Annotated in this window: 52 protein-coding genes, 2 pseudogenes and 2 riboswitches (1 of these 56 only partly in view); of the genes and pseudogenes, 38 read left to right on the top strand and 16 right to left on the bottom strand. The window is 71.9% G+C overall.

The features are described 5' to 3' along the window. The 5 genes from qcrC to ACWCPF_RS16815 all read left to right on the top strand — a co-directional run. Window positions 1–745: the 3' portion of a cytochrome bc1 complex diheme cytochrome c subunit gene (gene qcrC / locus ACWCPF_RS16835; protein ID WP_451045775.1), read on the top strand. 68 nt of this gene lie to the left of the window's left edge; the window shows 745 of its 813 coding nt (coding positions 69–813); its start codon lies off the left edge, out of view; the stop codon is at window positions 743–745. Then, window positions 742–1,800: a cytochrome bc1 complex Rieske iron-sulfur subunit gene (gene qcrA, locus ACWCPF_RS16830; protein ID WP_451045774.1), complete on the top strand. Its 1,059-nt coding sequence runs from the start codon at window positions 742–744 to the stop codon at window positions 1,798–1,800. Before qcrC ends, qcrA begins: the two co-directional genes overlap by 4 nt. Next, window positions 1,797–3,434, top strand: coding sequence for a cytochrome bc1 complex cytochrome b subunit (gene qcrB / locus ACWCPF_RS16825; RefSeq protein ID WP_451045773.1), 1,638 nt, complete (start codon window positions 1,797–1,799; stop codon window positions 3,432–3,434). Before qcrA ends, qcrB begins: the two co-directional genes overlap by 4 nt. 118 nt (window positions 3,435–3,552) lie before the next feature. Beyond that, entirely contained in the window at window positions 3,553–4,617 is a 1,065-nt protein-coding gene (trpD, locus tag ACWCPF_RS16820) for an anthranilate phosphoribosyltransferase (protein ID WP_451045772.1), read from the top strand. An 87-nt stretch (window positions 4,618–4,704) separates the two neighbouring features. Further along, a riboswitch (SAM riboswitch) is annotated at window positions 4,705–4,821 on the top strand. Window positions 4,822–4,964: 143 nt separating this feature from the next. Then, window positions 4,965–6,332, top strand: a complete 1,368-nt coding sequence (locus ACWCPF_RS16815) for an aminotransferase class V-fold PLP-dependent enzyme (RefSeq protein WP_451045771.1) — start codon at window positions 4,965–4,967, stop codon at window positions 6,330–6,332. 131 nt (window positions 6,333–6,463) lie between these two features. Here ACWCPF_RS16815 and ACWCPF_RS16810 read toward each other — a convergent pair whose 3' ends face one another. Next, window positions 6,464–6,742: an Lrp/AsnC family transcriptional regulator gene (locus ACWCPF_RS16810; protein ID WP_351912423.1), complete on the bottom strand. Its 279-nt coding sequence runs from the start codon at window positions 6,740–6,742 to the stop codon at window positions 6,464–6,466. 168 nt (window positions 6,743–6,910) lie between these two features. After that, window positions 6,911–7,639 (bottom strand): annotated as a pseudogene (locus ACWCPF_RS16805) (rhomboid family intramembrane serine protease); the annotation flags it as partial. Window positions 7,640–7,822: 183 nt separating this feature from the next. On the opposite strand from ACWCPF_RS16805, the gene ACWCPF_RS16800 reads away from it, so the two are divergent. The 5 genes from ACWCPF_RS16800 to ACWCPF_RS16780 all read left to right on the top strand — a co-directional run bounded on the left by ACWCPF_RS16800 (window position 7,823) and on the right by ACWCPF_RS16780 (window position 13,252). Further along, window positions 7,823–8,062, top strand: coding sequence for a hypothetical protein (locus ACWCPF_RS16800; protein WP_451045770.1), 240 nt, complete (start codon window positions 7,823–7,825; stop codon window positions 8,060–8,062). A gap of 36 nt (window positions 8,063–8,098) precedes the next feature. Then, a complete protein-coding gene (locus ACWCPF_RS16795) occupies window positions 8,099–9,442 on the top strand; it encodes an NYN domain-containing protein (protein ID WP_451045769.1) in 1,344 nt (447 codons plus the stop codon). Between the two features lie 212 nt (window positions 9,443–9,654). Next, window positions 9,655–10,689, top strand: coding sequence for an NlpC/P60 family protein (locus tag ACWCPF_RS16790; RefSeq protein WP_451045768.1), 1,035 nt, complete (start codon window positions 9,655–9,657; stop codon window positions 10,687–10,689). A 267-nt stretch (window positions 10,690–10,956) separates the two neighbouring features. Further along, window positions 10,957–11,979 carry an NlpC/P60 family protein gene (locus tag ACWCPF_RS16785; protein ID WP_451045767.1) on the top strand — a complete coding sequence of 341 codons (1,023 nt, stop codon included), beginning with the start codon at window positions 10,957–10,959 and terminating at the stop codon, window positions 11,977–11,979. Between the two features lie 94 nt (window positions 11,980–12,073). Then, the gene (locus ACWCPF_RS16780) at window positions 12,074–13,252 is read left to right on the top strand and encodes a hypothetical protein (RefSeq protein ID WP_451045976.1); all 1,179 of its coding nucleotides are present in this window, start codon (window positions 12,074–12,076) and stop codon (window positions 13,250–13,252) included. Between the two features lie 127 nt (window positions 13,253–13,379). Here ACWCPF_RS16780 and ACWCPF_RS16775 read toward each other — a convergent pair whose 3' ends face one another. Then, a complete protein-coding gene (locus ACWCPF_RS16775) occupies window positions 13,380–14,612 on the bottom strand; it encodes a glycosyltransferase 87 family protein (protein WP_451045766.1) in 1,233 nt (410 codons plus the stop codon). A 111-nt stretch (window positions 14,613–14,723) separates the two neighbouring features. On the opposite strand from ACWCPF_RS16775, the gene ACWCPF_RS16770 reads away from it, so the two are divergent. Together ACWCPF_RS16770 and ACWCPF_RS16765 are read left to right on the top strand one after the other, a co-directional pair. Beyond that, a complete protein-coding gene (locus tag ACWCPF_RS16770) occupies window positions 14,724–15,866 on the top strand; it encodes a glycosyltransferase family 4 protein (RefSeq protein ID WP_451045765.1) in 1,143 nt (380 codons plus the stop codon). 68 nt (window positions 15,867–15,934) lie between these two features. Then, window positions 15,935–17,557 carry a GMC oxidoreductase gene (locus tag ACWCPF_RS16765; RefSeq protein ID WP_451045975.1) on the top strand — a complete coding sequence of 541 codons (1,623 nt, stop codon included), beginning with the start codon at window positions 15,935–15,937 and terminating at the stop codon, window positions 17,555–17,557. A gap of 47 nt (window positions 17,558–17,604) precedes the next feature. Here the strand turns inward: ACWCPF_RS16765 and ACWCPF_RS16760 are convergent, their stop codons facing one another. Continuing rightward, window positions 17,605–19,401 (bottom strand): AMP-dependent synthetase/ligase, encoded by a 1,797-nt coding sequence (locus tag ACWCPF_RS16760; RefSeq protein WP_451045764.1) that lies wholly within the window; start codon window positions 19,399–19,401, stop codon window positions 17,605–17,607. Between the two features lie 278 nt (window positions 19,402–19,679). Here ACWCPF_RS16760 and ACWCPF_RS16755 point away from each other — a divergent pair, with 278 nt between their 5' ends. From ACWCPF_RS16755 to ACWCPF_RS16730, 6 genes are all read left to right on the top strand, one after another. Beyond that, window positions 19,680–20,435 carry a metallophosphoesterase family protein gene (locus tag ACWCPF_RS16755; protein ID WP_451045974.1) on the top strand — a complete coding sequence of 252 codons (756 nt, stop codon included), beginning with the start codon at window positions 19,680–19,682 and terminating at the stop codon, window positions 20,433–20,435. Window positions 20,436–20,597: 162 nt separating this feature from the next. Further along, window positions 20,598–21,071, top strand: a complete 474-nt coding sequence (locus ACWCPF_RS16750; RefSeq protein WP_451045763.1) for an SRPBCC family protein — start codon at window positions 20,598–20,600, stop codon at window positions 21,069–21,071. Between the two features lie 641 nt (window positions 21,072–21,712). Next, window positions 21,713–22,876: an ArsA family ATPase gene (locus ACWCPF_RS16745; RefSeq protein WP_451045762.1), complete on the top strand. Its 1,164-nt coding sequence runs from the start codon at window positions 21,713–21,715 to the stop codon at window positions 22,874–22,876. Between the two features lie 121 nt (window positions 22,877–22,997). Then, window positions 22,998–23,528 (top strand): DUF5304 domain-containing protein, encoded by a 531-nt coding sequence (locus tag ACWCPF_RS16740; protein WP_451045761.1) that lies wholly within the window; start codon window positions 22,998–23,000, stop codon window positions 23,526–23,528. A 67-nt stretch (window positions 23,529–23,595) separates the two neighbouring features. Further along, complete coding sequence (locus ACWCPF_RS16735; RefSeq protein WP_451045760.1) at window positions 23,596–24,549, top strand: ROK family glucokinase; 954 nt, start codon at window positions 23,596–23,598, stop codon at window positions 24,547–24,549. Window positions 24,550–24,617: 68 nt separating this feature from the next. Then, window positions 24,618–25,373, top strand: a complete 756-nt coding sequence (locus ACWCPF_RS16730) for an endonuclease/exonuclease/phosphatase family protein (RefSeq protein WP_451045759.1) — start codon at window positions 24,618–24,620, stop codon at window positions 25,371–25,373. Between the two features lie 313 nt (window positions 25,374–25,686). On the opposite strand, the gene ACWCPF_RS16725 is transcribed toward ACWCPF_RS16730, so the two are convergent. Together ACWCPF_RS16725 and ACWCPF_RS16720 are read right to left on the bottom strand one after the other, a co-directional pair. Further along, window positions 25,687–26,433, bottom strand: a complete 747-nt coding sequence (locus ACWCPF_RS16725; RefSeq protein WP_451045758.1) for a hypothetical protein — start codon at window positions 26,431–26,433, stop codon at window positions 25,687–25,689. Next, window positions 26,426–27,205, bottom strand: a complete 780-nt coding sequence (locus ACWCPF_RS16720) for an alpha/beta hydrolase (RefSeq protein ID WP_451045757.1) — start codon at window positions 27,203–27,205, stop codon at window positions 26,426–26,428. The genes ACWCPF_RS16725 and ACWCPF_RS16720 overlap by 8 nt, the downstream gene beginning before the upstream one ends. Window positions 27,206–27,365: 160 nt before the next feature. Between ACWCPF_RS16720 and ACWCPF_RS16715 the strand changes: the two genes are divergently transcribed. The 7 genes and pseudogenes from ACWCPF_RS16715 to ACWCPF_RS16685 all read left to right on the top strand — a co-directional run bounded on the left by ACWCPF_RS16715 (window position 27,366) and on the right by ACWCPF_RS16685 (window position 35,334). Next, on the top strand, window positions 27,366–28,157 hold the full coding sequence (locus ACWCPF_RS16715; RefSeq protein ID WP_451045756.1) for a lysophospholipid acyltransferase family protein: 792 nt from the start codon (window positions 27,366–27,368) through the stop codon (window positions 28,155–28,157). Between the two features lie 45 nt (window positions 28,158–28,202). Continuing rightward, on the top strand, window positions 28,203–29,450 hold the full coding sequence (macS, locus tag ACWCPF_RS16710) for a MacS family sensor histidine kinase (RefSeq protein WP_451045755.1): 1,248 nt from the start codon (window positions 28,203–28,205) through the stop codon (window positions 29,448–29,450). A 113-nt stretch (window positions 29,451–29,563) separates the two neighbouring features. Next, on the top strand, window positions 29,564–30,214 hold the full coding sequence (locus ACWCPF_RS16705) for a response regulator (protein ID WP_451045973.1): 651 nt from the start codon (window positions 29,564–29,566) through the stop codon (window positions 30,212–30,214). A gap of 45 nt (window positions 30,215–30,259) precedes the next feature. Then, window positions 30,260–30,373, top strand: a pseudogene (locus tag ACWCPF_RS16700) (6-phosphofructokinase); the annotation flags it as partial. 35 nt (window positions 30,374–30,408) lie between these two features. Next, window positions 30,409–34,098, top strand: a complete 3,690-nt coding sequence (locus tag ACWCPF_RS16695) for a CHAT domain-containing protein (protein ID WP_451045754.1) — start codon at window positions 30,409–30,411, stop codon at window positions 34,096–34,098. Between the two features lie 29 nt (window positions 34,099–34,127). Beyond that, window positions 34,128–34,466 (top strand): hypothetical protein, encoded by a 339-nt coding sequence (locus ACWCPF_RS16690; protein WP_451045753.1) that lies wholly within the window; start codon window positions 34,128–34,130, stop codon window positions 34,464–34,466. A 10-nt stretch (window positions 34,467–34,476) separates the two neighbouring features. Continuing rightward, the gene (locus ACWCPF_RS16685; RefSeq protein WP_451045752.1) at window positions 34,477–35,334 is read left to right on the top strand and encodes a hypothetical protein; all 858 of its coding nucleotides are present in this window, start codon (window positions 34,477–34,479) and stop codon (window positions 35,332–35,334) included. A gap of 30 nt (window positions 35,335–35,364) precedes the next feature. On the opposite strand, the gene ACWCPF_RS16680 is transcribed toward ACWCPF_RS16685, so the two are convergent. Both ACWCPF_RS16680 and ACWCPF_RS16675 read right to left on the bottom strand, forming a co-directional pair. After that, a complete protein-coding gene (locus ACWCPF_RS16680) occupies window positions 35,365–37,224 on the bottom strand; it encodes an anthranilate synthase family protein (protein WP_451045751.1) in 1,860 nt (619 codons plus the stop codon). A gap of 105 nt (window positions 37,225–37,329) precedes the next feature. Next, window positions 37,330–37,386, bottom strand: a complete 57-nt coding sequence (locus ACWCPF_RS16675) for a trp operon leader peptide (protein WP_078912442.1) — start codon at window positions 37,384–37,386, stop codon at window positions 37,330–37,332. Window positions 37,387–37,523: 137 nt separating this feature from the next. On the opposite strand from ACWCPF_RS16675, the gene ACWCPF_RS16670 reads away from it, so the two are divergent. Beyond that, window positions 37,524–38,876 (top strand): class II 3-deoxy-7-phosphoheptulonate synthase, encoded by a 1,353-nt coding sequence (locus tag ACWCPF_RS16670; protein ID WP_451045750.1) that lies wholly within the window; start codon window positions 37,524–37,526, stop codon window positions 38,874–38,876. Between the two features lie 133 nt (window positions 38,877–39,009). Further along, window positions 39,010–39,252, top strand: coding sequence for a (2Fe-2S)-binding protein (locus ACWCPF_RS16665; RefSeq protein ID WP_451045749.1), 243 nt, complete (start codon window positions 39,010–39,012; stop codon window positions 39,250–39,252). A 19-nt stretch (window positions 39,253–39,271) separates the two neighbouring features. Here the strand turns inward: ACWCPF_RS16665 and bfr are convergent, their stop codons facing one another. Then, on the bottom strand, window positions 39,272–39,751 hold the full coding sequence (bfr, locus tag ACWCPF_RS16660; protein WP_351912475.1) for a bacterioferritin: 480 nt from the start codon (window positions 39,749–39,751) through the stop codon (window positions 39,272–39,274). 198 nt (window positions 39,752–39,949) lie between these two features. Here bfr and ACWCPF_RS16655 point away from each other — a divergent pair, with 198 nt between their 5' ends. Both ACWCPF_RS16655 and ACWCPF_RS16650 read left to right on the top strand, forming a co-directional pair. Continuing rightward, window positions 39,950–40,582: a sulfite oxidase-like oxidoreductase gene (locus ACWCPF_RS16655; protein ID WP_451045748.1), complete on the top strand. Its 633-nt coding sequence runs from the start codon at window positions 39,950–39,952 to the stop codon at window positions 40,580–40,582. A 71-nt stretch (window positions 40,583–40,653) separates the two neighbouring features. After that, window positions 40,654–40,929, top strand: a complete 276-nt coding sequence (locus ACWCPF_RS16650; protein ID WP_451045747.1) for a hypothetical protein — start codon at window positions 40,654–40,656, stop codon at window positions 40,927–40,929. A gap of 5 nt (window positions 40,930–40,934) precedes the next feature. On the opposite strand, the gene ACWCPF_RS16645 is transcribed toward ACWCPF_RS16650, so the two are convergent. From ACWCPF_RS16645 to thiO, 5 genes are all read right to left on the bottom strand, one after another. After that, complete coding sequence (locus tag ACWCPF_RS16645) at window positions 40,935–41,813, bottom strand: deoxyribonuclease IV (RefSeq protein ID WP_451045746.1); 879 nt, start codon at window positions 41,811–41,813, stop codon at window positions 40,935–40,937. 34 nt (window positions 41,814–41,847) lie between these two features. Beyond that, complete coding sequence (pknB, locus tag ACWCPF_RS16640; protein ID WP_451045745.1) at window positions 41,848–43,800, bottom strand: Stk1 family PASTA domain-containing Ser/Thr kinase; 1,953 nt, start codon at window positions 43,798–43,800, stop codon at window positions 41,848–41,850. 215 nt (window positions 43,801–44,015) lie between these two features. Continuing rightward, the gene (locus ACWCPF_RS16635; RefSeq protein ID WP_451045744.1) at window positions 44,016–44,810 is read right to left on the bottom strand and encodes a thiazole synthase; all 795 of its coding nucleotides are present in this window, start codon (window positions 44,808–44,810) and stop codon (window positions 44,016–44,018) included. A 3-nt stretch (window positions 44,811–44,813) separates the two neighbouring features. Next, window positions 44,814–45,014: a sulfur carrier protein ThiS gene (gene thiS / locus ACWCPF_RS16630; RefSeq protein ID WP_451045743.1), complete on the bottom strand. Its 201-nt coding sequence runs from the start codon at window positions 45,012–45,014 to the stop codon at window positions 44,814–44,816. Continuing rightward, window positions 45,011–46,189 carry a glycine oxidase ThiO gene (thiO, locus tag ACWCPF_RS16625; protein ID WP_451045742.1) on the bottom strand — a complete coding sequence of 393 codons (1,179 nt, stop codon included), beginning with the start codon at window positions 46,187–46,189 and terminating at the stop codon, window positions 45,011–45,013. The genes thiS and thiO overlap by 4 nt, the downstream gene beginning before the upstream one ends. Next, a riboswitch (TPP riboswitch) is annotated at window positions 46,187–46,298 on the bottom strand. (Overlaps the previous gene by 3 nt.) Before the next feature lie 52 nt (window positions 46,299–46,350). Between thiO and ACWCPF_RS16620 the strand changes: the two genes are divergently transcribed. The 6 genes from ACWCPF_RS16620 (at window position 46,351) to ACWCPF_RS16595 (ending at window position 51,454) form a co-directional block, all read left to right on the top strand. Further along, complete coding sequence (locus ACWCPF_RS16620) at window positions 46,351–46,701, top strand: hypothetical protein (RefSeq protein WP_451045741.1); 351 nt, start codon at window positions 46,351–46,353, stop codon at window positions 46,699–46,701. 46 nt (window positions 46,702–46,747) lie between these two features. Further along, complete coding sequence (locus ACWCPF_RS16615) at window positions 46,748–47,992, top strand: NAD(P)/FAD-dependent oxidoreductase (RefSeq protein ID WP_451045740.1); 1,245 nt, start codon at window positions 46,748–46,750, stop codon at window positions 47,990–47,992. An 84-nt stretch (window positions 47,993–48,076) separates the two neighbouring features. Continuing rightward, on the top strand, window positions 48,077–48,442 hold the full coding sequence (locus tag ACWCPF_RS16610; protein WP_451045739.1) for an Rv2175c family DNA-binding protein: 366 nt from the start codon (window positions 48,077–48,079) through the stop codon (window positions 48,440–48,442). Window positions 48,443–48,658: 216 nt separating this feature from the next. Next, window positions 48,659–49,306, top strand: a complete 648-nt coding sequence (thiE, locus tag ACWCPF_RS16605) for a thiamine phosphate synthase (protein ID WP_451045738.1) — start codon at window positions 48,659–48,661, stop codon at window positions 49,304–49,306. 118 nt (window positions 49,307–49,424) lie between these two features. After that, the gene (gene metF, locus ACWCPF_RS16600) at window positions 49,425–50,348 is read left to right on the top strand and encodes a methylenetetrahydrofolate reductase [NAD(P)H] (protein WP_451045737.1); all 924 of its coding nucleotides are present in this window, start codon (window positions 49,425–49,427) and stop codon (window positions 50,346–50,348) included. A 56-nt stretch (window positions 50,349–50,404) separates the two neighbouring features. Then, entirely contained in the window at window positions 50,405–51,454 is a 1,050-nt protein-coding gene (locus tag ACWCPF_RS16595) for an SCO2102 family sporulation regulator (protein ID WP_451045736.1), read from the top strand. A 123-nt stretch (window positions 51,455–51,577) separates the two neighbouring features. Here the strand turns inward: ACWCPF_RS16595 and ACWCPF_RS16590 are convergent, their stop codons facing one another. Together ACWCPF_RS16590 and ACWCPF_RS16585 are read right to left on the bottom strand one after the other, a co-directional pair. Continuing rightward, on the bottom strand, window positions 51,578–53,095 hold the full coding sequence (locus ACWCPF_RS16590) for a phytoene desaturase family protein (RefSeq protein WP_451045735.1): 1,518 nt from the start codon (window positions 53,093–53,095) through the stop codon (window positions 51,578–51,580). A gap of 474 nt (window positions 53,096–53,569) precedes the next feature. After that, a complete protein-coding gene (locus ACWCPF_RS16585; RefSeq protein WP_451045734.1) occupies window positions 53,570–54,196 on the bottom strand; it encodes a TetR/AcrR family transcriptional regulator in 627 nt (208 codons plus the stop codon). 217 nt (window positions 54,197–54,413) lie between these two features. On the opposite strand from ACWCPF_RS16585, the gene ACWCPF_RS16580 reads away from it, so the two are divergent. The 3 genes from ACWCPF_RS16580 to ACWCPF_RS16570 all read left to right on the top strand — a co-directional run bounded on the left by ACWCPF_RS16580 (window position 54,414) and on the right by ACWCPF_RS16570 (window position 56,678). Further along, window positions 54,414–55,007 carry an SAV_6107 family HEPN domain-containing protein gene (locus ACWCPF_RS16580; RefSeq protein WP_451045733.1) on the top strand — a complete coding sequence of 198 codons (594 nt, stop codon included), beginning with the start codon at window positions 54,414–54,416 and terminating at the stop codon, window positions 55,005–55,007. Between the two features lie 214 nt (window positions 55,008–55,221). Then, on the top strand, window positions 55,222–55,992 hold the full coding sequence (locus ACWCPF_RS16575) for a methyltransferase (protein WP_451045732.1): 771 nt from the start codon (window positions 55,222–55,224) through the stop codon (window positions 55,990–55,992). Between the two features lie 275 nt (window positions 55,993–56,267). After that, a complete protein-coding gene (locus tag ACWCPF_RS16570; protein WP_451045731.1) occupies window positions 56,268–56,678 on the top strand; it encodes a DUF3040 domain-containing protein in 411 nt (136 codons plus the stop codon). The last annotated feature ends 112 nt before the right edge of the window (window positions 56,679–56,790 follow it).

The raw sequence follows: 56,790 nt of genomic DNA, 5'->3' as shown, positions 1-56,790 counted from the left end.
ATGCACAGGGGGGCTGTACGCCGTGTTCGCGCCCGCGAGCAAGGCGCAGGCAGACGACACCGCCCAGTCCCTCGCCATCGAAGAGGGCAAGAAGCTCTACGCCGTCGGCTGCGCCAGCTGCCACGGCACCGGAGGTCAGGGCAGCTCCGACGGTCCCAGCCTGGTCGGCGTGGGCGCCGCGGCCGTGGACTTCCAGGTCGGCACCGGCCGTATGCCGGCGGCGACCTCCGAGGGCCCGCAGGTGGTGAAGAAGAAGAACATCTACACGCAGGCCCAGATCGACCAGCTGGCCGCGTACATCTCCTCCCTCGGCGCCGGCCCGGCCGTCCCGACCGAGTCCGAGTACAGCCCGGAAGGCGCGGACATCGCCAAGGGTGGCGACCTGTTCCGCACCAACTGCGCGCAGTGCCACAACTTCACCGGCAAGGGCGGCGCCCTCACCAAGGGCAAGTTCGCTCCGACCCTGGAGGGCGTGGACCCGAAGCACCTCTACGAGGCCATGCAGACCGGCCCGCAGAACATGCCCTCCTTCCCCGACACCACGCTGTCGGAGCAGAACAAGAAGGACATCATCGCGTACCTGCACGCGGTCAACAGCGACGATACGAACAACCCCGGTGGTCTCGAGCTGGGCGGCCTCGGGCCGGTCACCGAGGGCCTCTTCGCCTGGATCTTCGGACTCGGCGCCCTGATCGCGGTCGCCGTCTGGGTCGCCGCTCGGACCGCAAAGGCCAAGAAGTCATGAGCAACCAAGACACTCCAGAAGAGAACCTGCCTGCTGAGCAGGACCACACCCATGGCGCGGTATCCGTCGCGGACGAGAAGAACCCGTTCGCGGACCCCGGTCTGCCGCCCCACGAGCATCGCATCCAGGACATCGACGAGCGGGCCGCCCAGCGGTCCGAGCGTGCGGTCGCCTTCCTGTTCACGCTGTCGATGCTCGCCACGGTCGGCTTCATCGCCGCGTACGTGGCGATCCCCGCCGACAAGTCGATCTTCGTGTTCCCGATCGGCCACCTCAGCGCGCTGAACTTCGCGCTGGGTCTGACGCTGGGCACGGCGCTGTTCACCATCGGCGCCGGCGCGGTCCACTGGTCCCGCACCCTGATGACGGACGTGGAGGTCGCCGGCGAACGGCACCCGATCGCGGCCGAGCCCGAGCTTCGGGCCAAGGTCCACGCGGACTTCAAGCAGGGCGCCAAGGAATCGGCGATGGGTCGGCGCAAGCTGATCCGCAACACGATGTTCGGCGCGCTCACCCTGGTGCCGCTCTCCGGCGTCGTGCTGCTGCGCGACCTCGGTCCGCTGCCCGAGGACAAGCTGCGGCACACGCTGTGGGCCAAGGGCAAGCTGCTCGTCAACATGAACACCAACGAGCCGCTGCGTCCCGCGGACGTCGTCGTCGGTTCGCTCACCTTCGTCAAGCCCGAGGGCTTGGAGGAGCACGACGAGGACTTCCAGAACGAGATCGCCAAGGCGGCCGTGATGATCGTCCGGCTGCAGCCGGACAACATCAAGGACAAGCAGGAACTCGACTGGTCCTACCAGGGCATCGTGGCGTACTCGAAGATCTGCACCCACGTCGGTTGCCCGATCTCGCTGTACGAGCAGCAGACGCACCACGTGCTGTGCCCCTGCCACCAGTCCACCTTCGACCTCTCCGACGGTGCCCGAGTGATCTTCGGTCCCGCCGGTCACGCCCTGCCGCAGCTGCGGATCGGCGTGAACGACGAGGGCTACCTCGAGGCGCTCGGCGACTTCGATGAGCCCGTCGGTCCTGCATTTTGGGAGCGCGGATGAGCACCACTGAGCAGACAGAGTCCCGCGAACGCGGGAAGGCACCGGCCGGCGAGCGCATGGCCGACTGGGCCGACGGCCGCCTGGGGGTCTACTCCCTGGCCAAGAAGAACATGCGCAAGATCTTCCCCGACCACTGGTCGTTCATGTTGGGCGAGGTCTGCCTCTACAGCTTCATCGTCATCATCCTGACGGGTGTCTATCTGACGCTGTTCTTCCACCCGTCGATGACCGAGGTGGAGTACCACGGCAGCTACGTCCCGCTGCAGGGACAGCTGATGTCCGAGGCGTTCAACTCGACCATGCACATCTCCTTCGATGTGCGCGGTGGTCTGCTGATCCGGCAGATCCACCACTGGGCGGCGCTGATCTTCCTCGCCGGCATGTTCGTGCACATGATGCGCGTGTTCTTCACGGGCGCGTTCCGCAAGCCGCGTGAGATCAGCTGGCTGTTCGGCTTCCTGCTGTTCGTCCTGGGCATGTTCACCGGTTTCACCGGTTACTCGCTCCCGGACGACCTGCTCTCCGGCACCGGTGTCCGCTTCACCCAGGGCGCGATCCTGTCCATGCCGATCGTCGGCACGTACATCTCGTTCTTCCTGTTCGGCGGCGAGTTCCCGGGCCACGACATCGTGCCGCGGTTCTACTCGATCCACATCCTGCTGCTGCCGGGCATCATGCTCGGCCTCCTGGTGGGCCACCTGATCCTGGTCTGGGTCCAGAAGCACACGCAGTTCGCGGGCGCCGGAAAGAACAACAAGAACGTCGTCGGAATGCCGTTCCTGCCGGTGTACATCGCCAAGGCCGGAGGCTTCTTCTTCCTGGTCTTCGGTGTGATCGCGCTCCTGGCGGCGGTCGCGCAGATCAACCCGATCTGGGCCATGGGCCCCTACCGTCCGGACCAGGTGTCGACCGGCGCCCAGCCCGACTGGTACATGGGCTTCGCCGAGGGTCTGATCCGCTTCATGCCGGGCTGGGAGGTCAACTTCTGGGGTCACACGCTCGTCCTGGGCGTGTTCATCCCGCTGGTGCTCTTCGGCGTGGTCCTCGCGGCACTCGCGCTCTACCCGTTCATCGAGTCCTGGGTCACCGGCGACAAGCGCGAGCACCACATCCTGGACCGCCCGCGCAACGCGCCGACCCGCACCGCGCTGGGCGTCGCCTGGGTCACGATGTACATGATCACGCTGGTCGGCGGTGGCAACGACCTGTGGGCCACCCACTTCCACCTGTCGATCAACGCGATCACCTGGTTCGTCCGGATCTTCTTCTTCGTCGGACCGGTCATCGCGTACATCGCCACCAAGCGGATCTGCCTCGGCCTGCAGCGCCGGGACCGCGAGAAGGTGCTGCACGGTCGCGAGACCGGCACCATCAAGCGCCTGCCGCACGGTGAGTTCGTCGAGATCCACGAGCCGCTCAGCCAGGAGCAGCTGCACACCCTCACCGCGCACGAGCAGTACGAGCCCGCCGCGATCGGCCCCGCGGTCGACGAGAACGGCGTCGAGCGCAAGGTGTCGGGCGCCGAGAAGCTGCGCGCCAAGATCAGCGGCGCGTACTTCGGCGAGGACCAGCAGATCCCGAAGCCCACCGTCGAGGAGTACAAGGAGATCACGAGCGGCCACGGCCACCACTGATCGCTGCGCTCGCCACGCGCGCTGGAAGGGCCCCGTCCGAAGACCGGACGGGGCCCTTTCCCGTGCCCTGAGCTGGATAGGGTGGGGGCACACTTTCTACGACATCTGGAGCGGCCCCATGAGCGCTGTGACCCCCGCTGGAGGCGACACCGCGGCGGGCCGTTCCTGGCCCGAGGTGCTGAACGCCCTGCTGTACGGCCACGACCAGAGCTCCGACGCGACGGCCTGGGCGATGGACCAGATCATGCGCGGCGAGGCGACGGACGCCCAGATCGCCGGGTTCGTGGTCGCGCTGCGGGCCAAGGGCGAGACGGTCGAGGAGATCACCGGCGTGGTGCGGGCGATGTACGAGCACGCCAACACCATCGAGGTGTCCGGCCGCACCGTCGACATCGTCGGCACGGGCGGCGACGGCGCCAAGACGGTCAACATCTCCACGATGTCGGCGCTGGTCGTGGCGGGCACGGGCGCGAAGGTCGTCAAGCACGGCAACCGGGCCGCCTCCTCGGCGTCCGGCTCCTCGGACGTGCTGGGCCAGCTGGGCGTCAACCTCGACCTGACCCCGCAGCGGGTGGCCGAGGTCGCGGAGGAGGCGGGGATCACCTTCTGCTTCGCGGTGAAGTTCCATCCGGCGCTGCGCCATGTGGCCGCCGCGCGCGGTCAGTTGGGCATTCGGACGGTCTTCAACGCCCTCGGCCCGCTGACCAACCCGGCCCGGGTGAAGGCACAGGCGGTCGGTGTCGCGGACCCGCGCATCGCACCGATGATCGCCGGAGTCCTCGCCGAGCGCGGCAACTCCTCCCTGGTCTTCCGGGGCGACGACGGCCTCGACGAGCTGACGACGACGTCCACCTCGCATGTGTGGGTCGTGCGCGACGGCAAGGTCGCCGAGGAGAGCTTCGACCCGCGTGACGTCGGCATCGAGCTGGTGCCGGTGGAGGCGCTGCGGGGCGGTGACCCGGCGTTCAACGCGGAGGTCGCGCGCCGGCTCCTGGACGGGGAGACGGGCCCGGTGCGGGACGCCGTGCTGCTGAACTCGGCGGCGGCCCTCGTGGCGCTGGACCCCGGGTCCGGGACGCTGGCGGAGCAGCTGCGGGCCGGGATGGCGAAGGCGGCGGAGTCGATCGACTCCGGGGCGGCCAAGCGCTCGCTGGAGCGCTGGGTGGCGGCCAGCAACGTGTAGCGCGGTCATCGGGCGTCACCGAGCGTCGTCCCGCGATCCGGACATGGGTTGCGGGGCGACGATCACCTCACGTACGTTCTTGTGTCAGGTCATGAGTGACAGTCATGAGGCCCCGGCCGACTGTCCGGCAACCCTCCGTCCGTGGCGGGGTGCCCCGGGTGAAGACCAGGTCGCGCACAACAAGGTGCACGGCAAGCGCGGATCCCTCACACGCTTCTGAGAGCGTGCGGCCAGGGATCCTGGTCATCGAGGGAGCCTTCTGTGAGCAAGCGAATGCGATAGGGCGCAGAGCCCCGCTTCCGCGTACCCCTTTTCACTTTTCCCTTGCCTCACACGGGAGTTCCGTCATGTCCGTTTCCGTCTCCACCGCTGCCTCCGCCCGGACCGTTTGTGCGCCTCTGCCCGTTCTGGGCCGGGATGTCACCGTCCCGCTCGTCACGGGCGGCGAGGTCGCCTACGCGGCGCTCGACTACGCGGCCAGCGCCCCCGCCCTCCAGCGCGTCTGGGACGACGTGGCGGCCTACGCCCCCTACTACGGCAGCGTCCACCGCGGGGCCGGCTACCTCTCCCAGCTCTCCACCGACCTGTTCGAGAACGCCCGCCGGACCGTCACCGAGTTCCTGGACTGCCGCCCCGACGACCAGCTGATCTTCACCCGCTCCACCACGGACTCCCTCAACCTGCTCGCCGCGGCCCTCCCCGCCGACTGTCAGGTCTTCGTCTTCGAGACCGAGCACCACGCCTCGCTGCTGCCCTGGAAGGACGCCGAGGTCACCTACCTGGATGCCCCGCGCACCCCGCGCCAGGCCGTCGAGACCCTGGAGCGCGCCCTCGCCGGCCGTGACCCCTACGGGCCGGCCCTGGTCTGCGTGACCGGCGCCTCGAACGTCACCGGCGAGCTGTGGCCGGTGCGCGAGCTGGCGGCCGCCGCCCACGCCCACGGCGCCCGCATCGTCCTGGACGCCGCCCAGCTCGCCCCCCACCACCCGGTGTCGGTGCGGGACCTCGACGTCGACTGGGTCGCCTTCTCCGGCCACAAGCTGTACGCGCCCTTCGGCTCCGGCGTCCTGGCCGGCCGCGCCGACTGGCTGGTCGCGGCCGACCCGTACCTCGCGGGCGGCGGCGCCAGCCGCAAGGTCACCCGGCGCGAGGACGGGGGAGTGGACGTGGAGTGGCACGAGAGCGCCGCCCGCCACGAGGCCGGCTCCCCGAACGTGATCGGCGCCTACTCCATCGCGGCGGCCTGCAAGGCGCTGACCGAGGCCGGCTTCGAGACGCTGGTGGCCCGCGAGCAGGCCCTGATCGAGCGGGTGCGGGCCGGCCTGGCCGAGGTGCCGCAGGTCAAGGTGCTGTCCCTGTTCGGCGACGACGCCCCGCGGGTCGGCGTGATCTCCTTCGTCGTCGAGGGCTGGAACAGCTCCCACTTCGCCGCCGCCCTCTCGGCCGAGTACGGCATCGGCGTCCGGGACGGCCTGTTCTGCGCCCACCCGCTGGTCCGCACCCTCCTGGGCGGCGACCTGCACAGCCAGGGCGAGTGCGGCGCCCCCGAGGCGGCCCCCGGCGAGAAGTCCCTCAACGCCATCCGGGTGAGCTTCGGCGCGGGCACCCCCGACGAGCACGTGGAGCGCTTCGTGACCGCCGTACGGGAACTGGTGACCGACGGCGCGCGCTGGCAGTACCGGACCCAGGACGGCCGCTGCGTTCCCGCGGTCTGAGCGCGCCGGGCGAAGTCGGCGGCGCCCTGAAGGGGCGCGGGGAACTGCGCGACCGGCCACGACGGCGCCGCGGCGGAACGACGGCACGACGCGACACTGCCGGCGGGAGCGCTCAGCCCGGTGCCGGGGGCCTACTCCAGGCCGATGGCGAACGCCGCTTCGAGGTCGTGCTGGGAGTAGGTGCGGAACGCGACGTGCGTGTCGGTGCCCTCGACCCCCGGGATCTTGCTGATGCTCCCGGGGATGACCTCCGCCAGGTCCTCGTGCTGCTTCACCCGGACCATGGCGATCAGGTCGTAGGTCCCGGTGACGGAGAAGACCTCGCTCACGGAGTCCAGCGAGGCGATCCGCTCGGCGATCTCGGGGATCCGGTCCACGCTGGTCTTGATGAGGACGATCGCGGTGATCACGGCTGGTTCTCTCCCTCGGGGGCCGTTGCTGGGGCGGGCCTCACTCTAAGCGCTCCGCTGGACGTGCCGCGATCCGCTGCGGCGCCATCGTGGCCGGTCGCGCAGTTCCCCGCGCCCCTTCAGTGCGCTGCCGATCCGCGGGCGACTGCGCCCGACCTGCTCGGTCGCCCGCCCGTCCCCCGCCGCCGCCTTGCCCGGGCCGTCCTTCGGGCCCTCGCGGTGCCTGAAACGGGCCCACGCGTAGACGAGGCCCAGGCCGAAGCCCACCACATGGGCCAGGTAGGCCACCCCGGGCCCCTGGGCGGCCCGGCCCGCCGCCACCCACTGCAGGGCGGCCCAGAAGGGCAGCACGACCCAGGCGGGGAAGCGCAGCGGCAGGAAGAACAGGAACGGCAGGAGGCTGGTCACCCGTGCTCGGGGGAACAGGTACAGAAACGCGCCGAGGATCGCCGAGATCGCCCCGGAGGCGCCGACCAGGGACTGCGGCGACCCGGCGTTGGCGGCGGCGTAGCCCAGCAGGGCCAGGTAGCCGCAGCCCAGGTAGAAGAGCGTGAACTCGACGCGGCCCATCCGCTCCTCGGCCATCGCCCCGAAGACGTAGAGGAAGAGCATGTTGCCCAGCAGGTGCACCCAGCTGCCGTGCACGAAGAGCGCCGTGGCCGGGGTCAGGACGGCCCGTGGAGAGCCCGCGAAGAACTCGGCGGGCACCACGCCCCACCGTCGGAAGTACGCCCGCTGCGCGGCCAGCAGCTCGTCGCCGACGCCGTAGCCCGGATTGAAGCCCGAGGCCGGGCCGATGACGAAGATCAGGCAGCACACGGCGATGAGTGCGTAGGTCACCGGCGCCGAGGGGGTGCGGACCGCCCTGCCGGCCGTCCCGCTCCAGTTGCTGATCATGAATACAGAGCATGACGGAACAGGACGCACCATCCCAGACCGCCTCGCCGCCGGGTGGGCGCGGTGATCGGATGGGCGGCGAGTACGCGCCAGGCCGTAGGGTTACGAGCCATACACGCGGGGGAGCCTCCGGCCCGACCCCGACACGGGAAGTACGAGACCAGAAGGAAGCGGAAAGCCACGATGACGGTTCCCCTGCCGACCGCCACGACGCGGTGGCGCTGCACGCTCTGCGGCAACCTCACGCGGTTCGACGTGACGCGCTCGTCGAAGGTCGTCGAGTACGTGCACCTCGACCTCGCCGGTGAGCCGAACGTCGAGGAGCGCGAGGTGGTCAGTGAGACCATCGAGACGGTGCGGTGCCGCTGGTGCAACGCCGTGGACCAGGTGGAACTCGTGGATCGGCCGGGCGCCGGCTCCTGACAGGAGCGGGCCCCGCACAGTATTGGGGTGTGACGGATGGTGGAGAGCGCAGGCGGGGGGCCGGGCGACGGCGCCGCCGAGATGCTCGACCGTCCGCTGCCGGACGGCGTGCGGCGCAGGGTCGTCACGATCGTGTCCGACGGCTTCGGCGGACTGACCGTCGGCGAACTGCCCGCCCAGTTGCGCCAGTACGCGCGGTTCGCGCCGAACCGGCGGGCCAAGTTCGCCGGCAACGCGATGGCCGCCGCGCTGGAGACCGATCCGCTCTTCCGGCAGCGCATCGCCGAGAAGTTCAGAGAGGCCCAGCCGGAACTCTCCGGCGCCCTCGACTCCGGCTCGCCGACCCCGGCCGCGGACCCGCTGGATGTGGCGGCCGCGGCCTACGTACTGCGGCCCACCGGCTGGGTGAAGCTGGTCACCGCGGCCGGTGAGGAGGCCCAGCGGGCGGACGCCGAGCGCGCCGACGAGGAGAGCCGGGCCGAGCTGGAGCGGCTGCGCGAGGAGCTCGACCGGGCGCGTGAGCAGACCCGCGCGGACACCGAGCGGCTGCGCGTCGAACTGGACGTGGCGAAGAAGGAAGCCGATTCGCTCCACCGCAAGCTGCGTTCGGCCCTCAGCGACATCAAGCGGGGCGAGGCCGCGCTGCGCAAGGTGCAGAGCGAGATCGAGGCCGTCCGGACCGAGGGCCATGCCCAGGTGTCCGCCGCGGAGAGCGAGTCGCGGCGGCTGAAGGCGCGGCTGGGGGAGACGGAGGCCGCCCTGGAGGCCGCCCGGCGCGCGGCGCGCGAGGGGCGCAGCGTCGAGGACATGCGGGTGCGGCTGCTGCTCGACACCGTGCTGGACGCGGCCCAAGGGCTGCGGCGGGAACTGGCGTTGCCGCCGGTGTCGGTGCGCCCCGCGGAGACCGTCGACGCCGTCGAGCCCGGCCGGATGACCCCGAAGGACATCGCCGCGCGTGCCCTGTCCGAGCACGATCCGGCCATTTTGGACCAGCTCCTCGCGCTGCCGCAGGCGCATCTCGTGGTGGACGGCTACAACGTCACCAAGACCGGGTATCCGCAGATGCCCTTGGAGAAGCAGCGGCTGCGGCTGCTGGGGCAGCTCTCGCAGCTCGCCGCGCAGACCGGCGCCGAGGTCACCTGTGTCTTCGACGGGGCCGAACTGGCGGCTCCGGTGCTGCTCGCGCCGCCGCGCGGGGTGCGGGTGCTGTTCTCCAAGCCCGGGGTCACGGCCGACGAGCTGATCCGTCAGCTGGTCCGGGCCGAGCCGCCGGGCCGGCCGGTCATCGTCGCCTCGACCGACCGCGAGGTGGCCGACGGGATCGCGAAGGCGGGCGCCCGACCGGTGGCTTCCGCGGTACTTCTGAAGCGACTGTCCTGAAGGTCGAAGTTGCAGGTTTAATGCCCGAATTGACTGAATGATCACGCGACCTAGCGTCAATCGAGCATTGCTGCGCGTGAGTTGTGTGAAAAAACTGTGGTGCGTGATGGGTTTTTTTCTCCCGAGGATTTGAACTGATCACGGCAGGGTCACTAAGGTCTGGTGTTCGAACCTCCACACGGGTGATCACTCAAAAGAAGGAGCCCGTCTCCGTGGCGTCCCACCGTCGACCGAAGCAGCCCAGTCGTGTGCGCGTGACCGTGCTGACCACCGCAGCCGCCGCTGCCGTCGTGCTCAGCTCCCAGGCGGCCAACGCGGCGCCCAGCGCGAAGCCCACCAAGGACGAGGTCAAGAGCAAGGTCGACAAGCTCTACGAAGAGCAGGAACAGGCCACCGAGAAGCTCAACGGCGCCCAGGAGAAGCAGGAGAAGCTCCAGAAGGAGATCTCCACCATCCAGGACAACGTCGCCCGCGGCCAGGCGGAACTCAACGAGCTCCGCGACTCCATAGGCCTGGCGGCCGCCGCCCAGTACCGCACCGGGTCCATCGACTCCTCCGTGCAGCTGCTCCTCTCCTCGAACCCGGACGACTTCCTGGACAAGGCGTCCACCGCCGACCAGCTCAGCGCCCAGCAGATCGAGGCGCTGAAGAAGATCCAGGAGAAGCAGCGCGAGCTGGCCCAGGAGCGCGCCGAGGCGTCCACCAAGCTCAAGGACCTCGCCTCCACCCGCACCGAGCTGGCCAAGCAGAAGAAGACGGTGCAGGGCAAGCTCGCCGAGGCGCGCAAGCTCCTCAACTCGCTGACCGCCCAGGAGCGGGCGGCCCTCGCCGCCGCTGACGCCCGCGCCAGCCGTGACGCCGGTGAGCGTGTCGACCTCGGCAACGCCCCCGCGGGCTCCGGCCGGGCCATGGCCGCCTTCCAGGCCGCCCAGAGCCAGCTCGGCAAGCCCTACGAGTACGGCGCCACCGGCACCGCCACGTACGACTGCTCGGGCCTGACCTCCTGGGCCTTCGCCCAGGCCGGCGTCTCCATCCCGCGCACCTCGCAGGCCCAGGCCAACGCCGGTACGCGCATCTACTCGCAGAGCGCCCTCAAGGTCGGCGACCTGGTCATCTTCTACGGCGACCAGCACCACGTCGGCTTCTACGCGGGCAACGGGCAGGTGCTGCACGCTCCGCGCACCGGCACCGTCGTGCGTTACGAGTCGATCAACAACATGCCGTTCCAGTTCGGGGTGCGGATCTGAGGTCTGCGATCTGAGGTCTGAGATCTGATCGGGATCGGTTCGGCTTCGGTTCGGGTTCGGGTTCGGCGTCAGCTTCAAGATCAGGACACCATGCCGCCCGAACGGGCGAATTACGACAACGAGAAGTGACCCCACGCCCCGCCGGTGACCTGCGTCAGCGGCGGGGCGTCACTGTGCGTGCCCGCCGAGGTCTTTGGCCGACCCCCTGACACAGGGCTACTGTCTGCCGCGTTTCCCTGTCCGCCAGCGGAAGGAGCGCGGCTTCCCGTGGGGTCCCATCGCCGACTTGCACGATCCGGGTTCGACCGGGGCGCCTGCAGCGCCCTGAGCGTGCTGTCCGTCGCGGCCGCCGCACTCGGCGCGGTGTCCGCCGTACCGGCCACGGCCGCACCGCACGACGACACCCGTGCCGAGGTGGACCGTCTCTACGAGGAGGCCGAGAACGCGACCGAGGCCTACAACAAGGCCGACGAACACGTCGACGTACTGCGCGGACAGGTCGGTACGGCCCAGGACCACATCGCCCGGCAGCAGGAGCGCATCAACGGCCTGCGCGAGCAGCTCGGCTCGCTGGCCGGGGCCCAGTACCGGTCCGGCGGCCTCGACCCCTCCCTGGCGCTGCTGTTCTCCGACGACCCGGAGGACTACCTCGACAAAGCGTCCGTCCTCGACCGCATCACTGCCCACCAGGCCGGTGAACTGCGGCAACTCCAGGGCGCCATGCGCGAACTCGCCCAGGAGCGCAGCGCGGCGGCCCACAAGCTCGCCGAGCTGGAGAAGAGCCGCAAGGCCGTCGTCAGCCACAAGCGGACCGTGGAGCAGAAGCTCGCCAAGGCGCGGCAGCTGCTCAACTCCCTGCCCTCCGACGAACGCGCCGCCTACGACCGGGCTTCCCGCTCCGGCCGCGACGAGATGCCCGGCCTCTCGGGCGCCGTGCCGTCCTCCGGCCGTGCGGGCGCCGCCGTGGCCGCCGTCCGCTCCGCGCTCGGCAAGCCGTATGTGTGGGGTGCCAACGGGCCCACCGGCTTCGACTGTTCGGGCCTCATGCAGTGGTCCTACGCGCAGGCCGGCGTCTCCATCCCGCGCACCTCGCAGGCCCAGGCGCACGCCGGCCGACGGATCCCGCTCTCCCAGGCGCAGCCCGGGGACATCGTCACCTACCGCTCCGACGCCAGCCATGTCGGCATGTACGTCGGCAACGGTCAGGTCGTCCACGCGCCCTATCCGGGCGCGCCCGTGCGGTACGACCCGGTCGGGATGATGCCGGTCTCGTCCGTCACCAGGCCCTGAGCCGCAGCCCCCGGCGGGCGACTGCCGCCGTACGATCGGGAGGGTGTGCGGTGGACGGCGGGTGCGTGGATCCGGGGTGCCGGGGCGCTGTCCGCTGCTTCTTTTGCGGCTTGTGTCGGTGGTTGTTCTCTTTGCGGTGGGGCTGGTCGCCTGTGGTGGGCCGCCTGCGGTGGACAGTGCGCGGGCTGAAGTGCAGCGGGTGCTCGATCGGCGGGCTGCCGCCGTACTCGGCCATGACGCGAGCGGGTACGCGGCCACCGGGGCCGCCGACGGGTACGCCGCCGTGCGGGCCGTGCCGCTGGCGGGCTGGGCGTACCGGGTGACGGCCCTGCGGCGCAGCGGGGACACCGCTACCGCCGACGCCCAACTCAGCTACCGGGTCGACGGCTACGACAAGGCCCCGGTGACGGTCGGCCGGACCCTGCGGCTGGCCCGGGACGGGGCCGGGCGGTGGTCGGTGACGTCGGAGAAGCCCGCGGCGAAGGCCGGCGAGCAGTTGTGGGACCAGGGCGTCGTGCGCGCGGTCCGGGGCGCGCACAGCCTGGTGCTGGGGGTCGGGCAGTCCGATGCGCGGCTGCGGTCCTTCGCGGAGCTGGCCGACGGCGCCGTGCCGGCCGTGTCGGCGGCCTGGGGCACCGATTGGGCCGGGCAGATTGTCGTCCTCGTGCCGAAGTCGCTGGAGGGGATGGCGGGGCTGCTCGGCTCGCCCGCTTCCGCCTACCGGGGGATCGCCGCGGTCACCACGGGGGAGACGGGCGGCGGCGGTGCGACGACGCCCGCGGACCGGGTCGTCGTCAACCCGGACGCGTACGACCTGCTCGGACAGGTCGGTCGGCAGGTGGTCCTCACCCACGAGACCACGCATGTCGCCACCCGCGCCCATACGAACGCGGCCACGCCGTTGTGGCTGTCCGAGGGGTTCGCCGACTGGGTCGGCTACCGGGAGACCGGTCGCACGCCTGCTGAGGCCGCGCCGGAGCTTCAGCAGGCCGTTCGGGACGGGGACGGGCCTCAGGCGCTGCCCGGCGACGGGGACTTCGGGTTCTCCGGTGACGCGAATCGGCTGGCGCAGGCGTACGAGGGCGGGTGGCTGGCCTGCCGGATGATCGCCGAGCGGTGGGGTGAGGTGAAGCTGGACGCGTTCTATCGGGCGGTGGGGGAGCATCGGGTGCGGGCGGGGGCGGTGGAGGGTGCGCTGCGGAGTGTGCTGGGTGTGTCCTTGGAGCAGTTCACTGCTGACTGGCGGGCATATCTGGGGGCTCAGCTCGGCTGACATCGTTCAGTTCAGCTCCGTGGTTGCCCCGTCCAGTGGGTGGGTCGGGGTCGTGGCGGTGCGGCGAGCCCGTCGCGTGTTGGGCGTACTGCTGCCTGTTGCATGGGTGGGACTTGGCTGGGACGAGCTAAGCGACGGGCTGCGCCGCACCGCCACGACCCGCTCCCGTGGGCTGGCGGCCTCGGGTGCGTGTGGGGGACTGGTCGCTGGGGCGGGGCGGCACGGTTGCGCGCCATAGGGCTCTGGCTGCTGTGAGGGCTGCTGTCAGGAGGAGGGTGTTGCGGAGCAGTATCAGGGTTACGCCCAGGGGGGTGCTTGCCACCACGTCCGCGAAGAAGATCGGGAACTCCAGGGTGGTGAGGGGGACGGCTGTGAGGACCAGGGTCGACGGCAGGGTCATGCGGGTTTTCCGGGAGCAGAGGCAGGTTGCCGAGAGGCCGATCAGCCAGATCAGGTACTGCGGGCTGATCACCCGGCTGGTGACGGTGAAGAGCAGGACCGCTGTGAAGGCCGCCTCCGCGAGTGTGTGCGGTGCTGGTTCTTTTGCCATGAGGCGCCAGAGGAGCAGCCAGCCGAAGGCAAGGGCTGTCAGGGCCAGGGCGATGTCGCCGATCAGGTCCACGTGCGGGCCCACGAACTCCAGGGAGCCGTAGCGGAAGAGGACTTCGCCCTGCCAGCCGAACTGGCGGGCCACGTGGAGGGCGAGTGCGCCCACCGATTCGACCTCGGTGCCCCGGTCGTGTTGGTAGGTGAGGAACGAGAAGGCGCCGGGCATGGTGAGGGCGAAGACGGCGGCGAGGGTGGCGGCGGTTACCGCTGTGGTGTTCCAGGCTCGTCTGCTTGCTGCTCCGGTCAGGAGTAGTACCGGCCAGACCTTCAGGAGGGCCGCCAGGGCGGTCAGTGCTCCCATGGTGCGAGGGTGTCGGGCGCCGGCCATGAGTGCGGCCACTGCTACCGCCGTCACCATCACGTCGTAGCGGGCGTAGACCGTGGGGCCCAGCAGGGGGATCGCCACTGTCCACATCCAGGCGCCGCGTGGTGAGCGGTCGGGGCGCAGGAGCAGCGTGAGGACGGCCAGGTCGGCCAGGAAGGCCAGGACGAAGAACGCCGACGCGTAGTCGAGGAAGGGCAGCAGGCCGGGGGAGAGGATCGCCAGGGCCGCGGCGGGCGGGTACTGCCAGGTGATGTCGGTGGCGGGGAAGGCGCCGGTGCGCAGGATCTCGTACCAGCCCTGGTAGGTGACCGAGACGTCCGTGGTGACGTCCGGGCCGGGGAAGACGAACACCTTGAAGACGAAGAGCAGGAGGAGGAGTCGGGTGATGCCCCAGGTCGTCAGCAGGCGCGTCAGAGTGTTGTCCAACGGTGGCCCCTTCTGTCCTGTTCATCCGGTTGTGGGGTACATGATCTCCCGGGGGGCTGTGAGGCGCAGGTGGGCGCTGCTGTGAACAGCGTTTGGATAAGGTCGGGTGCGATGCACAAGACGCTGATTGTGACCAACGACTTTCCGCCCCGGCCGGGCGGTATCCAGGCGTTCCTGCACAACATGGCGCTGCGGCTCGACCCCGACCGGGTCGTCGTCTACGCGTCCACCTGGAAGCGGGGGCGGGAGGGCGCCGAAGCCACGGCCGCCTTCGATGCCGAGCAGCCGTTCGATGTGGTGCGGGATGCCACGACGATGTTGCTGCCCACGCCCGGGGCGACCGGGCGGGCCGTCGGGCTGCTGCGGGAGCACGGGTGCACGTCGGTGTGGTTCGGGGCGGCCGCGCCGCTCGGGCTGATGGCGCCGGCGCTGCGGAAGGCCGGTGCCGAGCGGCTGGTGGCCACCACGCACGGGCATGAGGCCGGGTGGGCGCAGTTGCCCGCCGCCCGGCAGTTGCTGGGGCGGATCGGTGAGGCCACGGACACCATGACGTATCTCGGCGAGTACACGCGGTCGCGGATCGCTACCGCGTTGAGCGCCGAGGCCGCCGGGCGGATGGTGCAGTTGCCGCCGGGCGTCGACGAGAAGACCTTCCACCCGGGGTCGGGCGGTGACGAGGTGCGGGCGCGGCTGGGGCTGACCGAGCGGCCGGTGGTCGTGTGCGTCTCGCGGCTGGTGCCGCGGAAGGGGCAGGACACGCTGATCCTGGCCATGCCCCGGATTCTGGCCGCCGAGCCGGACGCGGTGCTGTTGGTGGTGGGGGGCGGGCCGTACGAGAAGGAGCTGCGGCGGCTCGCGCGGGAGACGGGGGTGGCCGGCTCGGTGCGGTTCACGGGGGCTGTGCCGTGGGCGGAGCTGCCTGCGCACTACGGCGCCGGGGACGTTTTCGCGATGCCCTGTCGGACGCGGCGGGGCGGGCTCGATGTGGAGGGGCTGGGGATCGTCTACCTGGAGGCCTCGGCGACCGGGCTGCCTGTTGTCGCCGGGGATTCCGGGGGTGCTCCCGACGCCGTGCTCGACGGGGAGACGGGGTGGGTCGTGCGGGGTGGCTTCCCGGATGATGTCGCCGAGCGCATCGTGGTGCTGCTGGGGGACGCCGAGCTGCGGCGTCGGATGGGGGAGCGGGGGCGGGCCTGGGTCGAGGAGAAGTGGCGGTGGGATCTGCTTGCGGAGCGTTTGAAAACATTGTTCTAGACTTTTCCCCCTTTGCTCTAGGCGGAGGGCGAAAATCCGCTGATGCTGCGCACATGACAGCCAAACTGATGCACCGTCAGCTGACGAGACGTCAAATCCTTGGTATGGCCGCCCTTCAGACGGCGGCCACCCTCGGCTTCACCCGCGTCGGCCTGGAATCGGCCCGTGCGGCCGAGCCCGCCGCCGTCGAATCCGCCCCTGCCATCGTCGTCGGCTCCGGGTACGGCGCCGCCGTTGCCGCCCTGCGCCTCGGCCAGGCCGGGATCCGCACCCTCGTCCTCGAGATGGGCCGGCTGTGGAACACGGCCGGCGCCGACGGCAAGGTCTTCTGCAACACCGCCAACCCCGACCAGCGCTCCATGTGGTTCAAGACCCGCACCGAGGCGCCGCTGGCCACGTTCCTGTGGCTGGACGTCGTCAACAAGGACATCAGCCTCTACCCCGGCGTACTGGACCGGGTGCACTTCGCCAACATGTCCGTCTTCGTGGGCCGCGGGGTCGGCGGCGGCTCCCTGGTCAACGGCTCGATGGCGGTCACCCCGCTGCAGTCCTACTTCGCCGAGCAGTTCCCGACCGTGGACGCGACGGAGATGTACGCCACGTACTTCCCGCGCGCCCGCGCCATGCTCGGCGTCAACACGATCGACCCCGCCTGGTTCGAGTCGACCGAGTGGTACCGGTTCAGCCGGATCTCCCGGAAGCACGCGGTGAACACCGGGCTGAAGACCACCTTCGTGCCCAGCGTCTACGACTTCGGCTACATGCAGCGCGAGGCCGCCGGCACCGCCACCAAGTCCGCCCTCGGACAGGAGGTCATCTACGGCAACAACTACGGCAAGAAGAGCCTCGACAAGACCTATCTCGCGTCCGCGCTGGGCACCGGCAACGTCACCATCCACACCATGGAGAAGGTGCGCGGGATCAGCCGGGCGAGCGACGGGACCTATCTTCTGACCGCCGACCGCATCGACGCCACGGGACAGGTCGTCGAGACCAAGCAGTACGGCTGCACCTATCTGTTCCTCGGCGGCGGCAGCCTCGGGACCAGCGAACTCCTCGTGCGGGCCCGGGACACGGGCACGCTGCCCGCGCTGGACGCGAGCGTCGGGGCCGGCTGGGGGCCCAACGGGAACGTGATGCTCGGGCGGGCCAACCACCTCTGGGACACCGTCGGCGCCAACCAGTCGACCATGCCGGTCATGGGCATCGACGACTGGGCCAACACCGCCAACCCCGTCTTCGCGGAGATAGCCCCGCTGCCGACGGGACTGGAGCACTGGGTCAGCCTCTATCTGGCGATCACCAAGAACCCGCAGCGGGCCGCGTTCACCTACGACGCCGCCTCGGGCGGGGTCAAGCTCGGCTGGAGTGCCGCGCAGAGCGCCGTCTCCATGGGCATGGCGAAGAAACTGTTCGACCGGATCAACTCGGCGAACGCCACCATCTACCGGACCGACCTGTTCGGCACCCCCAGCAGGACCTTCGCCGACGACTTCACCTACCACCCGCTCGGCGGCTGCGTGTTGGGGAAGGCGACCGACAACTACGGGCGGGTGAAGGGATATTCGAAGCTGTACGTCACCGACGGCTCACTGGTGCCCGGCAACATCGGGGTGAACCCGTTCGTCACCATCACCGCGCTCGCCGAACGCACGATGGCGCGGGTCCTCGCCGAGGACACCGCGCCATGACGCTCCGTCAGGAGAGGGAAGGGGGGCGCTACTTCGCGTAGACCACGCTACTTCGCGTAGATCGCCTCGATCTCGCTCGCGTAGTCCTTCGCCACCACGTTGCGCTTGAGCTTGAGCGACGGCGTGAGGTGGCCCGAGTCCTCCGTGAACTGGGAGGAGAGAATGCGGAACTTCCGCACCGATTCCGCCTTCGAGACCGCGGCGTTGCCGTCGTCGATCGCCGACTGGACCTCGGCCAGCAGGTCGGCGTCATCGCGCAGCGACGCCGCGGTCGAACCCGCGGGCTTGCCGTGGTCGGCCGCCCAACGGCCCAGGAACTCCGGGTCGATGGTGACCAGCGCGCCCACGAACGGCCGCCCGTCGCCCACCACCATGCACTCCGCGATCAGCGCGTGCGCCCGGATCCGGTCCTCGATCACGGCCGGAGCGACGTTCTTGCCGCCCGCGGTGACGATGATCTCCTTCTTGCGGCCGGTGATCCTGAGGTAGCCGTCCTCGTCGAGGGTGCCGATGTCACCGGTGTGGAACCAGCCGTCGGCCAGCGCCTCGGCGGTCGCGCCCGGGTTGTTCCAGTACTCCTTGAACAGGTGCTCGCCGTGCAGCAGCACCTCCCCGTCGTCCGCGATGCGCACGACCGAGCCCGGCAGCGGCTGACCGACCGTGCCGATCTTCTGCCGGTCCCAGGGGTTGAAGGCGGTGGCCGCGCAGGACTCCGTCAGGCCGTAGCCCTCCAGGACCGTGAAGCCGATGCCGCGGAAGAAGTGACCGAGCCGCTCGCCCAGCGGCGCGCCGCCCGAGATCGCGTACTCGCCCTTGCCGCCGAGGACCGCGCGCAGCTTGCTGTAGACCAGCTTGTCGAACACCTTGTGCTTGATCCGCAGCGCGAGCGGCGGGCCCGCCGGCAGCTCCAGCGCCTTGCTGTACGCGATCGCGGTGTCCGCGGCCTTGTCGAAGATCGCGCCCTTGCCGTCGGCCTGCGCCTTGGCGCGCGCCGAGTTGTAGACCTTCTCGAAGACCCGCGGCACGCCCAGGATCAGCGTCGGGCGGAAGGACGCCAGATCGTCCGTGAGGTTCTTGACGTCCGGGACGGTGCCCAGCTTGATCGGCGCCATCATCGGGGCGATCTGCACCAGCCGGCCGAACACGTGCGCGAGCGGCAGGAAGAGCAGCACGCTGCACTCGCCGGTGCGGAACAGCGGCCGCAGCCGCTCCACGACGTTTCCGCACTCGGCGAAGAAGCTGCGGTGGGTGAGCACACAGCCCTTGGGCCGGCCGGTCGTGCCCGAGGTGTAGACGATGGTCGCCGGGTCGTCGGCCTTCGCCAGCGAGCTGCGCTCCTCGACGGCCTCGTCGGAGACGTCCTTGCCGAGCCGCCCCAGCTCCTCGACGCCGCCGGTCTCGATCTGCCAGACGTGCTTGAGCGCCGGCAGCGCCGCGCGCACCGACTCGACGCACGCCGCATGGGCGTCGAGCTCGACGACGACGGCCGTCGCGCCCGAGTCGGCGAGGATCCACTGCACCTGCTCCGGGGAGCTGGTGTCGTACACCGGCACGGTGACCGCGCCCGCGCACCAGATCGCGAAGTCGAGCAGCGTCCACTCGTAGCGGGTCCGCGACATCAGGCCGACCCGGTCGCCGGGCTGGACGCCGGAGGCGATGAGGCCCTTGGCGGCGGCGTGCACCTCGGTCAGGAAGGCCGCGGCCGTCACGTCCTGCCAGGCGTCGCCCACCTTGCGGGCGATGACGGCGACGGCGGGATGCTGCGCGGCGTTTCTGCGGACGATGTCGGTCAGATTGCCGTCCGCGGGGACCTCGTACAAAGCCGGAAGGCTGAACTCGCGCAAGACTGCTGCTCCTCATTGGGCGCCGGCGCCACGACGTGGTGTGAGCACGACTGGACTGCCCGGACGTTACCCGCCGGTATGACTCCTTCGACAGGGGGGTCCGACGAGATGTTCGCTGCGTCACACAGATTGGTGTTTCCTCGCTGACAGTAGTCCACAGCTTTACTGACTGGCCAGTAACCGGTATCCCGGTCGCCACTGTTCACGTATGCCGCACACGCCTACCCTTGATCGACATGGCATCCACACCGTCCGGCAACCGCAGGACACGCATTCATGTGGTCAGCGACGTGCACGGCAACGCGCGCGACCTGGCCCGGGCCGGAGAAGGCGCGGACGCGCTGATCTGTCTGGGCGACCTGGTGCTGTTCCTGGACTACGCCGACCACTCCCGCGGGATATTCCCCGACCTCTTCGGCGTGGAGAACGCCGACCGCCTCGTCGAACTGCGCACCGCCCGCCGTTTCGAGGAGGCCCGTGAGCTGGGCGGCCTGCTCTGGAGCGGCATCGGCGGCGACCGGGCCCAGCTGATCGAGCAGGGGGTGCGCAAGCAGTACGCCGAGCTGTTCGCGGCGTTCCCCACGCCGACGTACGCCACCTACGGCAACGTCGACATGCCCCAGCTGTGGTCCGAGTTCGCCGGGCCGGGCACGACCGTCCTCGACGGGGAGCGGGTGGAGATCGGCGGCCGCGTCTTCGGCTTCGTCGGCGGCGGTCTGCGCACGCCGATGCGCACGCCGTACGAGATCAGCGACGAGGAGTACGCGGCGAAGATCGAGGCGGTCGGGGAGGTGGACGTGCTGTGCACCCACATCCCGCCGGAGGTGCCGGAACTCGTCTACGACACCGTGGCCCGCCGGTTCGAGCGGGGCAGCCGGGCGCTGCTGGACGCGATCCGGCGGACCCGGCCCCGCTACGCGCTCTTCGGCCACGTCCACCAGCCGCTCGCGCGCCGGATGCGGATCGGGGCGACCGAATGCGTGAACGTGGGGCACTTCGCGGGCAGTGGGAAGCCGTGGGCCCTGGAGTGGTGAGCCAGTGGTGGGCCAGGGGTGAGCCAGGGGTGAGCCGATGCCTGATGAAGGCGGCTGGTCGGGCGCGCGGTAGCCTTCACGCTGCACACACGTGCGCCCACGGCCGGCACACGGTGTCCCTTTCTCTACCCTGACCGGCCCGCATCCGGAGGAGCCACGGCGATGGCGGAACACACCAGCTCGAGCATCACGATCGAGGCGGCACCGGCCGATGTCATGGCGGTGATCGCCGACTTCGCCCGCTACCCGGACTGGACCGGAGAGGTGAAGCAGGCGGAGGTCCTGAAGCAGGACGACCAGGGCCGCGCCGAACAGGTCCGCCTGGTCATGGACGCCGGCGCCATCAAGGACGACCAGGTCCTGGGCTACACCTGGACCGGCGGGCACGAGGTGTCCTGGACGCTGGTGAAGTCCCAGATGCTGCGCCAGCTCGACGGCTCCTACCTCCTCAAGCCGTCCGCCGGCGGCGGGACCGAGGTCACCTACCAGCTGACCGTCGACGTCAAGATCCCCATGCTGGGCATGATCAAGCGCAAGGCAGAAAAGGTCATCATCGACCGCGCCCTCGCAGGCCTGAAGAAGCGAGTGGAGTCCGGAGACACGGCCCCCGAGACGCCCGAGACCACCGAAAAGTAACCCGAGCAGGGTCGCAGAGGCAGGCCGCGGGCGGGGGCAGCAGTCCGCGGCGCCGGGGTGCGGCAGATTGCGGATCGGCGGGCGGCAGGCCGTGGACCAGGAGCAGTAGGCCTCATGGCTGGGGACTGCCAGCCGAGGGCAGAGGGTCGCGGGCCGGGGAGCGGCGGGCTGCGGGTCGGCGGGTGGCACGCTGCAGCGCTAGGGACCGATAGGCCGTGGGCCGGGGAGTCGCCGGTCGGCGGGTGACAGTCCGCAGGGCTGGAGCCTGACGGACTGCGGCTGACAGGCCGCTGGCCGGGGAGCGGCAGGTCGCAGGGCTGGAGGCTGACAGACCGCGGGCCGAGCGACAAGTCGCGGACCGGCGGGCAGTAGGCCACAGAGCCGGGGTTGCGGCAGGTCGCGGGTTGGCGGGCGACAGGACGCCGACCGGCGGGCAGCAGGTCGTGGGGCTGAGGGCTGGCAGGTTGCGGGCCGGTGAGCGCCAGGGCGCGGGCCGGGTGCGGCAGGTCGTGGGCCGGCGGGTGGCAGGGACGCCGACCGGTGGGTGGTGGGCCGTGGGCCCGGCGGGTGGGGTGGTGGGGCGTGGGGTCGGCTGGTAGGTGGTGGGGCGGGGGGTTTGACCTCGGTTAGCGTTCGGGTTCATGCGTATCCTCCTGATCACCGGGCCCGGCGGCTGTGGCCGTACGACAGTCGCGGCCGCCACCGCACTCCAGGCGGCCGCCGGAGGGACCCGCACTCTCGTCCTCAGCGCAGACCGCACCGACACCCTCGGCGCGGCGCTCGGGACGCAGACCGGGGCGCGCCCCGTCAAGGTCACCCCGTACCTCACGGCCTGGCGTCCCGACGCCGCCGCCGGCTTCCGGGACGACCTCACCGGCTTCCAGGACCGCGCCACCACCGTCCTCGACCTGCTCGGGGCCTCCCGGCTGGACCCGGAGGAGGTCACCCCGCTCCCCGGCGCCGAGGAGCTGACCCTGCTGCGCGCCCTGCGGGACGCCGCCCTCGCCGAGGCCCACGACCTCCTCGTCGTCGACCTGCCGCCCGCCCCGCAGGCCCTGGCCCTGCTCGCGCTCCCCGAAGAACTCCGCCGCTACCTGCGCCGACTCCTCCCGCCGGAACGCCAGGCCGCCCGCGCCCTGCGCCCCATGCTCGGGCGGCTCGCCGGGGTGCCGATGCCCGCCGAGTGGCTGTACGAGACGACGGCCCGCTGGGACACCGAGCTGGCCGCCGTCGAGGCCGTCCTCGCCGACCGCGACACCGCCGTCCGCCTGGTCGCCGAGCCCGGACCGGCCGGCGCCGACGCCGTCCGCGACGCCCGCCTCGGCCTCGCCCTGCGCGCGCTGCCCGTCGAGTCGCTCGTCGCCAACCGCGTCCTGCCCGAGGAGGCCGCGGACACCGGCCCGCTCACCGCCTTCGTCGCCCAGCAGCACAAGACCCTGGGGGAGTGGGGCGACGCCCGGCGCGTCGCCCACCTCGGACACGACCCCCGGGGCGCCGACGACCTCGCCGCGCTGACCGTGCCCGCCGTCAACACGGCGGCCTCCCCGGTCGAGTGGCCCGTCGCCGACCGGCTCGCCCAGGACGGCGTCCTCGTCTGGCACCTCCCGCTGCCCGGCGCCATACGCGACGAGCTCGACCTCATCCGGCGCGGCGACGAACTCGTCGTGACCGCCGGGCCGTTCCGCCGCATCGTCCCGCTGCCCTCCGTCCTGCGCCGCTGCACCGTCGACGGCGCCGCCCTGCGCGACGGCGAGCTGTGCGTGCGGTTCGCCCCCGACCCCGGGCTGTGGCCACGGACGACGTGAGCGATATACCGCCGTTCGGGTAACGTCGTAGAGACGAGCCGTAGTCGAGTCGGCTATCAGGCGTCGTCGATCAGGTGCCGTCCGTCAGGTGTCGTCCACCAGGAGTCATCAGGAGTCCGTCATGAGCGAAGAGCGCCCCACGCCCGACGCAGCCGGGGAGCCCGCCGGGACCGCGGGCTTCGACGAGCCGCCGTTCGACGAACAGCCCCGGGTGAGCGACGCCGACGCCTGGGCCACCGCCGCCGCCGAGGACCTGGCCGCGGAGAAGGCCCGCCGCCGCGCCGAGTCCGGCCGGCCCCAGGGCTCGGCCGCCGAGGAACTGCGCAAGCTGGTCGACGCCGTCGGCGAGAAACTGTCGTCGATGCAGTCCCCGCTGCTCGGCGCGGTCGCCGGACCCGCCGCCGAGCAGGTGGTCCGTCAGGTCGTGCAGCAGGCCAAGGCCGTCGTGGAGCCCGTCATCGAACGCAACCCCGACGTCTTCGACCACCTCGCGGCGGCCGGCACCGAACTCCTCGCCGCCTACCGCTCGGCGGTCCAGACCCAGGAACGACGCTGGACGACCGGGGCGAGCGACCCCCGGGACACCCCCCGCGACGGCGGCCGGGACGGCGGCGACGACACCGGTCCCGGCCAGCGCATCGACTTGGACTGAAGCCCTTGCACGGCAGGGCCTCGGGTACGGTTGGCCGTAGCGGGGCTCGACCGGAACTGAGGGATTCATGGGACTCACCATCGGCGTCGACATCGGCGGCACGAAGATCGCGGCCGGCGTGGTCGATGAGGAAGGCAACATCCTCTCGACCCACAAGGTGCCGACCCCGGGCACGCCCGAGGGGATCGTGGACGCCATCGCCTCCGCCGTGGACGGCGCGCGCGCCGGGCACGAGATCGTCGGCGTGGGCATCGGAGCCGCCGGCTACGTCAACCGCCAGCGCTCGGAGGTCTACTTCGCGCCGAACATCGACTGGCGCAACGAGCCGCTGAAGGAGAAGGTCGAGGCCCGCGTGGGTCTCCCCGTCGTCGTCGAGAACGACGCCAACGCCGCGGCCTGGGGCGAGTACAAGTTCGGCGCCGGCAAGGGCCACCGCAACGTCATCTGCATCACCCTCGGCACCGGCCTCGGCGGCGGCATCATCATCGGCAACAAGCTGCGCCGCGGCCACTTCGGCGTCGCCGCCGAGTTCGGCCACATCCGCATGGTGCCGGACGGCCTGCTGTGCGGCTGCGGCTCACAGGGCTGCTGGGAGCAGTACGCCTCGGGCCGCGCCCTGGTGCGGTACGCCAAGCAGCGCGCCAACGCCACCCCGGAGAACGCCGAGATCCTCCTCGGCCTCGGCGACGGCAGCCCCGACGGCATCGAGGGCAAGCACATCTCCATGGCCGCCCGCCAGGGCGACGCCGTCGCCGTCGACTCCTACCGCGAGCTGGCCCGCTGGGCCGGCGCGGGCCTCGCCGACCTCGCCTCGCTCTTCGACCCCTCCGCCTTCATCGTCGGCGGCGGCCTCTCCGACGAGGGCGAACTGGTCCTCGACCCGATCCGCAAGTCCTACAAGCGCTGGCTGGTCGGCGGCAACTGGCGCCCGGTCGCCGAGGTGATCGCGGCCCAACTCGGCAACAAGGCGGGCCTGGTCGGAGCGGCGGACCTGGCGCGGGAGCCCGACCCGATCATGTAGGCGTCCCGTAGGGCAGTGCCCGCCGTGTCCGGTCCCGGGACGGCGGGCATCGTCGTATGTTGATCGTCATGGAGACCACCCTGGTGCTTCCCAACTCGGTTACGGAGCCGGACGGTTCAGCCGTCGTTCGGGTTCTCGCCTACAACATCCGCTCCATGCGGGACGACATCGCCGCCCTCGCCCGTGTCATCTCCGCCTGCGCCCCCGACCTGGTGCTGATCCAGGAAGCCCCGATCTTCTTCCGGTGGCGCAAGAAACTCGCCCGACTGGCCGCGGCCACCGATCTGGTGATCCTGACCGGCGGCGGCACGGCAGCCGGCCCCGCGATCCTCTGCAACCTGCGCGCCACCGTCGAGCGCGCCGAGGACGTCCTCCTGCCCCTCGCCCCCGGGCGCCACCGCCGCGGTTTCGCCACCGCGGTCGTCCGGATCGCGGGCGCCCGCCTCGGCGTCCTCAGCTGCCATCTGAGTCTGGAGCGGGGGGAGCGCTACCAGCAGGGCGGGATGCTTCTCGACCGGCTCGCGGGGATGGGCGTGGAACACGCGGTCGCGGGCGGCGACCTCAACGAGCGCCCCGACGGACGCACCTTCGGCCGCCTCACCACCGTCCTGCGGGACTGCCGCACCGCAGCGCCCTGGGGCGCCGAGCACACCTTCCCCGCCACCGGACCCGACCGCCGTATCGACGCGATCTTCGCTACCAAGGGCGTGGAGGTACTGGGCTGCGGGGTCCCCCTCGGCCTGCCCGGCGTCACCGAGACCGACCTGAGGGCGGCCACGGACCACCTGCCCGTGCTGGCCGCGCTGCGCGTGCCCGCAACCTGACCCCCCGACGGACGGAGTCCGGGGCAGCCGTCCGAAGCCTGCGGGGCCCTGGGGCCGAGCGGTGCGAGGAGGCATTGAGAGGTTCTGCCCTGAGGGCGGCCACGGACCACTTGCCCGTGCTGGCCGCGCTGCGTGTGCCCGCAGCCTGACCCCCCGGCGGACGGAGTCCGGGGCAGCCGTCCGAAGCCTGCGAGGGCCCTGGGGCCGAGCGGTGCGAGGAGGCATCGAGAGGTTCTGCCCTGAGGGCGGCCACGGACCATCTTCCGGTCCTCGCCGCCCTCAGAATTCCCGCCGCCGCCAGAGTCTCCGTCGGCTAGACGACCGCGCCGCGCCCCGGATCCTGGTCGTCCTCGTCGTCCGTCTTCATCCGCATCACCAGCGTGACGAAGCCGCCGAGGAAGCCGCCGATGCCGACGGTCGTCAGCCACCACGTCATCTCCCAGCTCAGCAGCACCGCAAGCAACAGCAGGAGCGGCCCGCCGATCACCCCGAGCCAGGCGAACTTGGCCGTGGTGTCGGCGGCGGGCAGCGGCGGCGGCTCCGGCGGGACGAAGTGACCCTCGTCGTCCTCGTCGAAGTCCTCCTCCGCGGGCTCGGGCACGCTGTAGTCGCGGGGGCCGACGCCGGGTGCGAAGGCGATCGAACTGCCGAGCGGCTTGGCCGGTTTCTGCTCCTCGGCCGGGTCCGGTGCGGGCTCTTTGCCCGATTCGGGACCCGAGTCCCGACCGGACTCGGGACCGGACTCCGGGCCCGAGTCCGGGCCTGATTTCTTCGTGGCTTCCTTCGCGGTCGTCGGTCCGGCCGCCGGCCCGGACGACCCGTCGTCGTTCGCCTCGGCTTCGAGCAGCGCGAGGTCCTCGACCGACTTGAACGGCTTGGCCCCCGGCGGGTCCACCGGTTCCTCGCCGTACCCCGCGACGATCGCCGCCCACGCGGCGGCCTCGTCGAAGGGCACACTCTGCTCTTCCGGCTCGCCGCCCTGACGGGCGTCCAGCCCGTCCCGCCCGTCCCGTTCGTCCCGGTTCTCCCGGTCCTCGCGGTCGGAGTCGTGCTCAGCCACCTACGGCCGTCCCTTCCTTGCCGACACTGGGCGCGATCCGGGCGATGAACGCGTAGCTCTCCTCGAAGATCCGGTCCGCATCGTGGTCCAACGTTGCCACGTGGTAGCTCTGTTCCAGCAGGATCTCGGTCACGTCCGTGGACGACACCCGGCCGAGGATCCGGGCCGAGTCGGCCGGCGGGACGACGTGGTCCTGCACGCTGTGCAGAAGCAGCAGCGGCTGGGTGACCTGCGGCAGCTCGCCGTCGACCAGCCGGAGGAAGGTCCGCAGGGAGTGCGCCGAGTGCAGGGGCACGCGGTCGTACCCCTTCTCCTGCACGCCCTGCTTCGCGATGTCGCTGGAGATGCCCTTCGTCGTGCGGACGGCATGGCGGGCCACCGGAAGGGCGTACGCGGACAGGCCGTGCACCTTGTTCGCGGGGTTGACGACGATCACGCCCTCCACCCCCGCACCCTGCTTCGCGGCCAGCCGCAGCGCCAGCGCGCCGCCCATGGACAGGCCGGCCACGAACACCTGCGCGCACCGCCGGCGCAGGGCGCGCAGCTCGCGGTCCACCTCCGCGTACCAGTCCTGCCAGCCGGTGAGGGCCATGTCCTCCCAGCGCGTGCCGTGGCCGGGCAGCAGCGGCAGGGAGACCGTGAGGCCCTGTTCGGCGAGGTACTGCGCCCACGGGCGCAGTGACTGCGGGGAACCGGTGAAGCCGTGGCAGAGGAGCACCCCGACCTCTCCGCCCTCATGGCGGTACGGCTCGGCTCCAGGAAGGACCGGCACCTTCGGTCTCCTGTCTTCGTCTGTTCTGCATGGGAGGGACGTCTGCTTCACCGTACGCGACCGCACTGACACCGACCAGGGTCGTCGGAGCCTTTGCCGCCACGGGCGGGTTAAGGTCTGAGCGACACAAACAGGAGGCAGTGGCTTGTTGTACGGCGCGATGAAGGTCGCTATCGGGGGACCGCTGAAGGTCACCTTCAGACCCTGGGTCGAAGGCCTCGAGCACATTCCCGCCGAGGGCCCCGCGATCCTGGCGAGCAACCACCTGTCCTTCTCCGACTCCTTCTTCCTGCCCGCGGTCCTCGACCGCAAGGTCACCTTCATCGCGAAGGCCGAGTACTTCACCACGCCCGGTGTGAAGGGCCGGCTGACGGCCGCCTTCTTCAGGGGCGTCGGCCAGCTCCCGGTGGACCGTTCCGGCGGACGCGGCGCCGGCGAGGCCGCCATCAGAAGCGGCGTCGAGGTGCTGGAGAAGGGCGAGCTGTTCGGCATCTACCCGGAGGGCACGCGCTCGCCCGACGGCCGGCTCTACCGCGGCAAACCGGGCGGCCTCGCGCGCGTGGCGCTCGCCACCGGCGCGCCCGTGATCCCGGTCGCCATGATCGACACCGAGAAGATCCAGCCGCCGGGGAAGGTCCTGCCGAAGGTCATGCGGCCCGGCATCCGGATCGGCAGACCGCTGGACTTCAGCCGCTATCAGGGCATGGACCACGACCGCTTCGTGCTGCGCGCGCTGACTGACGAGGTCATGTACGAGATCATGAACCTGTCCGGTCAGGAGTACGTCGACATCTACGCGACCGCCGCCAAGCGGCAGATCGCGGAGGCGGCGAAGGCCGACAAGGAAGCGGAGAAGGCGGCGGAGAAGGCCGCGAAAGCGGCCCTCGCGCAGGCCGAGAAGGACCGCGCGAACAAAGACAGCGCGAACAGAGACAGAGGACAAGAGAAGTAGTCGGCGGTCCGGGGGCGGGCTCGGGGGACGGGGGACGAGGTCGGGATGGCCAGACGCGAGAGAGTCATGACCATGTCGGTGGAGCTGCCGCTGTGGCGTGCGCTCGCCGGCTACCGGGTGCTCACCATGCTCTACGCGGTGGGGTTCTTCGCCACCGCCTACGACGGGTTCGACCGCCCCTGGGTCGCCGTCGCCTACTACTGCGTCCTGTTCGTGTGGACGGTGGCCACCCTGCCCAAGGTCGCGAACGCGGCCAGCTGCACCAAGCGTTTCCTCGCCGCGGACCTCACCGTCGCGCTGACCGGCATCATGCTCACGACCGTCGCCGACACCCATGAGCGCATCCAGTCGGGCGGTCCGACGCTGCCGTCGATATGGACCGCCGGTTCCGTCCTGGCGTTCGCCATCAAGGGCGGCTGGCGCTGGGCGGCCTTCGCCTCCTCCGCGGTCGCCGTGACCAACCTGGTCGAGCGCGGCACCCCGGCCCGCGACACCGTCCACAACGTGGTCCTCGTCTGGGTGGCCTCCATCGCCATCGGCTATGTCGTCGAGGTCGCCCGCGCCTCCGAGCGCACCCTCGCCCGCGCCCTGGAGATCGAGGCGGCGACCCGGGAACGCGAGCGGCTCGCCCGGGACATCCACGACAGCGTGCTCCAGGTGCTGGCCATGGTGCAGCGGCGCGGGTCGGTGATCGGCGGCGAGGCGGCCGAGCTGGGCCGGATGGCGGGCGAGCAGGAGGTCGCGCTGCGCACGCTGGTCTCCGGCGCTCTCGTGCCGATCTCCCGGGTGTCGCAGGACGCGGCCGACGGCGCCGTCGTCTACGCGGTGGAGGAGGAGCCGCGGGAGCCGGCGCAGGAGAGCGGTCCGCTCGATCTGCGCGCGCTGCTCGCCCCCTTCGCCGCCGCCCGCGTCAACCTCGCCGACCCCGGCGCCCCGGTCCTGCTGCCCGGGCCCGCCGCACGCGAGCTGGCCTCCGCGGTCGGGGCCGCCCTGGACAACGTCCGCAGACATGCGGGGGAGGACGCGCGGGCCTGGATCCTGGTCGAGGACGAGCCCGACAGGGTGATCGTCACCGTGCGGGACGACGGGCCGGGCATCCCGGAGGGGCGGCTCGCGCAGGCCGAGGGCGAGGGGCGGCTCGGGGTCGCCCAGTCGATCCGCGGCCGGCTGCGCGACCTCGGCGGCAGCGCCGAGCTGATCTCGACCCCGGGGCAGGGCACGGAGGTCGAACTGACGGTACCGAAGGCGCCGAAGGAGAAGAACGTGAAGCGGGGGAAGGCGGGGCGGCGATGAGCCAGGAACAGGGCCGGGAAGCCAGCCGGGAGGCGAGCCGCGAACCGAGCGGGGGACAGGGCCGGGGACAGGGCCGGGGACAGGGCCAGGAACCGCAGGGACCGATCAAGGTCATGGTGGTCGACGACCATCCCATGTGGCGCGAGGCGGTCGCCCGGGATCTCGCGGAGTCCGGCTTCGACGTCGTCGCCACCGCCGGCGACGGCGAGCAGGCCGTGCGCCGCGCCAAGGCCACCACGCCCGACGTGCTCGTACTGGACCTGAACCTGCCCGCGAAGCCGGGCGTCCAGGTGTGCAAGGAGGTCGTCGCCGCGAACCCGGCGCTGCGGGTCCTCGTGCTGTCGGCGAGCGGCGAGCACGCCGATGTGCTGGAGGCGGTGAAGTCCGGCGCGACCGGCTATCTGCTGAAGTCGGCGTCCACCGAGGAACTGCTGGACGCGGTGCGCCGCACCGCTGTCGGCGACCCGGTGTTCACCCCGGGCCTGGCCGGTCTGGTGCTGGGCGAGTACCGCCGGCTGGCCTCCGACCCCGGCCCCGCCGCCGGCGGCGGCGACGAGCCGAACGCGCCGCGGCTGACCGACCGGGAGACCGAGGTGCTGCGCCTGGTCGCCAAGGGCCTGAGCTACAAGCAGATCGCCGAACGCCTCGTGATCTCCCACCGCACGGTCCAGAACCATGTCCAGAACACGCTCGGCAAACTCCAGCTGCACAACCGGGTGGAGCTCGTCCGGTACGCGATAGAGCGCGGCCTCGACGACGAGTGAGGGGCGCGCAAAACTGACTCTTCGTCGGACAACCGCGGCGAAGGGGTGGTCGCCCTGCGCGGCACGGATATCGTCCGCGTACCGATTGCCGAGGCGACGGCACGGCTGAAGACGGTGGACCCGAGACTGTACGCGGAAGTCGGGGTGTTCTTCGGCTGACAGAGCGTCAAGCCGCCGTCGGAAAAGGGAAGTTCGTGGCCGGATCGTGGAAGTCGCCGGGCCCGCCCGCGTTACTGGAGGCCGAGGCGGAGACACTCGCCGCCGTCTGGCCCGCCGTACGCGACGGAAAGGCCCCGCCGACCCCGGAGTTCGCGCAGCTCCGCTCGCTCGCCACGCTGTGCAAGGAGGCGTCCGAGGCGGCCGCCGGCGGCGGGGACGACGCGCCGGAGCTCACGGTCAGCCTCCTCGCGAGCGTCGTGCTGCGCCGCCTGGTCCCGGTGCCCGTGCCGCCGGCCCTGCGCTGGTTCTTCGACCCGTCGGCGCCCGTCGACGCACAGGCGGCCGGCCTCGCCGCCCGGATGGGGGCCGCATACGCCGGCCATTCCGAATCGGACCGCACTGCGCAGTGGCTGCGTCGCTGGTGCCTGGAGACCGCCCTGATCTTCGGCACCCGCGCGCTGGACGGCCCGGCGCCCAGCGACAGAGCCCGCGGCAAGGTCCACGAACTCCTCGCCGTCCTCGCGGGACGGCGCTTCAGGGCGGGCGCGGACCCGGCCGACGAGGACATCGCCCTCACCCACGCCCGCGCCGCGCTCGACCTGGCCACCGAGGCGGAACGGGCCGAGCGCGGCGCCCGCCTCGCCCGGCTGATGACCGGCCGCTCGCTCCGGCTGCGGGACCCCTCCCTCCTCGACGACGCCGTCGACCTGGCCCGCGCCGCGCTCGCCCCGCTGGACCCGGCGAGCTTCGCCTGGCTGGCCCAGGCGGGGATGACGGTCGGCGCCCTCCTCACCGCCACCGTCCACGACACCAAGGACGTCCAACTGCTGGACGAGGCCCTGGATCTGCAGCGCGCGATCATGCGCCACCCCGAGTACCACCGCCTCCGGCACGGCTACCGCAACGAGTACGCCGGCCTGCTTGCCCAGCGCTTCGCCCGCCGCCGCGACCCGGAGATCCTGGACGAGACCATCGCGGCCTACGCGGAACTGCACGCCCTCGACCCGGTGCGGTACGCCGCCGATCTCGGCCGGCACCTCCAGTACCGCTACCAGCTGCGCGGCGACGGCGCCGACCGCCGGCACGCCCTCGCCCTGATGGCCGAGGGCCTGTCCACCGGGCCGGCCGAGCACGAGGCGCTCACCTCCTACGCCACCGCCGCACTGCACGAGCACCGCGAGTCGGCCCGCATCGAGCCCGTCGAACGGGCCCTGGCCACGCTGACCCGGCTCACGGCCCCCGGCGCCGCCCACGCCGAGGACGGCAGGGTCCTCGGCGCCCTCGCCGACCTGCTGCTCGCCACCGGCGAAGCGACCCGCCCGCATCGGCACGGCCCCGCCGAGGCCGCCGCCCGCCGCTCACTGGACCGCGCCGACGACCCCGAGAACCGGGCCCGGGCACTGGCCCGGCTCGCCGAGGTGCTCGTGCGCCGCTACCGGGCCACCAGCGACCTCGCCCTGCTCGACGAGGCGATCGCCTGCTGCCGCGAGGGCGCGGCCGTGCTGCCGCCCGGCGCCGACGTGCCCCCGCAACTGCCGGGCTCCCTCGTCGCGGCGCTGGTCGAACGGCACGGCCGGACCCGGCATCTCGCCTCCCTGCGCGAGGCGATCGACGCGGCGGAGTGGCTGCAGCGGGAGACCCCCGACTTCGTCGCCGAACAACCCGTGATCCTGGGCAACCTGGCCGGCCTGATCGTCGAGCACGCCCGCCAGACCTCGGATCCCACCGACCTCGACCGCGGACAGCGGCTCGTGGAACAGGCCCTGGCCGCCGCCGGACCCGGCCACGCGTGGCGCGGCCGGCTGCTGGTCGCGCTCGGCGGCATCCTGCTCGCCCGCACCCAGCTGCCCGACGCGGGCGTCGAGGCCGCCGACACCGCCGTACGCCACTACGAAGCTTTGCTGCGGGAGGTGCCGGAGGAGTCGCGGCGCGCCGACCTCGTCCTGCACGGCAACCTGGCGCACGCCCTGTGGACGCGCCATGCGAACGGCGGCGACCGCGCCGACCTCGATCGGGCGCTGGAGGCGGCGCGGACGGCCGTCCGGCTGCTGCCGCCCGGCGAGCCGCGCCGCGGCGACGCCCTCACCGTGCTCTCCCGGGTCCTCACCACGACCCTGCGCGCGGGCGGCTCCTCCGGGGCCCTCCGGGAGGAGTCCCTCGCCGTCGACGCCGAACTCGCCGCCGACCCCGGGCAGCCCGCGCAGGTCCGGACGGGCGCCGCGCTGCAACGCGCCGTCGTGGCACGGGCGATCGGGGACGCGGAGGGCTCCCTGGCCGCGGCCCGCACCGCGATGGAGCTGCTGCCGCTGCTCGCCTGGCGCGGGGTCGACCGGTCCGACCAGGAGGCGATGCTCGGCGGCATGGGGCGGGCCGGCTCGTTCGCCGGGCTGCTCGCGCTGGCCGCCGGACGGCCCCTCGAAGCACTGGAGTTGATGGAGGCGGGGCGCGGCGTGCTCGCCGCCCAGGTCCTGCAGACGCGTACCGGGACCGACGAACTGGCCGCCGCGCACCCGGAGTCGGCCGCCCGGCTCGACGTCCTGCGCCGGGAACTGGACCGGATTCCCGGCGACGGCATGGCGGGCGAGGAGGCCGACCGCCGCCACCGGCTCGCCCGCGAGTGGCAGGAGGCCCTGGACGAGATCCGCGCCCTCGACGGCTTCCAGGACTTCCTGCGCCCGCCCCGGGCGGCGCAGTTGGTGCGGGCCGGCGAGCAGGGGCCGGTCGTCATGGTCACCGGCGGTCCGACGAGCCTCGGTTACGCGCTGGTGCTCGACGGCGCCGAGGTCAAGGTGCTGCGGTTGCCGGACTTCTCCGAGGCCGAGGCCAGGGAGCGCGGCGAGACGCTGGTCCGGGCCGTGGCCGCCGCCGCCCGCTCCGGCCTGGCCCGCGCCTTCGCCGAACAGGCCGCCCTGGACATCCTCGACTGGCTCTGGCGCACGGTCGCCGAACCGGTCCTCGACGCCCTCGGCATCACCGGCCCGCCCGCGCCCGGCGAGGACCCGCCCCGGCTGTGGTGGTGCCCCTCCGGAGCGCTGTCCTTCCTGCCGCTGCACGCGGCGGGCGAGGTGCCGGACCGGGTGGTGTCCTCCTACACGCCGGGCGTCGCCACCCTGCTGCGGGCCCGCGTCGGCCCGGCGTCCGAGGCCCGCCCGCTGATCGTCGCCGTCCCCGAACTCGACGGCCAGGCACCGCTCCCCGGCGCCCTGCGTGAGGCCGACCTGACCCGCGCGGCGGTCGGCGGCACCCTGCTCACCGGGGACGCGGCGCAGGTCGACGCCGTCCGCACCGCACTCGCCGCTCACTCGTGGGCGCACTTCGCCTGCCACGGCGTCCAGGACCTCGAACAGCCCTCCAGCGGACGGCTGTTGCTGCCCGACGGAGAGCTCTCCGTCCTGGACATCTCCCGACTCCGGCTGCCCGAAGCCCAGTTCGCCTACCTCTCCGCGTGCGAGACCGCCGTGGGCGGCACCCGGCTGCCCGACGAGGCCCTGCACCTCGCCGGATCGCTCCAACTCGCGGGCTTCTCCCAGGTGATCGGCACCCTGTGGCGGGTGGACGACGCATCGTCGGCAGAGATCGCGCAGGCCGTGTACGAGACCCTGAAGGACGCGGGCCCCGGCGCCCCGCCCGCCGCCCTCGCCCTCCACCACGCGGTCGGCCGGCTGCGCGCCCGCCACCCGGACCGCCCGCTGAGCTGGGCCGCACATGTGCATTCCGGGGCATGAGCCGGGCGCCCGCCTCTACGATCGTTGTCGTGGAGACAGCGGACGACGATCTGCACGCCGAATTCTGCCGGGAGTTGGCGACCCTGCGGCTGCTGAGCGGACCCCGGCGGGCGGCCCTCGAACAGGCGGTACGGCGGTTGCGCGAGGGCGTGGACATCGGCGAGGTGCTCGACTCCCTCGACGTCGCCCTCACCGCCCCGCTGCTGGCCCGCGCCCCCACGCCCGTCGGCGTCCCCGGCCCGCCAGTGCGCGGCAGTTACCTCTGCCCGGTCGGGGCCTGCCACCGGGTCGAACTGCGCCGCGCCGGACAGGGCCCGCCCGAGTGCCTCGTCCACGAGCGCGTGCTGACCTTCGTCGCGGACGCGTGAGGGACACCCGGTGACGGGGTTCCTCGCCGAGCTGGGCCGCAAGCTGGCCGAGCGATGGTTCACCCTGCTCGTCCTGCCCGGCCTCGCCTATCTGCTGGTCGCCGCGGTCGCCGTCCGGCTGGGCCAGGGCGACTGGCACGACTGGCGTGCTCTGTGGGACGGCTTCGCCGGGCTCACCGAGGGGGAGCCGGACCGGCAGAACAGCCTCGTCGTCCGCGCGATCCTGCTCGTGCTCGCCGCGGTGCCCCTGTCCGCCGGCGTCGGCGCCGTCGCCCAGGCACTCGCCGCACCCGTCGAACGCGCCCTGTGCGGCCCCTGGCCACGGCCCTTCGCCGCCCTCTCCGCCCGGCTGACCGCCCGCCGCGCCACCGCCTGGCGGGCCGCGGACGACGCCCATCACCAAGGCGGCGACCCGGCTGCGGCCGCCCGCCGCAACGCCGTCGCCCTGATCCCGCCCGAGCACCCCACCCGGCTCGGCGACCGGCTCCGCGCCCCCGCCGTCCGCCTGGACCACGAGTACGGCATCGACCTCGCTACCGTCTGGCCCCGCCTCTGGCTCATCCTCCCCTCGGCCACCCGGGACACCCTCACCGAGACCCGGGCCCGCCTGGACACGGCGTTCGCCCTGGGCGGCTGGGCGCTGCTGTATCTGCTGCTCGCGGTCGTGTGGTGGCCGGCCGCGCTGATCGCGCCGGCCGTGGCGGCCGTCTCCCGGCACCGGGCCGCGCTCGCGGCCGAGGCGTACGCCGAACTCGTCGAATCGACCGTCGACCTCCACCTCGACCGCCTCCTCACCCGCCTCGCGGAACCCCGCCCCGCACCCCAGCAGGGCAGGGCCCTCACGGAACGCCTGCGCCGCGGCCTGTGACCGAGGAGCCCTCGCCGAACGTTCGTCCGGCTACAGGGCGCTGGTCTGCCGCACCCGGCCCATCGCCTCCCGTACGATCGCCGCCCCGTTCAGCGTCAGCACCGACTCCGGATGGAACTGCACCCCCTCGAACCCGGGCCCGCGCAGGGCATGCACCTCCCCGTTCGCGGCCCGGCTCACCTCCACCCCGTGCGCGGTCAGCTCCCGCAGCGCCTCGTCGTCGCACCGCGCCACGAAGCTGTTGTAGAACCCGACGGTCTCCGTCCGCCCGAACAGGTCCACGGTCGTCTGCGCCCCCTGATACGGCACCTCCTTGCGGACGATGTCCAGCCCCAGCTCCGCCGCGATCAGCTCGTGCCCGAGGCAGACGCCGAGCACGCCGTGCCGGTGCTCCCGGAGCACCCGGGCGGTCAGCTCCCGCAGGAACCGCATCTTGGGATCGGCCAGGTCGGACGGGTCGCCGGGACCGGGCCCCAGCACCACCGGCCCCTCGTGCCCGAGCACCGCCGCCCGCAGCCCGGGCTCGTCGTAGCGCCGGACGGTCACGTCCAGCCCGCCGGAGCGCAGCACGTGCGCGAGCATCGCGGTGAAGGTGTCCTCGCCGTCGACGACCAGGGCGTGTCCGGTGAGCTCCGCGGCGCGGTCCTGCATCCGCAGCCAGAACGGCGCGAGCGAGGCGCGGCGTCCGTCGAGCGCGGCACGCACGCGTGGGTCGTCGGCGAGCCGCACGCGCGTGTGCTGCGCGCACGGGCGCGGCGGCCGTACGCCCAGGGCCGCCAGCACCCCCGCCGCCTTGGCGTGGGTCTCCGCGACCTCGCCCGCCGGATCCGAACCGCGGACGAGCGTCGCGCCGACCGGTACCCGCAGCCGCCCGGCCGCGTCGATGTCGGCGGTGCGGATGAGGATGGGGGAGTCGAGGGTCTGGGCGCCTCCGGGGTCCCGGCCCAGCAAGGCCAGCGCGCCCGCGTAGTAGCCGCGGCCGCCCACCTCGTGCCGCTCGATGACCCGGCAGGCGTTCTGCACGGGCGAGCCGGTGACGGTCGCCGCGAACATGGTCTCCTTCAGGACCTCCCGCACATCCAGCGAGGACCTGCCGCGCAGCTCGTACTCCGTGTGCGCGAGGTGCGCCATCTCCTTGAGCCGGGGGCCGATCACCACCCCGCCCATGTCGCCGACGGTGCACATCATCTTGAGCTCCTCGTCGACGACCATCGACAGCTCCTCGATCTCCTTGCCGTCGGCGAGGAAGCCCAGCAGGTGTTCGGGCGTCGGACCCTCGGCGGGATACCGGTAGGTCCCGCTGATCGGGTTCATGACGACCGTGCCGCCGGACATCCGCACATGCACCTCGGGGCTGGCCCCGACCAGCGTCCGGTCCCCGGTGTGCACGACGAACGTCCAGTACGCGCCCCGCTCGCCTTCGAGGAGCCGTCGGAAGAGCGCGAGGGCGTCGGCCCGCCCGAACCCGGGGATCTCCCCCTCGTACGTGCGCCGGATGACGAAGTTGGCGCCCTCGCCGCGCCCGATCTCGTCCCGCAGCACCCGCCCGACGATCTCGCCGTACGCCTCGTCGTCGACGTCGAACGCGCCGGAGCGGACCCGGACGTCATGGGAGGGGAGCTGGGCCAGCGCTTCGGCCAGCGGGATCTCGTAGGTCTCCTCGGGCGTCAGCACCGCCAGCGGCGTCCCGTCGTCACGGACGTCGAAGCCGCGCTCGCGGATCTGCCGGAACGGGACGAGCGCGAGGCCCTCGTCGGGGAGGTCGGCGAGGCGGTCGCAGGAGGCGACCGGGCCGAGGAGCAGCTCGACGATGTGCTCGTCGCGGCCGGGGGTGCGGCGGCGCAGCAGGGCGAAGGGGCGGGGGTCGTGCAGCAGGTCCGGCAGGTTCATCGGGTTCGGATTCCTTCTCGATCTCGTCGACGGAGAGGGAACGACCCCGGAAAACACCGAAGGCCGCCCCTCGGGCGGCCTTCGCGAAGTCTTGCGTACGCGCAGTCAGTGGGCCGCCGGATGAGCGGTCCACCACCAGTTCTGGGTCGAAAGCGCGAACATGCGACGCACCTTACCCCACGCGAACCGATGCGATCCCCAGGCGACCCATGCCGTCTCCCGCACACCTGAGCGGCCCCGCGTCTCACCTGTCGAGCCGGTGCGAAAACGACTCGACACGACCCCGTAATGTTGAGGGCGTGACCGTGAACGCTAAGACCAGCGCGAGCGCTGGCAACACCTGGCGAGACCTGCCCGCGGCGCAGCAGCCCGAGTACCCCGACACCGAGGCTCTGCGCGCAGTGATCGCGGACCTCGAGTCGTATCCGCCGCTCGTCTTCGCGGGCGAGTGCGACCAGCTGCGCGCCCGGATGGCGGCCGTCGCCAAGGGAGAGGCGTTCCTCCTCCAGGGCGGCGACTGCGCCGAGGCCTTCGACGCGGTGTCCGCCGACCAGATCCGCAACAAGCTGAAGACGCTGCTGCAGATGGGCGCGGTGCTGACGTACGCGGCCTCCGTGCCGGTCGTCAAGGTCGGCCGGATCGCCGGCCAGTACTCCAAGCCGCGCTCCAAGGGCACCGAGACCCGGGACGGCGTGACCCTGCCGACGTACCGGGGCGACTCGGTCAACGGCTTCGACTTCGACGAGAAGTCCCGGATCCCGGACCCCGAGCGCCTGAAGCGGATGTACAACGCGTCCGCCTCCACGCTCAACCTGGTGCGCGCCTTCACCACCGGCGGCTACGCCGATCTGCGCCAGGTGCACGCCTGGAACCAGGACTTCGTGAAGTCGTCCCCCTCCGGGCAGCGCTACGAGCAGCTCGCCCGCGAGATCGACCAGGCGCTCAACTTCATGCACGCCTGCGGGGCCGACCCGGAGGAGTTCAAGACGGTCGAGTTCTACTCCTCGCACGAGGCGCTGCTGCTCGACTACGAGTCCGCGCTCACCCGCGTCGACTCCCGCACCGGCCGGCTGTACGACGTCTCCGCGCACATGGTGTGGATCGGCGAGCGCACCCGGCAGCTGGACCACGCGCACATCGAGTTCGCCTCGAAGATCCGCAACCCGATCGGCATCAAGCTCGGCCCGACGACCACGGCCGAGGAGGCGCTGCAGTACATCGAGCGCCTCGACCCCGACCGTGAGCCGGGCCGGCTGACCTTCATCGTCCGGATGGGCGCCGACAAGGTCCGCGACAAGCTGCCCGAGCTGGTCGAGAAGGTCAGCGCCTCGGGCGCGACGGTGGCCTGGGTCACCGACCCGATGCACGGCAACACCTTCGAGGCGGCGTCGGGTCACAAGACCCGCCGGTTCGACGACGTGCTCGACGAGGTCAAGGGCTTCTTCGAGGTCCACAAGGGCCTCGGCACCCACCCGGGCGGCATCCACGTCGAGCTCACCGGCGACGACGTCACCGAGTGTGTGGGCGGCGGCGACGAGATCTTCGTCGACGACCTCCACCAGCGTTACGAGACGGCCTGCGACCCGCGTCTGAACCGCAGCCAGTCCCTGGACCTGGCGTTCCTCGTGGCGGAGATGTACCGGGCCCAGTAGCTTCTGGCCTATTACCGACGTGTGCGGTGGGGCGCGGATCACATAGGATCCGCGCCCCACCGCACTTTTATGCTCGCCGGTCGCCGGGTAAGGTTAGGTTAGCCTTATTGATCTCGACGGGAGGTGAGTCCGCGTGTATGTCTGCAGCTGCTTCGGAGTGACGGAAGCGCAGGTCCAGAAGCACGTGGACGACGGCGCCTGCACGCCCCGCCAGATCGCCTCCGCCTGCAAGGCCGGAACGGACTGCGGCTCGTGCGTACGTCGTATTCAGGCCATCCTCGGCCGAGGCGCATGCCCGCGCCGGGAGCTGGCCGACCAGGGCCGGCCGGTCCTCACCGAGCTCGCCGACCTCACCGATCTCAAGGAAGCCGCTTAGTCTTCGGCCGCCCGGGGCGTCAGCTCTCCGGCTGCTCGATCAGCTGGGCGATGTACAGCGCCTCGCCGAGCTTCTCCACCAGCTCCAGCTGGGTGTCGAGGTAGTCGATGTGGTGCTCCTCGTCCTCGAGAATCGACTCGAAGATGTTCGCGGACGTCACATCGCCCTTTTCGCGCATCACCTTGATACCGCGCTTCAGCCGGTCGATCGCCTCGACCTCGATCTTCCGGTCGGCCTCGAACATTTCCTTGACCGTCTGGCCGATCCGCACATGGAACAGCCGCTGATAGTTCGGCAGCCCGTCCAGGAACAGAATTCGGTCGGTGAGCACCTCGGCGTGCTTCATCTCGTCGAACGATTCGTGCCGGGTGTACTTCGCGAGCTTCGTCCAGCCGAAGTTCTCCTGCATCTTGGCGTGGAGGAAGTACTGGTTGATCGCGGTCAGCTCGCCGGTGAGCTGCTCGTTGAGGAACTCGATGACCTCGGGGTCGCCCTGCATCGCAGAGGCTCCTTCCGCATGGGAATTCAGGATGGGGAATTCGGGGAGGTTCCGCCGCATGATTTCACCGGCGCCGAAGATCGTCCAGTAAGTGCGTACTTAGTAAGTTAGTGCATGCTTAGTGGCAGTTGCCCGATTCTGGATATGGGCGGTCATGGCCGGTCATGTGCACCGTCGCCGGTCTGTCAGGATGGAGTCATGGGTCAGCCGGCGGAGCGCGCATCTGGGGAAGAAGCAGTGTCAGAGCTTCCGCCGGGACAGCGCCTCCAGCGCGGCTGGCCGGTCACCCACTACGGTCCGGTGCCCAAGTTCCGGCCCGAACGCTGGGACTTCAGGGTTTTCGGCGCCACCGCCGACGGCGAGAAGAGCTCCTGGAACCACGAGGAGTTCACGGCCCTTCCGTACGCCTCCGTCATGGCCGATCTGCACTGCGTGACGAAGTTCAGCATGCTCGGCGCCGAGTGGGGCGGCATCCCCGCCCGGACGATCCTGGAGATCGCGCCGCCCGCCCCGAACGTCACCCATGTGATGGTGTGGGCCGAGTACGGCTTCAGCTCCAACCTGCGCCTCGTCGACTTCACTGCCGAGCGCACGATTTTCGCCACCCACAAGGACGGCGAGCTGCTCACCGCCGAACACGGCTTCCCGCTCCGCCTGGTCGTCCCGCACCTCTACGCCTGGAAGGGCCCCAAGTGGGTCCGCGGCATCGAGTACATGACCGCCGACCGCCGCGGCTTCTGGGAGGAGCGCGGCTACCACAACATCGGCGACCCCTGGAAGGAACAGCGGTACTCCTACCAGGAGGGGCCGGGGGAGGGGCCGGAGCTCTGAGGCACCGGGGTGGCGGCTTTGCCGGTAGGCTCCTTGGCGGTTGCTATGAAAGCCGTGCAGGGGAGCCACTGATGGCCATCTTCAACGTGATCTACTCGGAATCCGCGGGGCGGGTGCGCGACAGCCTTCCGGACGACCGCCGGGAGCTGCTCCAGCGTGGCCTCGCGATAGTGGCCACGGATCCCCGCACCAAGATCTCGTCGCCGATCTCAGGTGACGAGAACACCCGATCCCTCGCCCTGACACACACGATGGCCATCGAGTACCTCGTCAGCGACGGTTTGCTGGTCGTGCTCGTGGTGCACATCGTCGACACGTCCCACGTGCTGTTCGAGAACGAGGACTGACCGCCTCAGCCGCCCCGGAGCCTCTTCAGCCGTTCCACGTCCGCCGCGTGGCCCTCCTTGCCGCCGGGCGTCTCGATGATCAGCGGGACGCCCTCCGTCGCGGGGTGGGTCAGCAGCGCCCGGAACGGGTCCTCGCCGATATGACCGGCCCCGATGTTCTCGTGCCGGTCCTTGTGGGCGCCGACCACGTCCTTGGAATCGTTGGCGTGGATCAGTTTCAGCCGGCCCTCGCCGACCGTGTCCACCAGCAGATCGAGGGTCTGGTGCATCCCTGACGGGCCGGTCAGATCGTGTCCCGCCGCGAAGATGTGACAGGTGTCGAGGCAGACGCCGAGCTTGGGATGGGCGTCCAGCGCCTCGAAGTACGGTCCGAAGTCCCAGGTCCGGGAGCACAGCGAGGCGCCCTGCCCGGCCGTCGACTCCAGCAGCAGGAACGGGTCGTCGTCGTGCGTCAGCTCGTCCAGCAGCGGCAGCAGATACTCGCGCACCTGCTTCAGCGCCACCGACCGGTCCCGCCCGCCGGTCGCGCTGCCCGTGTGGACGACCACGCCCAGCGCGCCGATCTCCCGCCCGCGGCGCAGCGAGTGCCGCATCGACTCCACCGACTTCTCGGCCGTCGCCTCGGTGTGCGAGCCGAAGTTGATCAGGTAGGGCGCGTGCACATACGCCGGGACCGCCCGATCCGCGCACGCCTCACGGAACGCCTGGTCCTGCCGCGGGTTCCCGACGGGCGTCGCCCAGCCGCGCGGGTTGGCGACGAACACCTGGACCGTCTCGGCCCCGAGGTCGTGCGCGTACGACATGCCCACGTCGTGCAGACCGCCGGCCACCGGGACATGACCGCCGACGGGGTTGCGGGAGGGGAAGGGGGATCGAGGACTCACCGGGTCAGGGTGTCATGCCCGGCCGCCCCGCCGGTCACCGGATGGTGATGGTGATCGTCGACCCCTTGGGCGCCGTCTCGCCGGCCTTCACGGACTGCTTCTTGACGCTGTCGCCGAAGAGCCCGAGCAGCCCGCGGTCCTCCTTGACCTTGAACCCGGACTGCTCCAGGAGCGAGGTGGCGTCGTCGACGCTCGCCCCGACCACGTCCGGGACCTCGACCAGCACCGGCCCCTTGGACAGCGTCAGCGTCACCGTGTCGCCGTCGGCGGCCTCGCTGTCGGCCTCCGGGGTCTGCGCCGCGACCTGCCCCTTGTCGAACTCGGAGTTGACCGCGGCGGCGGCGACCTTCACCTTCAGGCCGGCCTCCTGCAGCTCCGCCCTGGCGTCGGCCAGTGTCTCCCCGGTGACGTCCGGGACGTCGATCGGGCTTCCCTTGCTGACCACGATCGCGACCGCGGTGCCCGCGCGCCGCTCCGTGCCCGCCGCCGGATCGGTGCGGATCACGAAGCCCTTGATGACGTCCTCGCTGAACTCCTTGGTGACCAGACCCGGCTCCAGGCCGTCCGTCTTCAGCAGCTGCTCGACCTTGTCCAGCCGGGAGCCCGTCACATCCGGCACCTTCACGATCTCGGGGCCGTCGGAGACGGTGAGCGTCACCGAGTCGTTCTTGCGGATCCTGGCGCCCGGCTCGGGGTCCGTCTCCATGACCGTGCCGCGCTTGGCGGTGTCGCTGTACTGGTGCTGGACCTGGCCGACCTCGAGCCCGGCCGCCTCCAGCCGCTTCCTGGCGTCCGCCTCCTTCTGCGTCAGCACCGCGGGGACCTTGGTGAACTGTCCGGAGTTGATGTACCAGACGCCCGCGCCGACGCCGAACACCAGCAGGACGACGGTGATCAGCGCGAGCACCCCACGCCGGGGCGCGCGCACGGACCGCCGCCGCGGCGGCAGCGGCGGCGGGCTCTGGAACCGGGAGGTCCGGTTGACCGAGCCGTCGTCGCGCGCGGGGTCGAGCGGGTCGTCCTCGTTGACGGGCAGCGGGCGCGGCACCGTCAGCGAGCGCGGGATGACGCTGGTGCGGTCCTCGGCGATGTCGTGCCCGGCGGAGACGGCCTGCGGCGGCAGCGCGTCCAGCTGTGCCTCGCTGAGCGGGGCGCGCGCCTCCCGGACCTGCCCGAGCAGCGCGACCGCGTCGTGCGGCCGGACGCCGGGCGTGCGGGCGGTGGCGGTCGCCACCAGCTCGTCCAGCTCGAACGGCAGACCGGGGACGGCGGCCGACGGCGGCGGGACGTCCTCGTGGAGGTGCTTGTAGAGCACGATCGCGGGGGAGTCGCCGTCGTGCGGCTTCTCGCCGGTGAGCATCTCGTAGAGCACGACCCCGCACGCGTACACGTCGACCCGGGGATCGGCGACGCCGGGCTGCTCGATTTGCTCGGGGGCGAGATAGGCGACGGTGCCGAGCACGGCCCCGGTGGTGCTGGTCACGGTGTCCACGGACCGCACGAGCCCGAAGTCGGCGACCTTGACCCGCCCGTCGTCCCCTATCAGCACGTTCTCGGGCTTCATGTCCCGGTGCACGAAACCGGCGCGGTGCGCGGCCCCCAGGGCGGCGAGCACCGGCTCCAGGATGTCGAGCGCGGCCCGCGGCTGCAGCGCCCCGCGCTCACGCAGCACGTCACGCAGGGTGCACCCGGCGATGTACTCCATGGCGAGATAGACGTACGACGCGTCGGCACCCTGGTCGAACACCTGGACGACATTCGGGTGGGCGAGCCGGGCGACGGACTTCGCCTCCCGGATGAACCGATCGACGAACGCCCCGTCGGCGGCGAGCGCCGGGTGCATCACCTTGAGCGCGAGCACGCGGTCGAGGCGGGTGTCCACGGCCCGGTAGACCGTGGCCATACCGCCGACCGCGATCCGCGCCTCTACGCGATACCGGCCGTCGAGCACCTGCCCGACCAGCGGGTCCTGAAGGGTCGTGTCCACGCAGGCGAGTCTACGAGCAGGCACTGACACGATCCCCGCCTCCACGACGATCGGTCCCCGACTGCAGCCGAGCTGTGACGCGAGTGGGGGCCGGAGGGGCCCATGGAGGTTCGGCCGCCGACGGCGCTGAGCCCCACGAGAGACGCCCACTTCTCGGCCGACTGGAACGGGTGGTGCGGGGGTGGGCGATGTTTTTTTCGGGGGTGGACCGGGGGTCAGAAGGCGGGGCGCTCGGGGTCCAGCGCCGCGAGGCCGGCCGCAGGGGAGGACGCCGAGGCGAAGTAACGGCGGGGGATCCGACCTGCGAGGCGGGCCGACCTGCCCGCCTCGACCCCGGCCCGCATGGCGGACGCCATCCGCTCGGGGTCCGCCGACCGCGTCACCGCCGACGCCAGCATCACCCCCGCACACCCCAGCTCCATCGCCAGCGCCACATCCGACGCCGTACCGGCCCCCGCGTCGAGAATCACCGGCACACGCGCGTGCTCCACGATCAGCTGGAAGTTGTGCGGGTTGCGGATGCCCAGGCCGGAGCCGATCGGCGACCCCAGCGGCATCACCGCGGCGCACCCCACGTCCTCCAGCTTCCTGGCCAGCACCGGATCGTCGTTCGTGTACGGCAGCACCGTGAACCCGTCGTCCACCAGCGTCTCCGCCGCGTCCAGCAACTCGATCGGATCCGGCAGCAGCGTCCGCTCGTCGGCGATGACCTCCAGCTTGACCAGGGACGTGCCCAGCGCCTCCCGCGCGAGCCGAGCCGTCAGCACGGCCTCCCCGGCGGTGAAGCACCCCGCCGTGTTCGGCAGCACCCGGATGCCCAGCCGCTCCAGCACCGACAGCACGGAACCCCGCACCGAAGGGTCGACGCGGCGCATCGCCACCGTCGTCAGCTCGGTCCCGGACGCCACCAGCGCCCGTTCCAGCACCTCCAGGCTGGGCGCACCCCCCGTGCCCATGATCAGCCGGGACGAGAACGACATGCCTGCGAGGACGAAGGGATCGTCGGCCATGGGTCAGCCTCCTTGGACGGCGGTGAGGACCTCGACGCGGTCCCCCTCGGAGAGGGCCGTCGACGACCACCGCGCGCGCGGGACGACGGTTTCGTTCAGGGCGGCGGCCACTCCCGAAGGGGCCGGCGTCAGCGCGCGCACGACGCTGTCGAGAGCCGTGCCGGGGGCGAACTCCCGGCGCTCGCCGTTGACCGAGATGTTCATACCGGCTGCTCCTGGAGCGCGAACCGCGCGAACCGCCGGGGCGTGAAGGGACGGGCCTCGTCCGGGAGCTCCCCGGTGGCCAGCGCCTGCGCCATCGCGTCCCCGGTCACCGGCGTCAGCAGCACGCCGTTGCGATAGTGCCCGGTGGCCAGCAGCAGCCCCTCCAGCTCCGTCGGCCCGAGCAGCGGCGCGTTGTCCGGGGACCCGGGCCGCAGCCCCGCGCGGGTCTCCGTGAGCGGCAGCTCGGTGATCCCCGGGACCAGCTCATGGGCGTCGCGCAGCAGCTCGTACACGCCCCCCGCCGTCACCGTGGTGTCCCAGCCCAGCTCCTCGCTGGTCGCGCCGACGACCAGCTCGCCGTTCTCCCGCGGCACCAGGTAGACCTGGCTGCCGCGCACCACGGCCCGCACGGTCCGGCTCAGGAACGGCGCGTACGGCTGCGGCACGGTCAGCCGCAGCACCTGCCCCTTCACGGGCCGCACGGGGGGCAGGACGTCCGGCGGAACCCCGGTGAGCCGCCCGCTCAGGCTGCCCCCGGCGAGCACCACCTGCCCCGCCGCCAGCGTCGTACCGTCCCGTGTGACGATCCCCGCGGCCCGCCCGTCCACGACGGACAGCCGCTCGGCCCACGCGCGGTGGAAGACCACGCCCGCCCGCTCGCACGCGGCCAGCAGCGCCCCGGCCAGCCGTCGCGGATCGATCTGGTGATCGCCGTCCACCCGCAGTCCGCCGCGCACCCCCGGCGCGAGCAGCGGCTCCAGGCGCCGGCACTCCCGCCCGGACAGCCACTCCGACTCCAGCCCCGACTGCCGCTGCAGGGCGTGCAGTTCGCGCAGATGGGCGCGGTCGTCGGCGTCCAGCGCGACCGCGAGCGTGCCGCACCGCCGGTAGCCGAGGTCGTGGCCGGTCAGCTCGCCCAGCTCGGCCACGAAGTCCGGATACCGGTGGGCCGAGGCGAGGTTGAGGCCGAGCAGGGTCTGCTCGCCGTGGTGCAGTTCGGTGACGGCGGCCAGCATTCCGGCGGCCACCCGCGCGGCCCCGCCGCCCGGCTCCGGGTCCAGCACCGCCGTGGCGAAGCCGCGCTGCGCGGCCCGCCAGGCCGTGACCAGCCCGATGATCCCGCCCCCGATGACGAGGACGTCTGACGTACGTGGAGACGACAGTGGAGACGACATGGGCGTCCAGCCCCTCCCTTCGCCGGCATGACCCGGATCAGGTTCGTACGGTCGGAGGCCGCCAGCCTCCCTCTCAGCCCGGTGCGTCCAGGCTCCCGCGAGTGCTCTACGTTGGTCACCCTAGCCCGACCCCGCACACCTCAGTAAGGGAGCCTGCGTCCATGGCACGCTCACTCGACGGCCTGGTCCTCGCTCCCGTCGCCGACCAGGCCCCCGGGCAGGTCGGCACCCGCACCCGCTTCACGTACCACGAGCAGGACGGTGCGATCTGGGCCGAGTACGCGGGCGGCGACGTCCTGAGGGGGCAGCTGGTGGGTACCCGGGAGGGAGACCGGCTCGACTTCCGCTACGTACAGCTCAAGCACGACGGGACGACGTCCTCGGGCCACTGCGTGTCGACCGTCCTGGAGCTGCCCGACGGCCGGGTGCGCCTCGACGAGGCCTGGCAGTGGGAGTCGCAGGCGGGCAGCGGCACGAGCGTCGTGGAGCAGGTCACAGCGCACGACCGCTGACTGACGGGTCGTCAGCTGGCTAGGGTGACATGACTATGGTGATCAGGTGAGCGAGCAGACAGAGCAAGACAGGCCCACGGCGCGGCGCGTGGTCGTCGTCGGCGCGGGCATGGCCGGTGTGCAGACCGCGGTCGCCCTGCGCGACCAGGGCTTCGACGGCACGGTGACACTCATCGGAGCGGAACCCCACCAGCCCTACGACCGGCCCCCGCTGTCCAAGGCCGTCCTGCTCGGCACATCCGAGAGCTCCGCCTTCGACGTCGACCTCGACGGCCTCGGCATCGAGCTGGAGCTCGGCCGCGAGGCCCTCGGCCTGCGCCCCGCCGACCACGAGCTGGACACCGAGCGCGGCCCGGTCCCCTACGACGTCCTCGTGGTCGCCACCGGCGCCGAACCGATCCGGCTGCCCGGCGCCGAAGGCGTGCCCGGCGTGCATCTGCTGCGCACCCTGGACGACGCCGAACGGCTACGGCCCGTGCTCGCCCGACAGCACGACGTCGTGGTCGTCGGCGCCGGCTGGATCGGCGCGGAGTTCGCCACCGCCGCACGCGGGGCCGGCTGCGCGGTCACCGTCGTCGAGGCCGCCGACCGGCCGCTGGCCGGGGCCCTGCCCGCCGAGGTCGCCGCCCCGATGGCCGCCTGGTACGCCGACAGCGGCGCCGTTCTGCGCACCCACGCACGCGTGGCGCGCGTCGAGCCCGGCGCGGTCGTCCTCGACGACGGCTCGCGGCTGCCCGCCGACGCCGTCGTGGTCGGCATCGGCGCCCGCCCCGCCACCGCCTGGCTGACCGGCTCCGGCGTTGAGCTGGGCGCGCACCGCGAGGTCGTGGCCGACGCCGCGCTGCGCACCTCCGTGCCGGACGTCTACGCGGTCGGCGACTGCGCCTCCTTCCCTTCGGGAAGGTACGGCGAGCGACTTCTCGTCCACCACTGGGACAACGCCCTCCAGGGGCCGCGCACGGTCGCGGCGAACATCGTCGGCGCGAGCACCGACGAGCCCCTGGCCGTCTATGACCCCGTCCCGTACTTCTGGTCCGAGCAGTTCGGCCGTTTCGTCCAGTACGCCGGGCACCACGCCGACGCCGACCGCACCCTGTGGCGCGGCGACCCGTCCGGACCGGCCTGGACGGTCTGCTGGCTGCGCGAGGACCGCCTGGTGGCCCTGCTGGCCGTGGGGCGCCCACGCGACCTGGCCCAGGGCAGACGGCTGATCGAGGCGGGCACGCCCATGGACCCGCTGCTCCTCGCGGACCCGGCGAAACCGCTGAAGACGGCGACCGCCGCGGCCTGAACACGCTGGTCCGCCCCGGCCCGGACACCCTGGTCGGACCGGCCCGACTTCCGACTGTCGGTGGCAGATGGCAGGCTTGTTCCCGTGACCGAGATTGACGCAAAGACCGATGTTCTCGTCCCCGCCTGGCTCACCCTGCCCGACATCGCAGAAATGCTCGATGTCGAGGTGACGCGCGTCCGGCAGCTGGTCAAGGACGGCCAGCTCATCGCCGTACGCCGTGGCGAGAACCGCGCACTGCACGTCCCCGCCGCCTTCATCGACGGGGACAAGGTGGTGAAGGGCCTGTCCGGGACCCTGACCCTGCTGCGGGACGACGGCTTCACGGACGAAGAGATGCTGGAGTGGCTCTTCACCCCCGACCCGACCCTCCCCGGCACCCCGGCGCAGGCCCTCAGTGAGAATCGCGGCACGGAGGTGAAGCGCCGCGCCCAGGCGCTCGCCGTCTGACCCGGCGGCGCCCGCGGTCCGACCCCGAGGCGCCCGCCGCCCGATGACCTGACGGCGCCCGCCGCCCGACGACCCGGCGGCGCTTGCCGTCCGACCTGGCGACGTCTGGCGTCCGACCTGGCGACGTCTGGCGTCCGACCTGCGGATTCGAACCGAACGATCCGGTGTACGGGGGCCGCCCGGCCCTCGTACGCCACCACCCTGGGGGGCTTTCGTATGCCTGACACCGCCCGCGCCCGGCTCGCCGACGCCCGGCTGTACCTCTGCACGGACGCCCGCACCCGCCAGGGCGACCTGCCGGAGTTCCTTGACGCGGTCCTCGCGGGCGGCGTCGACATCGTGCAACTGCGGGACAAGGGCATGGAGGCGGCGGAGGAGCTGGAGCACCTCAGGGTCTTCGCCGACGCCTGCGCCCGGCACGGCAAGCTGCTCGCGGTCAACGACCGCGCGGACGTCGCCCACGCCGTCGGGGCCGACGTCCTCCATCTGGGCCAGGGTGACCTGCCGGTCCCCGCGGCCCGGGCGATCCTCGGCGCCGACGTCCTCATAGGCCGCTCCACGCACACCGACGCGGAGGCGGCCGCCGCTGCCGTCCAGGAGGGCGTGGACTACTTCTGCACCGGCCCGTGCTGGCCCACCCCCACCAAGCCCGGCCGGGCCGCGCCCGGCCTCGACCTGGTGCGGCACACGGCCGCCCTCGGCGCCGACCGCCCCTGGTTCGCGATCGGCGGCATCGACCTCGGCAACCTCGACGAGGTGCTGGCGGCGGGCGCTCGCCGGGTCGTCGTCGTCCGGGCGATCACGCAGGCGGACGACCCCGGCGCCGCGGCGGCGGAGTTCGCGAAGCGGCTGAGCCAGGCGTAGCCCGGTCGGGCGGGGCCGGGCTCGGCCACGCGTCCAAGGGGTGGACAACAAGTCGACAATTCGGGCAAATTTCCGGCATTCGGTTGGGGGACCGCCAGCCCCTGGCTAACCTGCGGGTATGGCCCTAGGAACCGCATCCACCAGGACGGACCGCGCGCGCACCGTGCGCGACATCCTGGCGACCGGCAAGAAGACGTACTCGTTCGAGTTCTACGCGCCGAAGACGCCCAAGGGTGAGCGGAGCCTGTGGAACGCGCTGCGCAGGGTCGAGGCGGTCGCACCCGACTTCGTGTCGGTGACGTACGGCGCCGGCGGCTCCACCCGGGCGACCACGGTCAAGGAGACCCAGCAGATCGTCGTCGACACCACCCTGACGCCCGTCGCGCACCTCACCGCCGTGGACCACTCCATCGCCGAACTGCGCAACATCATCGGCCAGTACGCCGACGCCGGGATCCGCAACATGCTCGCGGTGCGCGGCGACCCGCCCGGCGACCCCATGGGCGCCTGGGTGCCGCACCCGAGAGGCCTGACGTACGCCGCCGAACTCGTCCGGCTCATCAAGGAGTCGGGCGACTTCTGCGTGGGCGTCGCAGCCTTCCCCGAGATGCACCCGCGCTCCGACGACTGGGACACGGACGTCGCGCACTTCGTCGACAAGTGCCGGGCCGGCGCCGACTACGCCATCACGCAGATGTTCTTCGAGCCGGAGTCCTATCTGCGGCTGCGCGACCGGGTCGAAACGGCCGGTTGTGTGACTCCGGTCATCCCCGAGGTCCTGCCGGTGACGAGTGTGAAGATGCTGGAAAGCCTGCCCAGGCTCAGCAACGCCCACTTCCCGGCCGCTCTGAAAGAGCGGATCCTCACAGCAAAAGACGATCCGGCCGCTGTACGCTCCATTGGGATCGACTTCGCCACGGAGTTCTGTGCTCGGCTGCTCGCCGAGGGAGTGCCCGGACTGCACTTCATCACGCTCAACAACTCCACGGCGACGCTGGAAATCTACGAGAACCTGGGTCTGCACCACCCGCCGCAGGCCTAGACCGGTCGCACCCACATACGACACACTGCGTAGCGGCCACTGGGAGAGGGGCGTACATGGGCTGGACGGTCCTCTACATCGCGTTCGGCATCGTCGCGTTGTGGCTGCTGGGCGAGGTGCTGCTGCAGTACAAGGCGCGACTGCGCTGGCGATTGCTGGCCTTCGCCGGCTTCCTCGGCGTCGTTCTCGGTGTCCTGATCCCGTCGGTCGTCGTGATCGCGCTGGGCGCGGCCGCCTTCGCGGTCGGTCAGACCTACGTCACGCTGTCGTTCCGTCGCGGCTTCGCCGAAGGCTGGGCCTTCCGGCGCACCGACGCGGACGGGCACGAGGACGAGGGCGCGGACACGGCGGGCGCCCTCGGCTTCCTCTCCAAGCGCCGCCGCGGCAAGGCCGAGCGCCAGGACCCGAGCCTCGAGGGCTCCGACCTGCAGACGGCCGAGGCCGGCTTCGACGTCGCCGCGTCCTACCGCACCGACGACACGGCGTTCGGCCAGAACAAGAACGCCTACGGCGACGACGACTTCGACCGCGACGACGTCTTCACGCCCGCCGCCCGGGGCGGCGACCCCATGGCCGCCGAGACCACCTCCGTCTACGAGCCGCAGCCGCTGCCCGACGAGACCGGCACCTACGGCATATACAGCGACGCCGCCTACGCGGCCGCGACCGGCCAGGCCCAGCAGCAGGGCCAGCCCCAGGACCAGTACGCGACGGCCGCCCAGGGCGCGGACCAGAACTACGGGTACGACAACACCTACTCCGGCTACCACCAGCAGCAGTACGGCTACGACGCCACGGGCGAGCAGCAGTACGCCGCCTACTCCGACCCGTACATCGGCACCCAGACCTACGGCGGCGGCTCCTACGACGCCGGCTACGGCCAGCAGCAGTACGGGCAACAGGGCTACGGCCAGGACCAGTACGGCACCGGCGGCTACGGGGAGACCCCGGCCGGCGGCGTCTGGGTCCCGCAGCAGCGCAACACCGACGACCCGCTGGGCGGCGAACTCCCGCCCGAGCAGCAGCAGTACCCGTACCAGGGCGACGGACAGCAGCCGGGCCAGGGCCAGGGCAACGGCTACGACGAGCAGCAGTATCGGTTCTGACGGCCGCGTTCTCCCAAGAGCCCGGCCACCGGGCCGACTTGCCGGGCAGACCTAGCCGACTTGCCGGGCAGACCTATGGGGCCTGCCTATTGGGCCGACCTGCCGGGCCGACCTACCGGGGGTTCACTGTGAGCCCCGGAACTCCGGGCCCTCCACGATCAGGCCGGACACCAGCGCGCCCGACATGCCCGCGTGCGGGAGCCCGCCGCCCGGGTGCGACCAGCCGCCGACGGTGAACAGGCCTTGCAGTCCCGTGGAGTTGGCGGGATGCAGCAGCCGCCCCCCGGCCGCCGCGAGCGCCGGCGCGGGCACGGACCCGCCCGCCGCGCCGGTCTCCCGCGCGATGTCGGCGGGGGTGCGCACCTCGCGCCACAGAACGCGGTCGCGCAGGCCGGGAACGGCCCGCTCGGCGGCGGCGACCAGCGCCTCCACGTGCTCGTCGCGGATCTCCGCCCCGGCGGGGACCACGGCGGAGAGCGTGACCGACTCATGGTCGCCGTCCGGCGTCAGTCGCGGGTCGTCGGGCCGCATGACCGTGACCGTCGGCTGCGCGGGCACGGACGGCGTCGGACCGAAGAGGCTCTCCAACTCGGCCTCGCGGTCCGCCGTGTGCACCACCGTGCGGTGTGCCGCGCCCTCCGGCCGGGCGCCGCGCAGCGCCAGCAGCACGGTCAGCCGGCTCGGCAGGCCCTGCTGGGGACAGATCTCGCCCGCACCGCGGCCGGGAAGACCGGCGATGCCCCCGGGGGCACCGGCGGCGCTGCCAGGACCACCGGAGATTCTGCCGGGGGCGACCACGAAGTCCGCCTCCGCCACCCTGCCGTCTCCGGCCAGTTCCACGCCCGCCGCCCGGCCGTCCTTCTCCAGGACCCGCACGACCTCGGCGTCGAAGACGAACTCGACCCGGCGGGCCAGGCACCGCTCGTACACCGCACGGGCCAGGTCCCGCATCCCGCCTCGCACGTACCAGGTGCCGAACGCGTGCTCCAGGTACGGCAGGACGGCCGCGCTCGCCGGGGTGACCCGAGGATCGAGGCCGTACGCGAGCGCGTGGCCCTCCAACAGCGCGGCGAGCCGCGGATCGCGCAGCTCCCACGCGCCGACCTCGGCGAGGGTGCCCGCCCGGCGGGTGCGCAGCAGGCGCTTGTGGGGGACCGACGGGTAGGGCTCACGGTCGGCCAGCACCGACCAGTTCGGCCACAGCGGCTCCTCCAGGAGCGGGCGACGCGTACGGTCCCAGGCCTCGCGGGCCCGCACCAGGAAGTCGCCCCAGCGCTGTCCGGCCTGCGCCCCGAGCGCTTCGTCCAGCGCCGAGACGACTCCCGCGCGCGAGGCGTTCGGCAGCGCCGCCTCGGTGCCGTCCGCGAAGAGATGCCGGGCGGACGGGTCGACCTGGACCAGCTCGACGCAGGCCTCCAGCGGCTCCTTGCCCGTCTTGACGAACAGGTCGCGGTAGACGGCGGGGAGGGGCAGCAGCCCGGGACCGGTGTCGAAGCCGAAACCCTCGCGCTCGAAGCGGCGCACCGCTCCGCCGTACGTCTCCGTGCGCTCGTACACCGTCACCCGGTGGCCCGCCACGGCCAGCCGGGCGGCCGCCGCCAGCGCGCCCATCCCGGCGCCGATCACTGCAATCCCTGCCATGCCTGCGACTTTATCGGCCGCCACTGACAGTCACGCCGTCAGCCCGGCGGGGGCGGCCAGGGCGCCGGACCCTGCGCCGTTCCTCCCGCCAGGCGCTGACCGCCGTCCTGAGGATGAGTGCGCAGCCCTGAGTACACGTACCTAGGGGGTGAGTTGAGTACGCGCGCGGATGGGGACCGACCTGCGCGAACGAGAGAGTGGAGACACGGAAAGAGGCGCGGCTCCGGCACCGGCGACACGGGGCGCCGGAACGGAGCGGCCCTCGATCCGCTCCTTCCGCCGACCAGTTCGGCGGGAGCGAGGCACGGGGGGTACCCCGGGGGAACGACCGAACGGGGGAGCAACGGGGGGGACAGGGGAACGGGGGAGCACGAGGAAGCGCCGGTTCGAGGCGGCCCACGGGGGACGTGGCCACCACGGACCGGCGCTTCTTCCTGCACGCGCGCGTGAAGGCGCTCGCAGAAGGCGGCCTCTCTAGCGGCGGCCGCTCACCCGCCCCTGCAGCAGCCGCGACAGCGCCGAGTGGACGTCGTCCAGGGACCGTTCCGGCTGGAACGCCTGCCAGTCCAGGGCGGCCACCAGGACCATGCCGACCAGCGCGGCCGCCGTCAGCGGCACATCGATCTCGTCGCTGAACTCCCCGTTCTCCACGCCCTCGCGCAGCACCGTCTCGACGACGGCCACCGCCTGCTGCCGGACCACCATCAGCGTGGACTGCCAGGCCCGGTTGGTGCGCCACAGCTCGGCGACGTAGAGCTGGGTGAAGGACGGGTACCGGTCGATGAAGACGAGGCCCGCGCGGATCATCGCGTCCAGCGCGTCGACCCGGTCGCCGCCCTCCTGTGCCGTGCGCTCGGCCGCCTCCCGGAGCGAGGCGGTGAGGAGGCCCACGCCGTGCCTCAGCAACTCCTCGAAGAGGACCGACTTGCTCGCGAAGTTGTAGTAGACCGTGCCCTTCGCCACGCCGGCCCGTTCGGCGATCTCGTCCACCGTGGTCGCGGAGAAGCCCTGTTCGGCGATGAGGGTGACGGCGGCTTCGTAGAGCTTCTGCCGGGTGGCCTCGCGGCGGGTGCGGCTGCCCGGGGTGGTGCTGCTTTCCATGGTCCTGATTGTCACAGGAACCCGGACCCCGGGACGCCGGATCCTCACAGGCTCGGTTCCGGGTGCGGCGCCACGCAGCGGCGGCGAGCTGCGCCCGAACCTTCGATCGAAGCAAAAGGCCAGGTCAGAACGGATTGTCAGTGGCATACCGCACGATGGGCACATACGGCATCCCCGTATCGGGGCAGGCCGTCACACAGACGACAGGAGGTTCGTCATGGCCACCTACCACGCATCCGCCGCAAACCGGCGCCGCGCCACCGGCCCTGCCCCCTCACTGACCGGCCCGGCGAGCGATGTGCACCCCGTGCTCCGTCGCACCACGGCCCCGCCCGCCGCCCTCGATCTGCTCGCCCAGGCCCGCGCCGGGCTGGAAGAGGCGGCCGTCCTCGACACCCCCAACGAGCGCTACGCCACGGCCCACCTCGCGGCCCTGCGCACCGCCGCGGCCGTGCTCGCCGCCCGGGGGCGCCCGGATCCCGCGCCCCGCCGGCGGGCCCGGATCCGGAGCGCCTGGGAAGTGCTCCCCGAGATAGCGCCCGAACTCACCGAGTGGAGCGCGCTGTTCGCCTCCGGGGCCCGGCGCCGCGCCCGGGCCGAGGCGGGCATCCAGGGCGCGGCCACCCGCCGCGACGCCGACGACCTGATACGCGATGTGGCGATGTTCCTCCGCCTCGTCGAACGCATGCTGGTGCTCCAGCCCGTCCTGCCCCAGCCCCGCCAGGACGCGGACACCCCGGACGGCCCCCACCCGAACCGAGACCTGCCGAACCGAGACCTGCCGAACCGCGACCTGCCGGACACCGGCTGACGGGGCCCGTCGTTGCGCCGGGGCGGGGTGCCGGGGCGACCCGGTGCACCGCCGGGACCGGGCAATGCGCCGGAGGCAATAGGGTGGAAGTCGCCTGAAGCCTTCCCTCCGCCTGCCCGACCGTCGCCATCCCGGCCGGGCCCGTCGGGGCCGGGGAGGCAGCCCGTTCGCTCCGCCCCGCGAGGGGCGGTGCCGCGCCGAGGAGTCAACTGCCGTGTCGGACCCGATGCGACCCCGCGCCTCTCTCCGTACCGCCGTGGTCTGGGAGGTCCTTCAGGACGCCCTCGAACGCCGGGTCAAGGCGACCGGGCGTGAGTCGCTGGACGTCCTCGACACCGGAGGCGGCAGCGGCAACTTCGCCGTGCCCGTCGCCCTGCTCGGGCACCGGGTCACCGTCGTCGACCCCAGCCCCAACGCGCTGTTCGCCCTGGAGCGCCGCGCCGCCGAGGCCGGCGTAGCCGACCGGGTGCAGGGCGTCCAGGGCGATGCCCACGGCCTCTTCGACGTCGTCGAGCGCGGCGGCTACGACGCCGTCCTGTGCCACGGCGTCCTGGAGTACGTCGACGACCCGGCCGAGGGCGTCCGCAACGTGGTGGCCGCGCTGCGCTCCGAAGGCGTCCTCAGCCTCCTCGCCGCCGGTCTCGGCGGAGCCGTGCTCGCGCGGGCGCTCGCCGGCCACTTCAAGGAGGCCCGGCAGGCCCTCACCGACCCGGACGGGCGCTGGGGCTCCGGCGACCCCGTGCCGCGCCGCTTCACCGCCGAGCAGCTCACCGCGCTGGTCGAGGGCGCGGGCCTCAGGGTCGGCTCTGTGCACGGTGTGCGGGTCTTCGCCGACCTGGTCCCCGGCGTCCTCGTGGACACCGAGCCCGGCGCAGTGGAGGCCCTGCTCAAGCTGGAGGAGGCCGCCGCCGAGCTCCCCGCCTTCCACTCCGTCGCCACCCAGCTTCATGTGCTCGGGGAGACGCAGGGGGCCGACGGGAGCTGAGCGCCTCCCGAGGCGCACCGCTGATCAGGGCCTTGGCTGCGGATGGAGTACGCCACAGGCCCCCCGTTCGGGCGCAGCGCGCCGTATGATCGAGGGAGACCGCCCGGCATGACGGGTCGGCTGCCGGGGAATGGACACCTCAGCAGCCGGGACGTCCATGACGGGCTCCGGTTGGCCAATTGGCGTAGAGGGGCGGGTTTCACGGGGGCGATTCCCTGCCTATCCTGAAGGGACCCCCCGGGTCGCCCCGGCGACTGCACGATGAGGAGGACTCCGTGCCGCTCTCGGAGCACGAGCAGCGCATGCTCGAGCAGATGGAGCGAGCGCTGTACGCCGAAGATCCCAAGTTCGCGTCGGCGCTCGAGGGAAGCGGGCTGCGTACGTACACCCGGCGGCGGGTCTACCAGGCGGTCGCTGGCTTCCTCGTGGGAATCGCGCTCCTCATGGCCGGTATGGTCGCCAAACAGGTCTGGCTGAGCGTGGTGGGCTTCCTCGTCATGCTGGGCTGCGCGGTGCTCGCGGTGACCGGCTGGCGCAAGGCTCCCAAGCCGGGTGAGCAGCCCGCAGCGGGAGCCGGAGCCCCGGGTGCCCGACCCGCCCGCGGTCAGACTCGGCAGAAGCGCTCGATGATGGACCGGATCGAACAGCGCTGGCAGCGCCGCCGTGACGAACAGGGCGGCCACTGACACCACCCACACACGAACAACGCCCGAGGGGGGGGGGGCCCCCCCCCGGGGGGGGCCCCCGATCGGTGTTCGCCAGCCGTGAAAACAAGGACCAGGAGCAACAAAAGGGGGA

Source organism: Streptomyces sp. NPDC001858 (genome assembly GCF_053594615.1).
The sequence above is the reverse complement of the archived record's forward strand: the minus strand, read 5'-3'. Positions and strand labels throughout refer to the sequence as shown.

Bases quoted from the DNA above. Each gene is read 5' to 3' on its own strand.
- qcrA (WP_451045774.1), top strand. From the start codon at position 742: ATGAGCAACCAAGACACTCCAGAAGAGAACCTGCCTGCTGAGCAGGAC.
- qcrB (WP_451045773.1), top strand. From the start codon at position 1,797: ATGAGCACCACTGAGCAGACAGAGTCCCGCGAACGCGGGAAGGCACCG.
- trpD (WP_451045772.1), top strand. From the start codon at position 3,553: ATGAGCGCTGTGACCCCCGCTGGAGGCGACACCGCGGCGGGCCGTTCC.
- ACWCPF_RS16815 (WP_451045771.1), top strand. From the start codon at position 4,965: ATGTCCGTTTCCGTCTCCACCGCTGCCTCCGCCCGGACCGTTTGTGCG.
- ACWCPF_RS16800 (WP_451045770.1), top strand. From the start codon at position 7,823: ATGACGGTTCCCCTGCCGACCGCCACGACGCGGTGGCGCTGCACGCTC.
- ACWCPF_RS16795 (WP_451045769.1), top strand. From the start codon at position 8,099: ATGGTGGAGAGCGCAGGCGGGGGGCCGGGCGACGGCGCCGCCGAGATG.
- ACWCPF_RS16770 (WP_451045765.1), top strand. From the start codon at position 14,724: ATGCACAAGACGCTGATTGTGACCAACGACTTTCCGCCCCGGCCGGGC.
- ACWCPF_RS16765 (WP_451045975.1), top strand. From the start codon at position 15,935: ATGCACCGTCAGCTGACGAGACGTCAAATCCTTGGTATGGCCGCCCTT.
- ACWCPF_RS16750 (WP_451045763.1), top strand. From the start codon at position 20,598: ATGGCGGAACACACCAGCTCGAGCATCACGATCGAGGCGGCACCGGCC.
- ACWCPF_RS16745 (WP_451045762.1), top strand. From the start codon at position 21,713: ATGCGTATCCTCCTGATCACCGGGCCCGGCGGCTGTGGCCGTACGACA.
- ACWCPF_RS16740 (WP_451045761.1), top strand. From the start codon at position 22,998: ATGAGCGAAGAGCGCCCCACGCCCGACGCAGCCGGGGAGCCCGCCGGG.
- ACWCPF_RS16735 (WP_451045760.1), top strand. From the start codon at position 23,596: ATGGGACTCACCATCGGCGTCGACATCGGCGGCACGAAGATCGCGGCC.
- ACWCPF_RS16730 (WP_451045759.1), top strand. From the start codon at position 24,618: ATGGAGACCACCCTGGTGCTTCCCAACTCGGTTACGGAGCCGGACGGT.
- ACWCPF_RS16715 (WP_451045756.1), top strand. From the start codon at position 27,366: ATGAAGGTCGCTATCGGGGGACCGCTGAAGGTCACCTTCAGACCCTGG.
- macS (WP_451045755.1), top strand. From the start codon at position 28,203: ATGGCCAGACGCGAGAGAGTCATGACCATGTCGGTGGAGCTGCCGCTG.
- ACWCPF_RS16705 (WP_451045973.1), top strand. From the start codon at position 29,564: ATGGTGGTCGACGACCATCCCATGTGGCGCGAGGCGGTCGCCCGGGAT.
- ACWCPF_RS16680 (WP_451045751.1), bottom strand. From the start codon at position 37,224: ATGAACCTGCCGGACCTGCTGCACGACCCCCGCCCCTTCGCCCTGCTG.
- bfr (WP_351912475.1), bottom strand. From the start codon at position 39,751: ATGCAGGGCGACCCCGAGGTCATCGAGTTCCTCAACGAGCAGCTCACC.
- ACWCPF_RS16655 (WP_451045748.1), top strand. From the start codon at position 39,950: ATGGGTCAGCCGGCGGAGCGCGCATCTGGGGAAGAAGCAGTGTCAGAG.
- ACWCPF_RS16650 (WP_451045747.1), top strand. From the start codon at position 40,654: ATGGCCATCTTCAACGTGATCTACTCGGAATCCGCGGGGCGGGTGCGC.
- ACWCPF_RS16635 (WP_451045744.1), bottom strand. From the start codon at position 44,810: ATGGCCGACGATCCCTTCGTCCTCGCAGGCATGTCGTTCTCGTCCCGG.
- thiS (WP_451045743.1), bottom strand. From the start codon at position 45,014: ATGAACATCTCGGTCAACGGCGAGCGCCGGGAGTTCGCCCCCGGCACG.
- thiO (WP_451045742.1), bottom strand. From the start codon at position 46,189: ATGTCGTCTCCACTGTCGTCTCCACGTACGTCAGACGTCCTCGTCATC.
- ACWCPF_RS16620 (WP_451045741.1), top strand. From the start codon at position 46,351: ATGGCACGCTCACTCGACGGCCTGGTCCTCGCTCCCGTCGCCGACCAG.
- thiE (WP_451045738.1), top strand. From the start codon at position 48,659: ATGCCTGACACCGCCCGCGCCCGGCTCGCCGACGCCCGGCTGTACCTC.
- metF (WP_451045737.1), top strand. From the start codon at position 49,425: ATGGCCCTAGGAACCGCATCCACCAGGACGGACCGCGCGCGCACCGTG.
- ACWCPF_RS16595 (WP_451045736.1), top strand. From the start codon at position 50,405: ATGGGCTGGACGGTCCTCTACATCGCGTTCGGCATCGTCGCGTTGTGG.
- ACWCPF_RS16590 (WP_451045735.1), bottom strand. From the start codon at position 53,095: ATGGCAGGGATTGCAGTGATCGGCGCCGGGATGGGCGCGCTGGCGGCG.
- ACWCPF_RS16585 (WP_451045734.1), bottom strand. From the start codon at position 54,196: ATGGAAAGCAGCACCACCCCGGGCAGCCGCACCCGCCGCGAGGCCACC.
- ACWCPF_RS16580 (WP_451045733.1), top strand. From the start codon at position 54,414: ATGGCCACCTACCACGCATCCGCCGCAAACCGGCGCCGCGCCACCGGC.